Below are 57,671 nucleotides of genomic sequence, written 5' to 3' on the forward strand. Positions count from 1 at the left end.
CACCGTGCCTTGCCCGGCGATGGTGTCGGGGTCGTCGTAGGGGTGGACGTAGACGTAGCCTTTTTCATCGACCAATTTCAGCGAATAGGCCAGCGCTTCGGGGAACGAATCCCCGTGCAAAACCACTTTGCCACCTCGGGAGCGCACACCTTCGACCTTGATCTCCGGTGTGGTCTTGGGCATGACGATGGTCGCTTTGACGCCCAGGGTTTTCGCCGCCAGCGCCAGCCCTTGTGCATGATTGCCCGCCGACGCGGTGACCACGCCATGTGCCAGTTCTTCGGGGGTCAACTGCGCCAGCTTGTTGTAGGCGCCGCGAATTTTGAAAGAAAACACCGGTTGCAAGTCTTCGCGCTTGAGCAAGACCTGGTTGCCAAGCCGTTCGGACAACTGCCGAGCGCCCTGTAGCGGGGTTTCCACGGCGACGTCATAGACGCGAGAGGTGAGGATTTTCTTGACGTACTGTTCGAGCATCGGGGAAGCATCACTGGCGAAAGGGGCAAGGCCGAGAAGTCTACCCCGCACTCCAACCTACGACCACACGAAGACTCAGGTTTTAACCTCGGCATGTCGCTATAATGCACACCCTCAACGCATTGCTAGCCTCTGGCGGCGCAGCCTTCGTAACTTCGGCAGCTCCTACAGAGAGCATCTATAAAACCTCAGGCCCTCGTGGAGCCCACCCGCATGACCCAGGATCAACTCAAACAGGCCGTGGCCCAAGCCGCTGTCGACTTCATCCTTCCCAAACTCGACGACAAAAGCATCGTCGGCGTCGGCACCGGCTCCACCGCCAACTGTTTCATCGACGCGCTGGCGCAGCACAAAGGTGCGTTCGATGGTGCAGTCGCCAGCTCCGAAGCCACTGCCGCGCGCCTCAAAGGCCACGGGATTCCTGTGTATGAGCTCAACACAGTCAGTGATCTGGAGTTTTATGTCGACGGTGCCGACGAAAGCGACGAGCACCTGAACTTGATCAAAGGCGGTGGCGCGGCGCTGACGCGCGAGAAGATTGTCGCCGCCGTGGCCAAGACCTTCATCTGCATCGCCGATGGCAGCAAGCTGGTGCCAGTGCTGGGCGCGTTCCCGTTGCCAGTCGAAGTGATCCCGATGGCCCGCAGCCACGTCGCCCGCCAACTGGTGAGACTGGGCGGTGATCCGGTGTACCGCGAGGGCGTGTTGACCGACAACGGCAATATCATTCTCGACGTGCATAACATGAACATCACCAACCCGGCAGAGCTGGAAGCACAGATCAACAACATCGTTGGCGTGGTCACTAACGGGCTGTTCGCGGCCCGGCCGGCGGATTTGTTACTGCTGGGTACGCAGGACGGCGTCAAAACCCTGAAGCGCTGATCGTGTCGGGCTGACAGGAGTTTCGCCTGCTCAGCCCATTCGCGAGCATACTCGCGAATGGGCCATTACAAACGATGCAACTACTGCTTCTTGAACACATAAAACAGATTCGGCTCGCTCACCAGGTACAACGTGCCGTCATCTCCCATTGCGATGCCCTCCGCCTGCGGCACGCTCTTGTGCAAGCCCATGCTGCCTTTGCTCAGCGATACGTTGGCCACTGGTCGGCCCGCCGTATCAAGCTCCAGAATCTGCCGCGACTCATCGGACAACGCCAGTAAATGTCCACTGCGTTCGTCGAACTGCAGGCTGGACAGGTCGCGCACGAACAGGCCTGCGTTGCGCGCTTTATCGGTTGTCACCTCCAGAGCGTTTGCCGTGCGGGCGTTGGCCTGTGCAAAACCACGAACCTCGATGATCTGAACCGGCTTGCGCTCTTTGGCGACAAACAGTCGTTGCGCTTGCGTGTCATAAGCCAACCCTTCGAAGCCGTTATTGCCACCGACATCGATGTCCAGGGTCAGCTTCTCGCTATCATTTGCATCCAGAAACAGCGTTTGGTCATTCACATGGACCTTAAACAAACTCTGGCTGTGCTCGTCGCTGATCACGTAACTGCCGGGGCCGATGTATTCCACGGCTTCCGCATCACCAAAGCCGGTCAGCGGGATACGCCGGATAACCTGGCCTTCCAGGTTCAACTCGGCGAGTTCGCTGTTCTTGTTGGTGACGGTGAACAGTGTTTTACGATCCGGGTCGTAGCTTAGGGCCGAAACGTTATCGTCAAGGCCGTCGATGACCTTACCCTCGATGACCACCTGATAGTCACTCAGACCAAGGCTTTGGGCGTCAGCCGATTGCCAGAAGACATGCCAGTTGAACCGCAAGCGCTCGACGACACGGTATTGCCGTCCAACGAACAACGATGCCAGCACCAGCAGGCAGATGAGGCAGGCAACCAGGATTTTGACAGCGCAGAGACGACGCATTTAAAAGGCTCGGATTCAGAGGAGGCACGTTAATACCACGGGAATCTGAAGCGAGCCTTAAATCAGATCATTAAGCTCAATCACTTCTTCTTGAACGAATAAAACAGGTTCGGCTCACTGACCATGTACAACGTGCCGTTCTCGTCCATCGTCACGCCTTCTGCCCGAGGGATGGTTTGGCTCAGGCCGTTAAAGCCGTGTAGCAGGGTCATGAAGCTCACCTGCTCGCCGTGTTCATCCAGTTCCAGCAGCATGTGCGACTCTGCCGACAAAACCAGCAGATGGCCGGTGCGCTGATCGGCGTACAGCGCCGATAGGTTACGCAGGATGATGTTGTCATTGACCAGCTTGTGCTTATCGCCCTTGAGTGGGCTGCTGCCGTCGCTGGCCCAGGTGAACAACGCCGGTGGCCGTTCTTCGCCGAGCCAGATTTTCTGGTTTTTTGGGTCCCAGGCCACGCCTTCGAACGCCTTGTTCTGATCCTTCGAAGGGCCGAGGTCGTATTTCGGGAAATCAGCGATATTCAGCGTTTTGGTGTCCGGCGTCACCGTGACCACGGTCATCAGGTGCTGACGCTCATCGACAATCGCGATCAAACCGTTTTCCAGCACGGCCACGCCTTCGGGATTGCTCCAGCCCACCAGTGGGATCTTACGGATCACATCGCCATTGAGCTTGAGCTCGGACAGAAACGCATTCTTGCCCATCACCGAAAACAGGGTCTTGGTCACGGGGTTATAAGACAGGTCCGACGCCTCGTCCTTTTCCATGCCTGCCAGCGGTTTGGCATCGATATCGACCGTGTAGTCCGGCAGCCAAATGCTCGCGGCGTGTTGCGCCGGCGTGACGCTTTGCTCACGCAACCACAGGCGGGCGCGATCATCCCAATGGAAGGCATACGCAAGGCCATAGGCAATGACAAGGAGCAAAATCAGCCACCCATACCAGCGCACGCGCGGTAATCGGCCTTTGGGTTTAGCCAGTGGAACAGAATGATTGGCCATTGAAGCGCTCCGAAAAAAGGTCTCATAGGCGAAGCCATGACTCGGCGCGGATTATCCAGATCAGTTGTGAAAAAAACGGTAATTGCCGTTGTTGTTTTGCCGAACACAAAAAAGCCGCCTGCGCATTTATCGCCGGCGGCTCTCTATGCGCAGCGGTTCGTTCAGCGAACGTCGCTTTCGAAGCGGCTTTGCCCAGGCAACTCCAGCACGATCTTGTCGCCGACATTGAAAGGACCAACGCCGGCAGGCGTACCGGTCATGATCAAGTCCCCGGCTTGCAGTGAAAAATGCGAGGCGATGTGCTGAATCATCGGCACGATGGGGTTGAGCATCAGGCTGCTATTGCCGTCCTGGCGCACTTCGCCGTTAACCGTCAGGCGGATCGGGATATCGGTTAGATCAGGGAAGGCATCTGGCGACACGAAGGGTGCGATAACTGCCGCACCATCAAAAGATTTGGCCAGTTCCCACGGCAGGCCCTTTTCCTTGAGCTTCGATTGAAGGTCGCGCAATGTCAGATCCAAACCCGGCGCGATGCCCGAAATTGCATCCAAAACCTCTTCGCGACCAGGGTTTTTGCTCAGTGGCTTGCCGATCAGTACCACGATTTCGGCTTCGTAATGCACCGAACCACGGTCAGCCGGAATGGTAAATCCGCCTTCAATCGGCACCACGCAACTGCCCGGTTTGATGAACAGCAGCGGCTCGGTCGGTACCGGATTGTCCAGTTCCTTGGCGTGCTCGGCGTAATTGCGGCCGATGCAGACCACTTTACCCAACGGGAAGTGAATTCCCGTTCCATCGACATACTTGTGCTGGTAGCTCATGGGCGCTCCTGGGCTGCGGGGTGTCTTGGTTCTGGTTGTTTTGTGTTCAAGATCGAGCGTGAATCAAACGGCGAAGATCTTGCCTGGGTTCATGATGCCGTTGGGGTCAAACACGGCCTTGACGGCTTTCATGTATTCGATCTCCACCGGAGAACGACTGTACGTCAGGTAATCACGCTTGGTCATGCCCACACCATGCTCAGCGGAAATTGAGCCGTTGTACTTCTGCACGATCTCGAATACCCATTTGTTGACCGTCGCACACTTGGCAAAGAACTCGTCTTTGCTGAGGTTTTCGGGTTTGAGGATATTCAAGTGTAGGTTGCCGTCGCCAATGTGGCCGAACCAGACGATCTCGAAATCCGGGTAGTGCTGGCCAACGATTGCGTCGACTTCAGCCAGAAACGCCGGGACTTTGGAGACGGTCACCGAGATGTCGTTTTTATACGGTGTGAAGTGCGAGATGGTTTCCGAGATGAACTCGCGCAGCTTCCACAGGTTGTGCAACTGCTGATCGCTCTGACTCATTACGCCATCCAGTACCCAGCCTTGCTCGACGCAGTGCTCGAAAGTCGCCAGCGCATCGTTGGCGACTTCTTCGGTGGTGGCTTCAAATTCCAGCAGCGCGTAGAACGGGCAGTCGGTCTCGAACGGCGAGGGTACATCACCTCGGGCCATGACTTTGGCCAGCGCTTTGTCGGAAAAGAATTCGAACGCGGTCAGGTCCAGTTTGTTTTGGAAGGCATGCAGCACCGGCATGATCGCGTTGAAATCACTGGTGCCCAGGACCATCGCGGTGAGGTTTTTCGGCGCGCGGTCAAGGCGCATGGTGGCCTCGACGACAAAGCCCAGCGTGCCTTCGGCGCCGATGAACAGTTGGCGCATGTCGTAACCGGTGGCGTTTTTGATGAGGTCTTTGTTCAGTTCGAGAAGGTCGCCCTTGCCGGTGACGACTTTAATCCCCGCTACCCAGTTGCGGGTCATGCCGTAGCGAATGACCTTGATTCCGCCGGCATTGGTGCCGATATTGCCGCCAATCTGGCTGGAACCCGACGAAGCGAAGTCCACCGGATAATACAGGCCGTTTTCTTCGGCTAGATTTTGTAGTTGCTTGGTGACGACGCCTGGCTGACACACTGCCGTACGATCAGTCAGATTGAGTTCCAGCACCTGATTCATGTAGTCGAACGAGACGACGACTTCGCCATTGGCAGCCACCGCCGCAGCAGAAAGACCTGTCCGACCGCCGGACGGCACCAGCGCGACCTTGCGTTCATTGGCCCAGCGCACGATGGCCTGAACCTGCGCGATAGTTTTCGGAAACACGATGGCTGTTGGTGCAGGCGCGAAGTGCTTGGTGTGATCTTTACCGAAGAACTCGAGGGAATCGGCATCGGCAAGCACTTTGCCAGGCTCAACCAGGGTCTTCAGCTCATCAATCAGGGCGGGATGGTTCATCAATAGAACTCTCGAACAATTCATGGTCACCCTGAGAACGGCTCACGTCCAGGAATGGGTGTTTCGCGGGGTGCATATGCTAGCATACGCCCCCTGCTAATCGAGCCTAAGCCCGATAGCGAGCGGTTCACTTTCCTGCCATTTTTCTCCGGGACACAGGTTTACGCAGATGAGCAAGACTTCCCTCGACAAGAGCAAGATCAAGTTCCTTCTTCTCGAAGGCGTGCATCAATCCGCAGTCGACGTCCTCAAGGCCGCCGGTTACACCAGCATTGACTACCACACCAAGTCTCTGCCGGAAGCTGAGCTCAAGGAAAAGATTGCCGACGCACACTTCATCGGTATTCGTTCCCGCACTCAGCTGACCGAAGAGCTGTTCGACAGTGCCAAGAAGCTGGTCGCTGTGGGCTGCTTCTGCATCGGCACCAACCAGGTCAACCTGAACGCTGCCCGTGAACGCGGTATCGCCGTATTCAACGCCCCTTACTCCAACACCCGCTCTGTTGCAGAGCTGGTGCTGGCCGAGGCGATCCTGTTGCTGCGCGGCATCCCGGAGAAAAACGCTTCCTGCCACCGTGGCGGCTGGATCAAGAGCGCGGCCAACTCGTTCGAAATCCGTGGCAAGAAACTGGGTATCGTTGGCTATGGCTCAATCGGTACTCAACTGTCCGTCCTGGCTGAAGGCCTGGGCATGCAGGTTCACTTCTACGATACGCTGACCAAACTGCCGCTGGGCAACGCCACTCAGGTGTCGAGCCTGAACGAGCTGCTGAGTATGTCGGACATCGTTACCCTGCACGTTCCGGAAACCGCTGAAACCCAGTGGATGATCGGCGAGAAAGAAATCCGCTCGATGAAGAAGGGCAGCATCCTGATCAACGCCGCGCGTGGCACGGTTGTCGAGCTGGACGCACTGGCCAATGCGATCAAGGACAAGCACCTGATTGGCGCCGCCATCGACGTGTTCCCGGTCGAGCCGCGTTCCAACGACGAAGAGTTCGAAAGCCCGTTGCGTGGCCTGGACAACGTGATCCTGACTCCGCACATCGGCGGTTCGACTGCAGAAGCCCAAGCCAATATTGGTCTGGAAGTCGCGGAAAAGCTGGTCAAGTACAGCGACAACGGTACTTCCGTATCGTCGGTCAACTTCCCGGAAGTGGCGCTGCCCGCTCACCCTGGCAAGCACCGTTTGCTGCACATCCACCAGAACATTCCGGGTGTGATGAGCGAGATCAACAAGGTCTTCGCGGAAAACGGCATCAACATCTCCGGTCAGTTCCTGCAGACCAACGAGAAAGTCGGTTACGTGGTCATCGACGTCGACGCCGAATACTCAGACCTGGCGCAAGAAAAGCTGCAACAGATCAAAGGCACGATTCGTAGCCGCGTTTTGTTCTAGTTCGCGCTGCTGTACCCATTAAAAAGGAGACCGCGAGGTCTCCTTTTTTGCGCCTGCGACTGGGCATACGAACGACGTTTTTGTAGGCGCGTGATTACTTCACTGTCACTGTAATTTTCTGCGATTCCACGACTGGATTCAGCGGTACGTGGTTCTTGTCGCCCACCAGTAATTGCAAGGTGTGCTGGCCCGGTGCAAGGGTCAGTTCGGTTTCGGTCTGGCCTTTGCCGAAGTGGCGGATATTGTCGGTGGCTGGCAGCGGCGCATCCATCGCTGGCTGCTCTTTTACGTCGATCAGCAGATGGTGGTGGCCGGTATCAGGCACGTCGACACCGGCAGGCGCAACGCCCATACCCTTGAGGCCGAACTGTACTTTGAAGGTGCCGTTAAGGGTCGCACCGTCCTTCGGGGAAATGATGTACACCTCGGCGCCAGCGGGCGAAGCGGTGCGCGGAACGTCGGCAGCCTGCGCCGTGAGCGTGGCACCGAGCAGGGCAGAACCGAGCACCAGACTGGCAAGGGCAGATTTTGCGAATAAGGTTTTCATGGCTTCTCCGGGTTATTGTTTCTCTGCGTGGGACCCCGAAGCACCAAAGCGGTTCAGGGTCGCCAGAGAGGAAAGATCAAACACGCGGTTTACCTTAGCGCGCTCTGGAGAACGGGTTTCTGAATATGGGGGTTTCTGTCAGAGGTTTCATGTTGCTTGGGGCAACCCTGATGCCCCGTAGCTGGCGCGGCACCAAGAATTTGCTCTCGAATGGACCGTTGCTGAAGATGTGGCTGGCTAGTTTGCCTTCCCGATCTTCGAATCATCCACCCGCCAGATCAGCTTGGTCGTGTCATAGCCCTGCTGTTGCGCCTTGGACAGCAACTCGTTCTTGGTTTGCTCCGACACATGCGCGGTTCTCGACAGCAGCCATAAGTATTTGCGGCTCGGATTACCGACCAGCGCGGTCTTGTAGTCATCGCCGAGGTACAGCACCCAGTAATCGCCCTTCGCGACCCCTGGCAGCAGTCGGGAAAACCAGTTATCGAACACCACCCACAGCTTGTCGGTTTTGCCCGGTATCTGCGGCGATGCCGTACCAGTTGCTTCCTCCCACTTGCCTTCTATCGTGCGGCAGCGGTTGGTGACGGCGATGGTGCCGTCATCTTTAAGCGCGTAGTGGGCCTGGGATTGCGCACATTTACGCTGGAAAAACATCGGCATGCGCGCCAGTTCGTACCAGGTGCCCTGATAGCGTTTCAGGTCGACGTGATCCACCGTTTTCGGGTCCATGGAGTCTTCCCTGGACGAGGCGCAGCCCGCCATGAGTAACGTAACCATTGCCAACGCCGCTATTTGCAACGAGTGACGGATCTTCATTTCAGGCCCTGGCCGGAAAACAGCACCACCTTGTCGCCGGCGTACTGAACGCTGATGAAGCTCTTCTGATCGCCCCAGGTGCAGCTAGACATGCCCAATGCGCCGGAGCATTCAGTTGGGCTGCCCAACAGTTTTTCGACTTCGGCCTTGGGCATGCCCGCAGAAATTTTCGAATAGTTTTCCTGATTGACTTTACTGCAGGCCGCCAGCAATACGCAGAACGACAACACGACAAGAGAGCGCAATGACATGAATGAATCTCCTGAAACGGAAGGGGCGACATCGCAACGTTCGTCCGTGACGCAACACGCGGGTGGCGCTAAAAGGTTAGAAGATAAAGTCATAAAGAGCTTTTCAAAGTGTATGGCAGGCAACGTCTTCTCAGGCTAGGGCCACTATAAGAGCCGGGATCCACCCCCCTTCAAAACTTCCCTTCCTGCTCCGTAAAGTTCCTGGCCTTCGTCACGTCGGTCGGCGATTCGGCTGAGCCGAACCACCCATTAAGCAACGGTAACCAGGCAAGGGACGGTCATGATTGTTCAGTTCGTGTGGTATGAGGTCACGCGTTCGACTTCTTCTTTCGAGCCCAGGAACACCGCAACACGTTGGTGCAGGCCCTCTGGCTGGATATCGAGAATGCGCTGATGACCGTTGGTGGACGCCCCGCCAGCTTGCTCGACCAGGAACGACATTGGGTTGGCTTCGTACATCAGGCGCAATTTGCCTGGCTTGGAAGGTTCGCGGCTGTCGCGTGGGTACATGAACATGCCACCACGGGTCAGAATGCGATGCACGTCCGCAACCATCGCGGCGACCCAACGCATGTTGTAGTTCTTTTTCAGCGGGCCTTCTTCACCCGCCAGCAATTCGCCAACGTAACGTTGTACCGGCGCCTCCCAGTGGCGCTGGTTGGACATGTTGATCGCGAATTCCTGAGTGGACTCGGGAATCTTGATGTCTTCGTGGGTCAGCGCGAAACTGCCCATTTCACGGTCCAGGGTGAAGCCTTTCACGCCATCGCCCAACGTCAGCACCAGCATGGTCTGCGGGCCGTAGATGGCGTAACCGGCAGCTACTTGTTCGGTACCGGGTTGCAGGAAGGCCTTTTCGTTCAAGGCTTCGTTCTGGCTCAGGTATTCGTTCGGGCAACGCAGCACCGAGAAGATAGTCCCGACCGGCGCATTGATATCGATGTTGGACGAGCCGTCCAGTGGGTCGAATACCAACAGGTATGCGCCTTTCGGATATTTACCGGGGATCTGGTAGGCATTGTCCATTTCTTCGGACGCCATGCCGGCCAAGTGACCGCCCCACTCATTGGCTTCGAGCAGGATTTCGTTGGAAATTACGTCGAGTTTTTTCTGCACTTCACCTTGAATGTTCTCGGTGTCCATGCTGCCAAGGACACCGCCCAGGGCGCCCTTGGAGACGGCGTGGCTGATTTCCTTGCATGCGCGCGCGACCACTTCGATAAGGAAGCGCAGATCAGCAGGCGTGTTGTGGCTGCGGGTCTGCTCAATCAGATAGCGACTCAGGGTAACGCGGGACATGGAGAGCTCCAAAGATGGGGATTAAAAACGCGCACAGTTTAACGCGAGTGATGACGTAATGCTGCCTGTCAGACCGGGTGACAAGCCATTGAGTTCACGCGCCCCCTGAGCGTAGACGCAAAACGCGGATATATCTGACGGTTTGCAGGTGTGGTGTCGCTTTGGCTCAGCGACTTTTTTTCGACGCGTTCAGCGTGCTCAGCGCCATCCAGCCCAGAAATATCACCCCGATCACCAGCACCGCCCACAGTCCCATGCGTTTCCAGTCCGGGCCATCGGCGACAGGCACCGGCACGGCGGTTGCAGCGACGGGCGCTGAGGCCAGTGTTGCGCTGCCCAGTGCCGCGAGTTTTTCCGGCGTTACGCCGGGTATCAGCGTCGATAGCGGCAGGTTCGCGCCGCTTATGGTTTTATTGCCAATGGCCAGGCTATAAGGCGGGGCACCCCGGCCAAGGAACACGAGCTGAGTTGCGCGCACGGCAAAGCTGAGTGTCGGTGCTTGGGCCCCAAGGCCGCCGCCCCGTTCATCCACTTCCAGTTTTAATTGCTGCACGACGTCGCCGGGTAACTCCATTTCGTCCCGAGTCACGTCCTGACCGTTTTGCGTCAGCCGATACAGCAAGCTGTCGTCGATCAACCGCCAGGGTGCGTTGCTGTCGTGACGCCCATACAGCGTTGCCGGTGCAAGGCTGTTGGGTTGGGTGATGTTGATCTTCATGCGCTCGATTGGCATTGCTACCGGCAACTTCCAAACGTACACCCCCGGTTTTTCGGTGCTTCCTGTGATCGCTGGCGACCAACTGAGCGGCAAAATACCTGGGCGGGTGCTGAGCAATTGCGCGGAAGTCAGCGTGGGTGCCGATTGCGGATTGTTCCACAGCAAGCGCAAATAGCGGGCGGTGCCCCCCGGCAATGACACTTCGCGTTGCTCTACCAGCTCATCGGCAAAAGACAAGCGCGCAACCTGACCTTCGCCCCAGCGCTGCCAGTGTTGCAGGTCATCGCTGGCTTCGATGGTGAAGCGCTGGAAGCCTTCGCGTTCGGTGCTCCAGTCGATGATCAGTTGGTCCAGTGGTGCGTTGATCGCGCTGGTGTCCAGCAGCCAGCCGCGCAATATTTCCTCGCCTGCTTCGATCTCGCCCTGCGGTTGCACCTCGACCAGCGTGCCGCTTGGGGTGCGTTCGACGCGAATGGCGGGCTCGACATCCTGGGCGTCGTCACTGTTGTACAGCGGGAACCACTTTACCGAGACAGGATGTTCATCTTCGGCTCGTTGCGGTTGGCTCAGGGTTAACGAATAGGGTTGAGCCTGCCCGTCGGCATTGAAAATGCGGACGTCATTGAGGTTGCCCTGGCGCGCATTCAATTGCACGCTCAGTGGCAATTGCAGCCGATACCATGGGCCTTCGCCGCTGATAGTCAGAGGCATCTGGCTGGCGAAGTCGTCCGGCAGGTCTTCCGCGTAGCCAAGCAGCACGGTGCAGAGAAGGGAGCCGAACACAGCGGCCTTGATAATGAACTGACTGCTCAACAACGCATTCCTCATGAGCGGGCCGAATCCGTGGCGGGCTCTTCTGATGACGAAGGGCGTATAAGGGATTTTGGCGGTAGTGGTGCGAAATATCCCACTACGAGCAGCAGAATGCCAACGCCGATAAAGGAAACAATGCGCTCAAGCCCGCGTCGGTCGCTAAGCTCCACGAAGAACAGCTTGGCGACCACGACAGCAATCAGCGCTGCACCGACCAGCCAGATTTCCCTGCGAACCCGCAGATGACCGCCGATCATCAGGGCCAGCGCCAGGCGATCAACTGTGCTGCTCTGCGCGCGCGCTCGGTGGAGATACCCAGTTACTGCAGATTGCTGCGAATGCAAAGGCAAATCCCAGATCAGCTCTGGGCCGTCCGTGCTGACGGCCTGAGCATTGAGTGACGCTGGGAGCGGGTCTGCGACAGGCGCTGTGTCAGCAGCTTCAACGGGACTTGCCGGTGGGTTGTAGGAGTGAACGTGTTCGCGAGGCGGCGTTTCAGGCGCACCGCGTTGCTCGCTTCGCCAACACGTTGGCTCCTACAGATCGTATGTACGACGCGGCTTTTAAGCAAAGCGCTACCTCAATCCAGCGCGTTCCATATTTCCGTCGCGTACTCGCGAATGGTTCGGTCCGAAGAAAACCAGCCCATGCGCGACGTGTTAAGGATTGCCGAGCGCCACCATTCGTTGGTGTTGTGCCAGTGTGCTTCGACCTTGGCCTGTGCATGCCAATACGACTCAAAATCGGCGCACGCAAAGAAGCGATCGTAGGCAACCAGTTGATCGATCAATCCGGCATAACGGTTTGGATCATCCGGCGAGAACACCCCTCCGCGAATGGCTTGCAATACATCGTTCAAACGCCCGGACGCCGCGATGTCGCCATGTGCATTGAACTCGCCCGCATGTTTGCGCGCTTCGACTTCCTGCGAGCTCATCCCGAAAATGAACATGTGCTCCAGCCCGACTTGCTCGCTCATCTCCACGTTGGCACCGTCCAGCGTACCGATGGTCAGGGCGCCATTGAGGCCGAATTTCATGTTGCTGGTGCCTGATGCTTCCAGGCCCGCCGTGGAAATCTGCTCCGACAAATCGGCGGCGGGAATGATGCTTTCCGCCAGGCTGACGTTGTAGTTAGGTATGAACACCACTTTCAGTTGACCGCGCAGGGTTGGGTCGTTGTTCACTGTCCGGGCAATGTCATTGGCCAGTTTGATGATCAATTTGGCCGTGTGATAACTGGCTGCTGCTTTACCTGCGAAGATCTTCACCCGTGGCGCCCAACGGGTACTCGGGTCGGCACGCATTGCCTGATACAGCGCAACGGTATGGAACAGATTCAACAACTGGCGTTTGTACTCATGAATCCGTTTGACCTGAACGTCGAACATCGCTTCAGGATTAATCGTGATGCCCAGTCGGTCCTGGATAATGGCTGCCAGTGCCTTCTTGCTGTGCAGGCGTTGCGCGGCAAACTGCTTCTGGAAATCTCGATTGTCGGCAAACGGTTCCAGAGCGATGAGCCTGGTTTCTGGATCGTCGAGTACTCCTTCGCCCAGTTTCTCGACCAGCATCGAGGTGAGCGTCGGGTTGGACTGATACAGCCAGCGGCGGAACGTGATGCCGTTGGTTTTGTTGTTGATACGGTCCGGGTACAGGCTGTGCAGGTGCGAGAACACCGTTTTGCGCATCAATTGCGTGTGCAGTGCCGACACTCCATTGACGCTGTGAGAGCCGAGGAACGCCAGGTTGCCCATGCGGACCCGACGACCGTTGTCTTCTTCGATCAGCGACACGGCTCGCAGGATACCGAACAGGTCAGGATCGTCTTTGCATTTGACGCGAACTTCATCGATGTGACGCGCATTGATCATATAAATGATCTGCATATGTCGCGGCAGCATGCGCTCCATCAGGCCCACAGCCCAGGTTTCCAGGGCTTCTGGCAGCAAGGTGTGGTTGGTGTAGGCGAGCGTGCCGACCGTGATACGCCAGGCTTCGTCCCATTCCACGTTGTACAGGTCGATCAGAATGCGCATCAGCTCAGCCACGGCGATCGATGGGTGCGTGTCGTTCATCTGGATCGCAGCGTGTTCCGGCAGGCTGTTGATCGTATAGCCCATGTTCTTGTGGCGGCGCAGCAAGTCCTGCAGCGACGCCGAGACGAAGAAATACTCCTGACGCAGGCGTAGTTCCTGCCCCGCTTCGGTGCTGTCGTTTGGATACAACACGCGGGAAATGCTCTCGGCGCGAACGACTTCAGCCACTGCGCCGACATGGTCACCGGCATTGAAGCGTTCCAGGTGCAGGTCCTCGACGGCACGGGCGCGCCACAGACGCAGCGTATTCACCGCGTTACCGCGCCATCCCACCACGGGGGTGTCGTAGGCAATCGCCCGCACGGTTTCACCGGCGTTCCACACATGTTTGGTTTCACCCGCAGCGTCGAGCACCGGTGAGCCCGTGCTGTCGAGGACCGGCTCTACGCTGCCACTGAAGCCAATGTGGTAGATCACTTCCGGACGTTCGAACTCCCATGGGTTGCCGAAGTCCAGCCAGTTCTCGGTCTGCTCTTGCTGCCAGCCATCAACGATGGCCTGACGGAACAACCCGTGCTCATAACGAATGCCATATCCATGCCCCGCGACGCCCAGGGTCGACATGCTTTCCATGAAGCAGGCCGCCAGACGACCAAGACCGCCATTGCCCAGTGCGGCGTCCGGCTCAAGCAAGCGGATGCGTTCGAGGTCGACATTAAGACCTTTCAATGCCAGGCGGGCGGTTTCCAGCAGGCCGAGATTGCTGAGACTGTCCATCATCAGCCGGCCGATCAAAAATTCGAGAGACAGGTAATAAACCCGTTTTTTTTCCTGCTTATAGATGTAGCGGGTGTGCTTCATCCATTGCTCGGCCATTTTGTCGCGGGTGGCCAGAGCAATCGCTTCAAACCAGTCATGGTCAAACGCGTGGTCAGGGTCCTTACCCACCGCATAGGTGAGTTTGGTCAGTACCGCTTCACGAAAGGCTGCCACTTCAGCGTCACGAACATTGGGTTCCGGAGACATCGGGTACGACCTCAAGTTGGTTGGACGAGTGAAAGGGGTTTTTTGACTGTAGGACGTGTCGTCGGTTATTTCCCGCAAATAGAGTGAAATAGCCGATGACACGACCCATGCTTCGACTCAAGGAAAATGGCCTGGTTCGCATTCGATCTTAATCCGCAAACGCCTGCATTGATCGTTCCATTCTGATTGAGTGGTGTGGCATGTAAAAAACAGCAGGGCATGATCATTTCGCCGATTCGGGTTTATGATGCCCAACGGCAGAATAGATAGCAGCCCCTGAATTGGACTTGTGGAGCACCTATGCAGACTTTGTACCCGCAGATCAAACCTTATGCCCGGCACGATCTGGCAGTGCAAGAGCCTCATGTGCTGTATGTCGACGAAAGCGGCTCGCCCAAAGGTTTGCCAGTAGTGTTTATCCATGGTGGCCCAGGTGCAGGATGCGATGCACAGAGCCGTCGTTATTTCGATCCCAACCTATACCGCATCATTACTTTCGATCAACGCGGCTGTGGTCGTTCCACGCCACACGCCAGCCTGGACAACAATACCACCTGGCATCTGGTTGAGGATCTTGAGCGTATTCGCAAGCACCTGGGTATCGACAAATGGGTGCTGTTCGGCGGCTCATGGGGTTCGACGCTGGCACTGGCTTACGCTCAGACTCACCCTGACCGGGTGCATGCACTGATCTTGCGTGGCATTTTTCTCTGCCGTCCCCAGGAAATCGAATGGTTCTATCAGGCGGGCGCGAGCCGTCTGTTTCCGGATTACTGGCAGGATTATCTGGCGCCGATCCCGCTCGATGAACGCCACGACCTGCTGTCGGCGTTCCATAAACGCCTGATCGGTAACGACCAGATCGCCCAGATGCACGCGGCCAAGGCCTGGTCCACCTGGGAAGGTCGAACGGCGACATTGCGGCCCAATCCGCTGGTCGTCGATCGGTTCTCCGAGCCGCAACGCGCGTTATCCATCGCCCGGATTGAATGTCATTACTTCACCAACAATGCATTCCTGGAAGAAAACCAGTTGATCCGCGACATGCCCAAGATCGCGCATTTGCCAGGGATCATCGTGCATGGCCGCTACGATGTGATTTGCCCACTGGATAACGCTTGGGAATTGCATCAGGCGTGGCCCAACAGTGAGTTGCAAGTCATCCGCGATGCCGGTCATGCGGCATCCGAGCCCGGCATTACCGACGCCCTGGTGCGAGCAGCCTCACAAGTGGCTCAGCGTTTGCTGGATCTACCCCCAGAAGAGGCTTGATCGAGTTGCTGAAGACTTGGCCGCGAAGCCCTTGGATCAGACGATCAAAGGTCGCCTGAAAAACCGATTCGCGGGCAAGCCTTGCTCCAGCACGTATTGAAAGTGGAGTTGTGAGCATGAAAGGTTTGCTTCAGCGTGTCTCGCATGCACGAGTGGTGGTCGGGGCAGAAACATTGGGATCTATTGGAACCGGTTTGCTGGTCCTTGTCGGCATCGAGCCTCATGACACCCACGCCTCGGCCGATAAACTGCTGCACAAGCTGCTCAACTATCGGGTGTTCAGCGACGCCGAGGGCAAGATGAACCTGTCCCTGATCGATGTGGCGGGTGGCTTGTTGCTGGTGTCGCAGTTCACCCTCGCGGCGGACACACAAAGCGGCTTGCGTCCGAGTTTTTCCAAGGCGGCGCCGCCAGCGCTGGGTGCCCAACTGTTTGAGTATCTGGTTCAGAAGGCTAAAAACTCGCACGAAAAGGTTGGCGTGGGCCAATTTGGTGCAGATATGCAGGTTCACTTGATCAATGATGGCCCTGTGACATTTTTACTTGAGACGTAAAGGCCCGGTTTTGTTCGTATAGCCCGACTTTATTAGGCAAAAAGCCATAAATACTTCTGTTCCCCTGATGCGTTGTCACGCGACCTACTAGATAATCGCGCGCTACAAAGACAGGTATTCGCCTGTTCAATTGATAAACGCAGACTGGTTCGATATCGATTTGGGGAATCATTGCCCCCTTTCGGAGTCGGAACAATGCTCGCCAACCCGGCATTTGATAGCTGGCCGTTGGTTTCTTCATCTGTTTTCGGCGAGGGTTGCTCGTGATTGTTAGTCCATGTAATGCACCAAAGACCCCCGGCAAGCGCCTGCGTAGCGCGTTGTTGGCCGGGTCTGCTCTGTTTTGTCTATTGGGTGCCAACCAACTCTGGGCGTTCGATATCGACGACGTGGCGACAAAGGCCAAAGAACTGGCCGCGCAGAAATTTGTAGCGCCCAAGAGCAACCTTCCGGCGGAATTCCGTGACATGAAGTTCGCGGACTACCAGAAGATTCGCTTCTTGCAGGACAAAGCAGAATGGGCGAATGAAAAAACGCCATTCAAGATTTCGTTCTATCACCAGGGCATGCACTTCGACACGCCGGTGAAAATCAACGAAGTCACAGCCACGACGGTCAGCGAGATCAAGTACGACCCGAGCCGTTTCGATTTTGCTGATGTGAAGGTCGATCCCAAGTCCACCGAGAACCTCGGTTACGCGGGCTTTCGCGTCATGTACCCGATCAACAAAGACGACAAGCAAGACGAAATCATGACCATGCTGGGCGCGAGCTACTTCCGCGTTGTGGGCAAAGGTCAGGTTTACGGTTTGTCCGCTCGCGGCATGGCGATCGACACTGCCGCGCCATCGGGTGAAGAGTTCCCGCGTTTCACCGAGTTCTGGATTGAGCGGCCTAACCCGGACGACAACCATCTGGTGATCTTCGCGCTGCTCGATTCCCCGCGTGCCACGGGTGCATACAAACTGACCCTGCGCCCAGGCAGCAATACCCTGGTCGACGTGCAATCGCGTATGTTCCTGCGTGAAAAGGTCGGCAAGCTGGGTGTCGCTCCGTTGACCAGCATGTATCTGTTCGGCGCCAATCAGCCGTCCAAAGTGCTCAACTACCGTCGCGAGCTTCACGACTCCAACGGTCTGTCGATTCAGGCAGCCAATGGCGAGTGGATCTGGCGTCCTTTGAACAATCCCAAACACCTGGCCATCAGCAGCTTCTCGGTCGAGAACCCGCGCGGCTTCGGTCTGCTGCAACGTGGTCGTAACTTCAGTCACTACGAAGATCTGGATGACCGCTACGACAAACGTCCAAGCGCCTGGATTGAGCCAAAAGGCGATTGGGGCAAGGGCACCGTCGATCTGGTAGAAATCCCGACTGCCGATGAAACCAACGACAACATTGTTGCGTTCTGGAAGCCGGAAACCCAACCAGAGCCGGGTCAGTCGGTCGATTTCAACTACCGTCTGCACTGGACCATGGATGAAGACTCGATTCACTCGCCAGATCTTGGCTGGGTCAAACAAACCCTGCGCTCGACAGGTGACGTGAAGCAATCGAACCTGGTACGACAGCCTGACGGCAGCGTGGCTTACCTGGTGGACTTCGTTGGCCCGGTACTGGCCAAGCTGGGTGAAGATCCGGCGATTCGTAGCCAGGTCATCACTGACGACAACACTGAGTTGGTCGAAAACAACCTGCGTTACAACCCAGTGACTAAAGGCTGGCGGCTGACGCTGCGGCTGAAAGTCAAAGACACCAACAAGTCAGTAGAAATGCGTGCTTATCTGCTGCGTGAAACCCCTGCCGAGCCGGGCAAGGAACCTGCGGTCATCACGGCTGACAAAGCTGATAAGAACGCCGACAAAAAAGCCGAGAAGAAGGCCGAAGCCAAACTTGCTTCAGTCGCCGCCGCGCCTAAAGACGACAAGGCGCAAATCGTCAATGTCGACGCCGCACGCGCTGATGGCGTGAAAGCCGACGCGGCCAAAAATGCTGAAACAGCCAAGGTTGCTGAAGCCAAAGCCGATGCCGAGGCCTCCAAGCCAGAAGCGGCGCTGGGCGACGCGGCAAAAGCCAATAAAGGCAGCAAAGACATCCCGCAGCCAGCCCCGGCGACTGCATCCACCCAGCAGGAAACGGCCAAGATTCAACAAGTCTTGACCGAGACCTGGAGCTACCAGTTGCCAGCCGATGAGTAATTCACAAGCCGTGCCCGAGTCTCTTAGCGAGTACCTGGCACATTTGCCGATGAGCGATCAGCAGCGTGCCGAGCTGGCAAGCTGCACCTCGTTCGCTGAGCTGCATGAACGCCTTTCGGCGCAAACCGTCACCGATCCAGCCGACGCCGCCCAGGCTTCGGTGGGTCGTCGCCTGACCTTGACCACCGCTGACGAACTGCACGAAGCAGAGATGCTGGGTGTCGATGCCAATGGTCGTGTCTGCCTGAAGGCCACGCCGCCGATTCGCCGCACCAGGGTGGTTCCCGAGCCTTGGCGCACCAATATTCTGGTTCGCGGCTGGCGCAAACTGACCGGCAAGGGTAATCCGCCCACGTCGGACAAGAGCCATCTACCACGTGATCTGCCCAAGTCGCGCTGGCGCACGGTGGGGTCGATTCGTCGTTATATCCTGCTAGTGCTCATGCTCGGCCAGACCATCGTGGCTGGCTTTTACATGAAAGGCATCCTGCCGTATCAAGGCTGGTCGCTGGTGTCTCTGGACGAAATCAGCCATCAGACATTGCTGCAAACAGCCGCACAGGTGCTGCCATACGCCTTGCAGACCAGCATTCTGTTGTTGTTCGGCATTCTGTTCTGTTGGGTGTCGGCTGGTTTCTGGACTGCCTTGATGGGCTTTCTTGAACTGCTGACCGGGCACGACAAATACCGCATCTCCGGCGCTAGCGCGGGTAACGAGCCGATCGAAGCGGGCGCACGTACTGCGCTGGTCATGCCGATCTGTAACGAAGACGTGCCGCGAGTATTCGCGGGTCTGCGTGCAACCTTTGAATCGGTTGCCGCAACGGGAAATCTGGATCGCTTTGACTTCTTCGTCCTTAGCGACACCAACGAAACCGACATCGCCGTGGCCGAGCAGCAAGCCTGGTTGGACGTGTGCCGGGAGACCGGTGGTTTCGGTAAGATTTTCTACCGTCGCCGTCGCCGTCGCGTTAAACGTAAAAGCGGCAACCTTGATGACTTCTGCCGCCGTTGGGGCGGAGACTACCGTTACATGGTCGTCCTCGACGCCGACTCGGTGATGAGCGGCGAGTGCCTGACCGGACTGGTGCGCTTGATGGAAGCCACTCCGGACGCCGGTATCATCCAGACCGCGCCACGCGCTTCGGGCATGGATACGCTGTATGCGCGCATGCAGCAGTTCGCCACCCGCGTGTATGGGCCTTTGTTTACGGCCGGTCTGCACTTCTGGCAGTTGGGTGAATCCCACTACTGGGGGCACAACGCGATCATCCGGATGAAGCCATTTATCGAGCATTGCGCCCTGGCGCCATTGCCCGGTAAAGGTGCGTTCGCGGGGGCGATTTTGTCTCACGACTTCGTTGAAGCCGCGCTGATGCGCCGTGCTGGCTGGGGCGTGTGGATTGCCTACGATTTGCCGGGTAGTTACGAAGAGCTGCCGCCCAACCTGCTGGACGAACTCAAGCGTGACCGCCGCTGGTGCCACGGTAACTTGATGAACTTCCGGCTGTTCCTGGTTAAAGGCATGCATCCGGTTCACCGCGCGGTGTTCCTGACGGGGGTGATGTCGTACCTGTCGGCGCCGTTGTGGTTCTTCTTCCTGGTGCTGTCGACGGCCTTGCTAGCGGTGAACACGCTGATGGAACCGACGTATTTCCTTGAGCCGCGTCAGCTGTATCCATTGTGGCCGCAATGGCATCCGGAAAAGGCTGTCGCGCTGTTTTCGACCACTATCGTGCTGCTGTTCTTGCCTAAGTTGCTGAGCATCATTCTGATCTGGGCCAAGGGCGCAGTCGGTTTTGGCGGACGGATCAAAGTCACCCTGTCGATGCTCATGGAAATGCTGTTCTCCATGCTGCTGGCGCCGGTACGCATGTTGTTCCATACCCGCTTCGTGCTGGCAGCTTTCCTTGGCTGGGCCGCGACCTGGAACTCGCCGCAACGTGACGATGACTCGACTCCCTGGAGCGAGGCGGTCAAGCGGCATGGTCCACAAACGGCGCTGGGCTTTTTTTGGGCGCTGTTGGTGGCGTGGTTGAACCCAAGTTTCCTCTGGTGGTTGGCGCCTATCGTGGGTTCGCTGATGCTGTCGATCCCTGTTTCGGTGATCTCCAGCCGAGTCAAACTGGGCCTTAAAGCCCGTGATGAGAGCTATTTCCTGATTCCCGAGGAACACACGCCGCCACAAGAGCTGATTTCGACCGATCAATACACTCACGAAAATCGCTGGCATGCGCTCAAGGACGGTTTTGTTCGTGCAGTGGTCGATCCGCAGCAGAACGCATTGGCGTGTGCATTGGCTACCTCGCGCCATCGTTATGCCGAGCCCATCGAGGGGCTGCGTAACGAGCGCGTTCTTCATGCGCTCAAAGGAGGGCCGGAGTTGCTCAACAACAGCGAGCGATTGGCGCTGTTGAGTGATCCGGTCGCGCTGGCTCGCCTGCACGAACTGGTCTGGAGCGAAGGCCATTCGTCGTGGCTCAGCGCCTGGCGTGAATCGATCGAAGCTGATCCGCATGCACCGCTGTTACCGTTGCAGCCGGCCAGTCATGTGAATGAGCAGACGCTTGTAAACGCCTGATCGTTGATTGATCCAAAAAACGCCCTTGAAGCCCGGCTCCAAGGGCGTTTTTTATTGCCTGCGCACACCGTCGCAGCCTTTGTAGGAGCCAACGTGTTGGCGAGGCGTCCAACGCGGTGCGCCTGAAACACCGCCTCGCGAACAAGTTCACTCCTACAGCGGGTGTCTGGAAGGCATCCGCCACTGGCGCGCCCCGCCGAATAAGCCGCGGCGGGCAATTGTGGTCGAGGCTGCAGAACGCGTTTCATCTGTAGGAGCCAACTTGTTGGCGAGGCGTCCAACGCGGTGCGTCTGGGACACCGCCTCGCGAACAAGTTCACTCCTGCAGCGGGTGGGTTGAAGGCATCCGCCACTGGCGCGCCACGCCGGATGAGCAGCGGCGGGTAATTGTGGTCTGTAGGAGCCAACTTGTTGGCGAGGCGTCCAACGCGGTGCGCCTGAAACACCGCCTCGCGAACAAGTTCACTCCTACAGCGGGTGTGTGGAAGGCATCCGCCACTGGCGCGCCCCGACGGATAAGCAGCGGCGGGTAATAGTGGTCGAGGTTGCAGAACGCGCTTCATCTGTAGGAGCCAACTTGTTGGCGAGGCATCCAACGCGGTGCGCCTGAAACACCGCCTCGCGAACAAGTTCACTCCAGCGGGTGTGTGGAAGGCATCCGCCACTGGCGCGGCGCGCCGGATGAGCAGCGGCGGGCAATTGTGGTCGAGGCTGCAGAGCGCGCTTCATCTGTAGGAGCCAACTTGTTGGCGAGGCATCCAGCGCGGTGCGCCTGAAACACCGCCTCGCGAACAAGTTCGCTCCTTGGCCGAGGTCATTTCAAGAGTCATTGACTCTCCAGCCACCCTCGCACTCGCCTCGTCAGTTGCTCTTGCTCGGTGGCTGAATTGCCCGGAACGGTATTAAGGGTAATTTGGGTAAATTTAGCGCCTTTGACCCGCTTGCTCGCGTCAAGACGTTCCTGGGCCTGTTTGCGTGAAACAGGTCGATCCTTATCGACGAAGTCTGCGGTGGCGACCTTCAGGGTCGGCAGGATTTGCAGCAGCGATGGCGTGTCCTTGCCGGTTTCTTGTGCAGTGATCATCACCAGTTTCTGAACCGCAGGCGAAGATTTTTCGCTCATGAATCGCGCAGCCCAATAGGCGCCGCTGCCATGGCCGACCAGCACAATGCTGCGCGCCTTGTTCTGTTGGGCGAATGCCACTGCGCTTTCAATGCGGGTGAAGATGCGCTCGGCATAGGATTTGGCCTGTTCAGCATCGGCAGTGGCACGCGCGGCTGTGGCTGCCGCTTCGGCTTCAGCCGTGGCGGTGGGATCTGTCGTTTTGTTTGCGGCGTCCTTGGGCGTTGCCTTGTCAGTCGCCGCATCGCCGGCGGCAGGTATGGGCTCGGGGGCGCGTGCGATAACGCCGTCATCGGGGGCGTCCGGCATCGTTAGGCTCAGGCTCGCCCAGCCCACATCGGGCAATTTGCGGCGCAGCGGGCCGACAGCGTTTGGCCAGTCGGCGGTTTCCCCAGCGCCGGGGATCACAATCACTGCACCTTTGGGGTCATCGCTATTGGCTGGCTTCCATAGTGCCAAAAAGCTTTCGTCGCCGGCCTGCAACTGTTGCTGCTCGGCTTGCGGCAATTGTCGCTCTAGGGCCAGCGCATCTTCCTGGCTGCGCGAGGGCAATACCTGAGGCTCCACCGGCACGTCGGCAGGCGGGGCGTCTTTACTTGGCACCGGGTCTGCTGCCAGAAGCGGCGGAACAAAGGGTAGGATAAGTGTCAGGCAAATCGCAGGAAGCATTGCGCGAATGGTGTAGGACATCGGATATTCCAAAAGCCAGAAACAATCCCGGCAGCCTAATGGGTTGATGAATGTTTGTCAGGTCTGCGCTCGGTCAAGCGAGCCGCCGCAGATCCCTGTTAAAAACGCGCACGTCGAATGATCGGTAAAAGGATTCAGGTAATGGAAATAACACGTTGATCATCCGCTTGCTGCGCCTTTGGGTTATCGGCTGTGCGGGATGGCTCTTGATGGTCCTGTTTTTCATGGGTGCTCCGTTGTCGGTCATGGCAGACAACGCCGCGCCGAGCCTGGATGCGTTGACCGTCGCTCAACGCGACTGGCTGAGCCAGCGCGGGCAGTTACGCGTCGGCATCGTGTTGCAGGCGCCTTACGCGCAATTCGACCGACGTGCGCAGCAATTGTCCGGGGCCAATGTCGATGTGGTGAACTTGCTGGCGAAGACCTTGCAGACCGAGCTGCTGTGGCGCAACTACCCCGATCAACCGGCGCTTGAGGAAGCGCTGGTCAAAGGCGAGATCGATTTTGCGCCGGGGCTGACCCAAACCCCTGCGGGCTTGCGCCTGTGGCTGTTTTCCGATCCCTACATGCGCGTTCCAGCACTGGTCGTTGGCGAGCGCGACGGCTCTGGCGCGGTGGACCTTGAGAAGCTTGATTCGCGTGTGCGCGTCGCGGTGCGCATGCCGAGCCTGACCGCGGATTATTTGCGGGCCAATTACACTCACCTCAACTTGCAGGGCGTGCCACTTGAGCGGCAGGCGTTGCAGCTATTGCTCAGTCAACAGGCCCGTTATGCGGTGATCGACGAAGCTCAGCTCAGTCGGCTGTCGCGTGAAGGTGAGTTCGCCGGATTGGCTGTGGTAGGTGATGTGGGTTTTCCGCAGTTGTTACGCATCGCATCCCGACGTGATTTACCGCAGCTGGCCGAAATCATCACGCGTGCGTTGGGTGCGATTGCGCCCAAAGACCTGGAGCAGGTTCACGCGCAGTGGCTGCAACCCAAATACCCACAGCTCAGTGAATCCTCCGGTCTCTGGAAAAACCTGACACTGCTGCTCTTGCTGGTTTCGGTGGCTTGCATTGCCATCGTCGTTGGCCAGCGGCGCCAGCAACACACGCTGGAAACGGAATTGCTGGCCGCGCGCGACGACATCGCCCGGCGCCAGGCCGGGGAAGAAGCGTTACGGTTGGCGCAGTTTTCAATCGATCAAAGTACCGTCGGCATTCTCTGGGTCAATTGGGACAGCCATGTGCGTTACGCCAATCACGCCGTGGAAAGCATGCTCGGCTATGCACCCGGCGGTGTCGTGGACAGGCCCCTGATCGACTTCGAACCCAGCCTGAACATGGACCGCTGGCTCAACCTGTGGAAGCGAGCCCGGTCCAGTGAAGAGGCGCCGCAAACCTTCGAGAGCAACTGTATTCGTGCCGACGGCAGCACCTTGCCGGTAGATGTGTCCTTGAGTTTCCTGCGCTTTCGCGACGCCGAATATCTGGTGGTGTTTATCACCGATGTGACTGAGCGGCGCCGTTCGTTGGAGGCGCTGCAAGAGAGTGAGTCGCGCCTGCACAGCCTGGCCGAGCAACTGCGCGAGCTGTCTGCCCACCTTGAAACCGTGCGCGAAGAAGAAAAGGCACGAATTGCCAGGGAGGTTCATGACGAGCTCGGTCAGATGCTGACAGTGCTCAAGCTGGAAACGTCTATGTGCGAACTGGCCTACGCCGATCTCGATCCTGGACTGCGGGACCGGCTGAACAGTATGAAGCGACTGATCGCCCAGTTGTTCCAGTTGGTGCGCGATGTGGCGACCGCCTTGCGCCCGCCCATTCTGGATGCCGGGATTGCCTCGGCGATTGAATGGCAGGCGCGTCGTTTCGAGGCACGCACGCAAATTCCGTGTTTGGTCGAGGTGCCGGACAACCTGCCAACGTTGCCGGACGCAACGGCTGTCGGCCTGTTCCGCATCCTTCAGGAGGCGCTGACCAACGTCATGCGTCATGCCCAGGCGCACACCGTCGAACTGAATCTGACGCTGGAGGCGGGTGTGTTGTGCATGACCATCGCCGACGACGGCCGTGGGTTCGAGCAGGACCTCGACCGGCCGGTGTCCTTCGGCCTGGTCGGCATGCGTGAGCGAGTACTGATCATGGGCGGACGATTGCAACTGGACAGTACGCTGGATGAAGGCACAACCTTGCGCATCTATATTCCGATTCCGCTGGAACAGGTCGAGCAGGAGCAAGTGAAGTGATTCGTGTATTGGTCGCTGAAGACCACACCATCGTCCGAGAAGGCATCAAGCAGTTGATCGGCCTGGCCAAGGATCTGCTGGTGGTGGGCGAAGCCAGCAATGGTGAACAACTGCTGGAGACGTTGCGTCACGTCGAGTGCGAGGTGGTACTGCTGGACATCTCGATGCCCGGCGTAAACGGTCTGGAGGCAATCCCGCGGATTCGTGCACTGAACAATCCTCCCGCTATTTTGGTGCTGTCGATGCACGACGAAGCGCAGATGGCGGCGCGGGCGTTGAAAGTCGGCGCGGCAGGCTATGCCACCAAGGACAGTGATCCGGCGTTGCTGCTGACGGCGATCCGACGAGTGGCGGCTGGCGGGCGATACATCGATCCGGACCTGGCGGATCGCATGGTGTTCGAGGTCGGCCTCACCGACAATCGGCCGCTGCATTCGCTGTTGTCGGAGCGAGAGTTTTCAGTGTTCGAGCGTCTAGCGCAGGGCGCTAACGTCAATGACATCGCCCAGCAAGTGGCGTTGAGCAGCAAAACCATCAGTACTCACAAGGCGCGGTTGATGCAGAAGCTCAACATCACCTCCCTGGCGGAACTGGTGAAGTATGCGATGGAGCATAAGTTGCTGTGAGGTCTGAAAACGACAACAGATCTGTAGGAACTGCCTAAGGCTGCGATTCGCCGCCCCGCCTGATTGAAGGCTTTGCCGGCCTTCTCGCAACCTTCTGCTGTTCCTGCAGAAAATCGCCGTCTTCCGACATATCTATTCCCGCCATCCTTGTAGGGCAATCCCTACACAGAACCTTCCATGTGCCTTAGGCGAATCTCTCCTGCGCCCCGATTTGCTTGGTTTGCAAGCTAATCTAGGCTTGTTCCCACGGTTGATTAAGCAAAGGTGTGGGAAATGAGCAATGTCGATTCAAGCGCTGGGGCGAATGATGTTCTGGTCAGCTTTCGTGGTGTGCAGAAGAGCTACGACGGCGAATCACTGATCGTCAAAGACCTCAACCTGGACATTCGCAAAGGCGAATTTCTCACGCTTCTCGGGCCGTCCGGCTCCGGTAAAACCACCAGCCTGATGATGCTTGCAGGCTTCGAAACGCCAACTGCGGGTGACATTCTGCTGGCTGGGCGCTCGATCAATAACGTGCCGCCGCATAAACGCGACATCGGCATGGTGTTTCAGAACTACGCGTTGTTTCCACACATGACCGTCGCCGAGAACCTGGCGTTTCCGCTGTCGGTGCGTGGTATGAGCAAGACCGACGTCAGCGAGAAGGTCAAGCGTGCGCTGGACATGGTTCAGCTCGGCACCTTCGCTCATCGGTATCCCGCGCAATTGTCTGGTGGTCAGCAACAACGTGTGGCCCTGGCGCGTGCGCTGGTGTTTGAGCCGCAGTTGGTGCTGATGGACGAACCGTTGGGTGCCCTCGACAAGCAACTGCGTGAACACATGCAGATGGAGATCAAGCACCTGCACCAGCGCCTCGGCGTGACGGTGGTTTATGTGACGCACGATCAGGGCGAGGCGCTGACCATGTCTGACCGCGTGGCGGTGTTCCATCAGGGCGAAATCCAGCAGATCGCACCACCGCGCACGCTCTACGAAGAGCCAAAAAATACCTTCGTCGCTAACTTCATCGGCGAAAACAATCGCATTAACGGCACGCTGCTCAGCCAGAACGGCGACCGCTGCGTGGTCAGTCTGGCCCGTGGCGAGAAGGTCGAGGCGCTGGCGGTCAACGTCGGACAGACCGGTGACGCCGTGACCCTGTCGATTCGCCCCGAGCGCGTCAATCTCAATGGCCGTAGCGAAAGTTGCGAGAACCGATTCTCTGGGCGCGTCGTTGAGTTCATCTACTTGGGCGACCACGTACGTGTGCGCCTGGAAGTGGCAGGCAAGACCGATTTTTTCGTCAAGCAGCCGATCGCCGAGCTGGACCCGGCGCTGAGCGTTGGCGATGTGGTGCCCATCGGATGGCAGGTCGAACACGCTCGCGCGCTCGATCCTTTGCAGGACGCACACTGATTCACCCGCAGCAGCACGTAAAAAAAGAAGAAGCATCCAGAGGCGAAATCATCGCCCCTAAACGCTTAACCAACACCGCTCGTGGAGAGAACAACACATGTTGAAGACATTGAAACTCACCGCCATCACGCTGGGCATGATGTGTGCAGCGCAGGCGATGGCGGCTGACCTGACCGTCATTTCCTTCGGTGGCGCGAACAAGATCGCCCAGGACAAAGCGTTCTACGCACCATGGGAAAAAGGCGGCGGCGGTAAGATCATCGCGGGCGAATACAACGGTGAAATGGCCAAGGTCAAGGCCATGGTCGATACCAAAAGCGTGACCTGGGACCTGGTGGAAGTCGAATCGCCGGAGCTGTCGCGCGGTTGCGACGAAGACATGTTCGAAGAGCTCGATCCGGCCATTCTGGGCAAAAGCGAGAACTACGTGCCAGGTGCCATCCAGACCTGCGGCGTGGGCTTTTTCGTGTGGTCTACCGTGTTGGCTTACAACGCTGACAAGCTGAAATCGGCACCCACCGGCTGGGCGGATTTCTGGAACACCGAGAAATTCCCGGGCAAACGCGGCCTGCGCAAGGGCGCCAAGTACACGCTTGAATTCGCCCTGATGGCTGATGGCGTTGCGCCGAAAGACGTCTACAAAGTGCTGGCCACCAAAGAAGGCCAAGACCGCGCATTCAAGATGCTCGACAAGCTCAAGCCAAGCATTCAGTGGTGGGAAGCGGGCGCACAGCCGCCGCAATACCTGCAATCGGGTGATGTGGTCATGAGTTCGGCCTACAACGGCCGTATCGCTGCCGTGCAGAAAGAAAGCAACCTGAAAGTGGTGTGGACCGGCGGCGTCTATGACTTCGACGCATGGGCCATTCCAAAGGGCGCGAAAAACGCTGCTGAAGCGAAGAAATTCATCGCCTTCTCGCTGGCCCCTGAGCAACAAAAGACCTTCTCCGAGAACATCGCGTACGGCCCGGCCAACAAGGAAGCCGTCAAGCTGTTGAGCGCCGACACCCTGCAGAACATGCCGACCACCGAAGCCAACATCAAGGATCAGGTGCAGATCGACGTGAAATTCTGGGCTGACTTCGGTGAGTCGCTGGAACAGCGCTTCAACTCTTGGGCGGCCAAGTAAGCGCGTTGGTTTGAGTTAGATCCGGGTGCGTCTTCTGTTGTGCCGATGGCTGGCAGTGCAGAGGGCGCCCCCTTTGTTCAAAGATTTCGGAGTTCGCTATGGCCATCGCCGTGCCCCTGACTGAAGGCGCCAGCCCTACCTTGAAGCAACGCCTGGCCCATGCTGAGCGCGTCAACCGCTGGAAGGCTCAGGCGTTGATCGCGCCGTTGGCGATTTTCCTGCTGCTGGTGTTTTTGGTGCCCATTGCCGCGCTGCTCTATAAGAGCGTCAACAACCCGGAAGTGGTGGGTGGTATGCCGCTGACGGTGGTTGAAGTGGCGAAGTGGGATGGCAAGGGACTTCCATCGGAGTCGGTGTACAAGGCGTTAAGCCTGGACCTTGCCGAAACCCGCAAGAATCAGACCTTGGGCGACCTGTCCAAACGCCTGAACATGGAGCTGGCTGGCTACCGCAGTCTGTTGGCCAAGACCGCTCGTGCATTGCCGTTCAAGGACGAGCCTGCTTCTTATAAAGACGCGCTGGAAGCCCTTGATGAACGTTGGGGTGATCCCGCGTACTGGCAGGCGATCCGTCGCAACACGTCGAGCTACACCCCCTATTACCTGCTGGCCGCCGTCGATCATCGTATTGATGATCTTGGCGACGTAGCACCTGCAACGCCTGATCAGGCGATCTACGTCGACATCTTTGCCCGCACTTTCTGGATGGGCCTGGTGATCACGATGATCTGCCTGTTGCTGGCGTATCCGTTGGCTTACCTGCTGGCGAACATGCCAGCGCGTCAAAGCAACCTGCTGATGATTCTGGTGCTGTTGCCGTTCTGGACTTCGATTCTGGTGCGCGTTGCGGCCTGGATCGTGTTGCTGCAATCGAGCGGCTTGATCAATAGCGCGCTGATGGCCATGGGTATTATCGATAAACCGCTGGAGCTGGTGTTCAACCGGGTCGGCGTATACATCTCGATGGTCCACATCATGTTGCCGTTCATGATTTTGCCGATCTACAGCGTCATGAAGGGCATCTCGCCGACCTACATGCGTGCTGCGATTTCGTTGGGTTGCCATCCGTTCGCCAGCTTCTGGCGTGTGTACTTCCCGCAGACTTACGCCGGGATCGGCGCGGGTTGTCTGTTGGTGTTCATCCTGTCGATTGGCTACTACATCACGCCTGCGTTGCTCGGTAGCCCGAACGATCAAATGGTCAGCTACTTCGTGGCCTTCTACACCAACACCAGCATCAACTGGGGTATGGCGACCGCACTGGGCGGCTTGCTGTTGCTGGCGACCGTTGTGCTGTATCTGATTTATAGCTGGTTGGTCGGCGCCAGCCGCCTGCGTTTGAGCTGAGGAGCGTCATCATGTTGAGTCCTTACATCTCGCCCGTCGAGCGGGTCTGGTATTACGCGCTGCGCATTGGCTGTGGGCTGGTGTTGTTGTTCCTGGTGCTGCCGGTGCTGGTGATCATCCCACTGTCGTTTAACTCGGGCAGCTTTCTGGTCTATCCGCTGCAAGGGTTCTCGCTGCACTGGTACCAGGATTTCTTCGGTTCGGCAGAGTGGATGCGCGCCTTGAAGAACAGCTTGATCGTCGCGCCAGCTGCGACAGTGCTGGCGATGGGTTTCGGCACGCTGGCGGCGATTGGTCTGACTCGCAGCAATTTTCCGGGCAAGTCGCTGGTGATGGCGCTGGTGATTTCGCCGATGGTGGTGCCGGTGGTGATTGTCGGCGTATCCAGTTACCTGTTCTTTGCGCCGCTGGGATTGGGCAACAGCTACATTTCGCTGATTCTGGTGCATGCGGTGTTGGGCGTGCCATTCGTGATCATCACTGTGTCGGCGACGTTGCAGGGTTTCAATTACAACCTGGTACGTGCGGCGGCCAGTCTGGGGGCATCGCCGGTGACGGCGTTTCGTCGAGTGACGCTGCCGTTGATTGCGCCGGGGGTGATTTCCGGGGCGTTGTTCGCGTTCGCTACCTCGTTCGATGAGGTGGTGGTGACGCTGTTCCTCGCCGGTCCCGAGCAAGCGACCTTGCCACGGCAGATGTTCAGCGGCATCCGCGAAAACCTTAGCCCGACGATTGCCGCTGCGGCGACATTGTTGATCCTGTTCTCGGTAGTGCTGTTGTTGACACTGGAATGGCTGCGTGGACGCAGCGAGAAATTGCGCACAGCGGTGGAGTAATAAACACCGGTCGTCTGCACGAGCGCGGCTTGCCCCGCGTGCGGCTACCTGTCACACCGCGTGCGCAGGTTTACGACGGGTTCCCCGCCGGTCGCGGGATGAGCGCACTGTAGGAGTGAACTTGTTCGCGAGGCGGCGTCCCAGGCATACCGCGTTGGTCGCCTCGCCAACAAGTTGGCTCCTACAGTTTGAACTGCGCCCTCAGCCACCTGCTCATCCGACGGCGGGGGATCGCTTACCGGTTATGCAGCATTTGTGCGGTCACCGTTTAAACTCCACTCCTTTGCAGCCCCACGCACGGAGCCCCCGGTGAACGTCCATGACGCCAGTTTCGAAGATCTGCTCAACGCCCTGCACGACGGGGTGTACATCACCGATGGCAATGGCAAGACGCTAAAGGTCAACCATGCATATGAGCGGTTGACGGGGCTGAGTGGTGCGCAACTGATTGGCAGACCCATGCAGGAGTTGGTCAAAGAAGGCGTCATTTCGCAGTCGGCTTCGCTGCGTGTGCTACAGGAAGGCCAACCTGTCTCGGTAATGCAGAGCCTGAGCCATGGTAAAAAACTGCTGGTCAGTGCAACCCCGATTCTCGATGACCAGCAGCGAATTTGTTACATCGTCAGCACCGTACGCGACATGACTCAATTGCTGCGCATGAAACACGAGCGCGACGAGCTTGCGCAGCTCAAGCAACTGCGTAACAGCACCGCCAAGCTTCACGCCGGTCAGCGCGACAATCTGCTGCATTCGCCATTGATGGCTGATCAGGAAGTCTCTGGACGCGTCTTCGCCCTGGCACGACAAGTGGCCGTCAGCTCGGTAAAGGTCTTGCTGCAAGGCGAAACCGGCGTCGGTAAAACCCTGGTCGCGCAGTTCATCCATAACGCCAGCCCACGTGCCAAAGAGCCGTTTTTGGCGCTCAATTGCGGCGCCCTGCCTGAAAACCTGATTGAAGCGGAACTGTTCGGTTATGCCCCCGGTGCGTTCACTGGGGCGGGGCCGAAAGGCAAGCGTGGGCTGCTGGAGCTGGCGCACCAAGGCACGTTGTTTCTGGATGAAATCGGCGATCTGCCGCTGGCGGTGCAGGTCAAGCTGCTCAAGGTCATTGAGGAAAACCGCTTTATCCCGGTGGGCGGTCTGGAGCTTAAGGAAGTAGACGTGCGCATCATCAGCGCCACCCATCACGATCTCAAACAGCTGGTGGCAGAAGGGCGCTTCCGTGCTGACCTGTTCTACCGGCTCAACGTCGTGCCGATCAACATCCCGGCCTTGCGTGAGCGCAGCGAAGAAATCCCGCCGCTGCTGCATTACTACCTCGACAGCTTCAACGCCCGTTACGAGCGTCAGGTGCAATGGAGCATCGAAGCGCTCGACCTGATGTGCGAATACACCTGGCCCGGCAACATTCGCGAGCTGATCAACATTGTCGAGCGGCTGGTGGTGACCAATCAGACCGGCACCATCGAGGCGCTCGACATGCCAGAAGAAATCCTCAACCTCAACCCGTCAAACACCGATGACAGCCGCTTGCCGTTGCGCAAGGTGCTGGAGAATGCCGAGCGGGCGGCCATTCGTGCGGCGTTGCAGGTCCACAAAACCACCCGTCAGGCGGCCAAAGCCCTGGGCGTCAGCCAGGCGACGGTGGTGCAGAAGATGAAGCGCTGGGAACGATCTGATTAGGATTCCAATCGCAGCCCTGTCAATCGATCAGAAAACTGATCAAAAATCGCCTGTCATATATGAGCATTTCGCGCAAAGCCCCGCCAGACGGGGCTTTGCGCGTCTTGGCACAGGTTTGGCTATATCAATTGGCACGTCTTCCTTAAAAACAACGCATACAGGACGAGCCCGATGAGTGTTTCTGCCTTCAAAATCGCTAATAAATTGATTACCGGCCCTGCTGCCATTGAGCAACTGGCTGTTGAACTGACTCGCCTGAACATCAATAACCCGCTGATCGTGACCGACGCCATTCTGGTCAAGTCCGGGACTGTCGACCTTGCGCTTGCGCAACTGGGTGGCCGTCGTTATGGCATCTTCGATCAGGTCAAGCCGGAGCCGGAAATCTCCATCGTTGAAGACTGCACCCGCGCTTATCGCGAGGGTGGGCACGACGGTCTGATTGGCTTGGGTGGCGGCAGCGCCATCGACATCGCCAAAGGGGTGGCGGCATTCGCCAACCATGAAGGGCCGCTGGCTGAGCTGTTCGGCGTTGATCTGGTGAAGCGTAAAGGCCCCGCGCTGATTGCGATTCCGACCACCGCCGGTACGGGTTCGGAAGTGACCAATGTGGCGATTTTCTCCGATAAAGAAGCGCAACTGAAGAAAGGCATCGTCAGCGATTACTTGCTGCCAGACGTTGCGCTGGTCAGCCCGATCATGACCCTGACCTGCCCGCGTAGCGTGACCGCCGCCAGCGGTGTTGACGCACTGGTGCATGCCATCGAGTCGTACCTGTCAGTCAACGCCTCGCCGATCACCGATGCCATCGCATTGGGTGCCATCAAACTGATCGCCAAGGCGCTGCCCAAGGCCTACGCCAACCCGTCGAACCTGCAAGCGCGCGAAGACATGGCCACCGCCAGCCTCATGGCCGGCATGGCGTTTGGCAACGCCGGTGTGGGCGCCGTGCATGCGCTGGCGTATCCGCTGGGCGGGCGTTTCAACATCGCTCACGGCGTCAGCAATGCCTTGTTGCTGCCGTACGTGATGGCCTGGAACAAGATGGCCTGCGTCGAGCGCTTCCGGGATATTGCCGAAGCCATGGGGGTGCGCGTTGCGCACTTGAGTGACAAGGACGCCGCCGACCAGGCCGTCCAGGCGATGACCGACCTGTGCGTCGCCGTTGACATCCCGTCCGGCATACGCAGCTTCAACGTGCCGGAAGATGCGATCCCGGAAATGGCGATAGAAGCCAGCAAGATTGAGCGTCTGATGCGCAACAACCCGCGCAAGCTGACCGCTGCCGACATCGAGAAGATCTACCGCAGCGCTTACTGATTGTTTGATTAACACAATGCCGCTCGGCGAATGAAAGCCGAGCGTTTGCCATTACAAGACCAATAAAACAGGTGCGTTCAATGTCCAATCTCCCTCAAGCGGGGCGTGAAAGCCTCTACATTCCCCTTGGCCCGTTCAAGGTGCGTTTGCCATTCATTCATTACAAATTCGAGTTGCCGGACTACCTGCAAGGCCTGTTGATGTGCGCCGTGGACCTGGCCGCCATCCCGCTGATGACCGAGCTGCTCGGCATGCCGTTCGAAGTAGCGCTGGCGGTGGTGATGCTCAACGGTTTGCTCTATCTCACCCACCACTTGCTGGGCGACCCGACCGTGCCGGGTTGGATCACGCCAGCCGTTCCGCTGCTGATGGCCTATTGCGCGCAATTCCCCATTGGCCCGGAGCGTGTCCACGCCTTGATTGCCTTCCAACTGATGCTCGGCATATTTTCCATCGCGCTCGGTGCCACGGGGATGGCAAAGAAGGTGGTGGAATATGTGCCATCGGCGATCAAGTCGGGGATCATCGTCGGTGCCGGATTGAGCGCGGTAATCGCCGTGTTTCAGGTCGGCGGCAAATTCAACGTGCTGCCATGGACCATCTCTATCGCTGTGGGCATCGCGTTCTACCTGATCTTCTCCCAGCACTTCAATGAGCTGAAACAGCGCAACCGTTTCTGGTGGAATTTCGCCAAGCTCGGGATCTTGCCGATCATTTTGCTGGCGGTGGTGATTGCGCCGCTGTTCGGCGAAGCGCCATGGCCAACTATCCAGTGGGGCATCAGCAAGCCGGACTTCGCCGGGCTATGGAGCAATTACACGGTCTTCGGCCTAGGCATGCCGCCGCTGTCGATGTTCATCTCGGCGCTGCCGACCATGCTGGCGGTGTACATCATCGTCTTTGGCGACGTGTTGAGTGCGAAATCACTGCTGGATGAAGCGGAAAAAGTCCGGACCGATGAGATCGTCGATTACAACCCGGACCGCGCGCACCTGATCTTCGGTGCGCGTAACGCCTTCATGAGTATCTTCGGCCCGGACGTCGCCATGTGCGGGCCGAAATGGGCAGCAATGCTGGTTGTCGTCATCGAACGTTTCAAAGGCGGCCCGAAGGCGATGAAGTCGATCATCGGTGGCGTTGGCTCGTTTCGCTGGGGCACCAATACTGGCTTGCTGCTGTTGCCGGTGGTCACGCTGGTGCAACCGATCCTGGGCGTGGCGTTGTCGCTGACCTTGTTGATTCAGGGCTACGTGAGTGTGCGCCTGGGAATCCTCGAAGCCCGCAGTCAGCGAGACCTCGGTATTGCGGGCGTGATTGGTGCGGTGCTGGCGATCAAGGGCGCAAGCTGGGCCTTCGCGATTGGCGTGGTGCTGTGCTTGCTGATCTACGGCAAGAACTTCTTCAAGGGCGAGAACGACGGCACCTTCAGCAAGGATTTGAAAGCGGCGGATGCCAAGCCTGTGGTCAAGGCAAAGCGTATAGAGGAGGCGTTGGTTGATTGATCTGTAGGAGCCAACGTGTTGGCGAGACGTCTGACAGGGTGTGTCCGGTTTTACGTCTCGCGAATAAATTCGCTCCTACAGAGCGGCGTCGCACTGCATTCATCCGCCACCCAACCCGTATTCGAATCGCTTGGAGTACAATGCGCGCCATCGTGATTTAGCTCAAAAAAAGGTGCGTCATGCAGCCCTTCGTTATTGCTCCGTCGATTCTTTCCGCCGACTTTGCCCGCCTGGGGCAGGAAGTGGACAACGTTCTTGCCGCCGGTGCGGACTTTGTCCATTTCGATGTGATGGACAACCACTACGTGCCGAACCTGACCATTGGTCCGATGGTGTGTGCGGCATTGCGCAAGTACGGCATCACTGCTCCAATCGACGTGCATTTGATGGTCAGCCCGGTGGATAGGATCATTGGCGACTTCATCGAAGCGGGTGCTACTTACATCACCTTCCACCCGGAAGCGAGCCAACACATCGACCGTTCCCTGCAACTGATTCGTGAAGGCGGCTGCAAATCCGGCCTGGTATTCAACCCGGCCACACCCCTGAACCTGCTCGAATACGTCATGGACAAGGTCGACATGATCCTGCTCATGAGCGTTAACCCAGGTTTTGGCGGTCAGAAATTCATCCCCGGCACCCTCAACAAGCTGCGTGAAGCTCGCGCGCTGATCGATGCCTCCGGTCGCGACATCCGCCTTGAAATCGATGGTGGGGTCAACGTCAACAATATCCGCGACATCGCTGCCGCTGGCGCCGATACGTTTGTGGCAGGCTCAGCTATCTTCAATGCGCCCGACTACCGAGAGGTCATTGAAAAAATGCACGCAGAACTGGCGTTATCCCGCCCATGAGCGGTTTCGAGCAACTGTTCCCGGGTCAACTGCCCAAACTGATCATGTTCGATCTGGATGGCACATTGGTCGACTCGGTGCCTGATCTTGCGGCAGCTGTGGATAAAACCCTGCTTGAACTCGGTCGCCCGGCAGCCGGTATCGATGCTGTGCGCGACTGGGTTGGCAACGGCGTGCGGGTTTTGGTGCGTCGGGCGTTGGCCAATAATATTGATCACAGCGGTGTCGACGAGGCGTCCACTGAAGCTGCGCTGGCGATTTTCATGGAAGCCTATAGCGAGTGCCATTCACTGACCGTGGTCTATCCCGGCGTGCGTGAAACCCTGAAGTGGCTGCAGAAGAAGGGCGTCGAAATGGCCCTGATCACCAACAAGCCGGAGTGCTTTGTCGCGCCGCTGCTCGATGAGATGAAGCTGGGCCGGTTCTTTCGCTGGATTGTCGGTGGCGATACCTTGCCTCAGCAAAAGCCCGATCCGGCTGCGTTGTTTTTCGTGATGAAAATGGCCAACGCGTCGGGTTCGCAATCACTGTTCGTGGGCGACTCGCGCAACGACGTGCTGGCGGCCAAAGCTGCCGGTGTAGCGTGTGTCGCATTGAGCTATGGCTACAATCACGGACGACCGATTGCCGAGGAGTCCCCGGCACTGGTCATCGACGATTTGCGCAAACTGATTCCCGGCAGCTCTGCCGGTTGCTTAGAGCAGGGCGCTGAGATAACGTTGCCCCACGTTCAATCTCCCTCCTTTAGAGAATCCGTCGTGGTAGTCACTCGCAAACTCTGGATGAAAGTCATCAAGGCCCTGGCCCGCTGGCGTTGGCGCACCTGACTTGAATCTGGCCGGATGTCCGGCACGTTTGCACACCTGACCGTTTTACCCTCACACCACGAGGCTGCTCATGATCCGCGAAGAATTCCTGCGTTTAGCTGCTGAAGGCTACAACCGCATTCCGCTTGCCTACGAAACACTGGCCGACTTCGACACGCCGCTGTCGATCTACTTGAAGCTCGCCGACGAGCCGAATTCCTATCTTCTGGAGTCGGTACAGGGCGGTGAGAAATGGGGCCGTTATTCGATCATCGGCTTGCCATGCCGGACGGTGATGCGTGCCCATGAGCACAAAATCAGCGTGACCCATGATGGCGTTGAGATCGAAAGCTTTGAGTCCGAAGACCCGCTGGCGTTCGTCGAAGCGTTCAAAGCGCGCTACAACGTCCCGACGGTTCCTGGCCTGCCGCGTTTCAATGGTGGCTTGGTCGGCTACTTCGGTTACGACTGTGTGCGTTACGTGGAAAAACGCCTTGGTGCTTGCCCGAACCCCGATCCGTTGGGTGTGCCGGACATTCTGCTGATGGTCTCCGACGCCGTGGTCGTATTCGATAATCTGGCGGGCAAGATGCACGCCATCGTGTTGGTCGATCCGGCCCAGGAGGGCGCGTACGAAAGCGGCCTCGCGCGTCTGGAAGAACTGATGGAAAAACTGCGTCAGCCGATCACTCCGCGTCGCGGTCTGGACTTGACTCGTCCGCAAGCGGCTGACCCGGTGTTCCGTTCGAGTTTCACCCAGGATGACTACGAAAAAGCCGTCGATACCATCAAGGAGTACATCCTGGCGGGCGACTGCATGCAGGTGGTGCCGTCGCAGCGCATGTCCATCGACTTCAAGGCCGCGCCGATCGATCTGTACCGCGCACTGCGTTGCTTCAACCCTACGCCATACATGTACTTCTTCAATTTCGGCGATTTCCATGTCGTTGGCAGTTCGCCGGAAGTGCTGGTGCGGGTTGAAGACAACCTGATTACCGTTCGCCCGATTGCCGGTACTCGTCCGCGGGGCGCGACTGAAGAGGCCGACCACGCGCTGGAAGTGGATTTACTGTCGGACGACAAAGAGATTGCCGAGCACTTGATGCTGATCGACCTGGGGCGCAATGACACGGGTCGGGTGTCGGAGATCGGCTCGGTGAAACTCACCGAGAAGATGGTTATCGAGCGTTATTCCAACGTGATGCACATTGTGTCCAACGTCACAGGCCAACTGAAAAGTGGGCTGACGGCGATGGACGCGCTGCGAGCGATTCTGCCAGCCGGTACTTTATCGGGTGCGCCGAAGATCCGTGCAATGGAAATCATCGATGAGCTGGAGCCGGTCAAGCGCGGTGTCTACGGCGGCGCGGTGGGCTATCTGGCGTGGAACGGCAACATGGACACCGCGATTGCAATTCGTACCGCCGTGATCAAGAACGGCGAACTGCACGTTCAGGCCGGTGGCGGCATCGTCGCTGACTCGGTGCCCGCGCTGGAATGGGAAGAAACCCTGAACAAACGCCGGGCGATGTTTCGTGCGGTGGCATTGGCGCAGCAGACGCCGGAAGGGTGAGACAAGCTGCTCCCACAGATTGCATCGGTCTGTTGGAGGTTTGCCCGCGAATGGATACACACGCAGTGTGTCAGGCTCCCCGCGTCGTGAGCTTCGCGGGTACAAGCCTCGCCCACAAAGAATGGCGTGCTGCCGACGCGGTCTCTGTGGGGGTAATAGGAAGGAAAATGAGTCGGGATCAGAAATCCAGACTCACCGCCAGATTCAACCCTTGCTGTGTCACGTCGTCATTCTTGCGCCAGCTATAACCAGCACGCAGAGTCAAATCCTGCATCAGTCGCTGACTGACTCCAAAACTTGCACGATTCAAACTGCGTTGCGGCTCATACCCCTGCAGGGTGAAGTCGACCCCCTGCACGCTGTTCAGCGCAATTGTCACGTCCTGTTGATCGTTCTCAAATTCACGCTCATGAGCGAATTCACCAAACACCTGCGTCTGTGGTGTGACATCGAACTTGCCCTGCAAGCCTGCGCCCAAACGTTTCGAGCGGCGGGTCTGATCGTCGAATGACAAGGCTGTAGAACGTGTACCTTTTTCTGAGTAACCGTCCACATCGATGTGCGCGTAATCAGCACTGACGAACGGCGACAGATGCCAGCGACTGCCCGACTCGGCAATATCAAAACCCACTCGCCCGCTCACGGCCCACAGATTGCCATCGGTATCGCCTTTCTCGGTGCCTTCGCTGACGCCCAGTGCGAACTTGCGTTTCAGGCTGTCGTAATTCTGCTTGCCGCCCGAAGCTGCCAGATCTGCCCACCAATGATTGGCCTGAAATTGCACGAAGGCAGTGGCGATGTAGCTGTTTAGTTTGTAGTCAGAATCCTTGGAGCCGGCTTCCAACGTCTGCCGATACGCGCCCGCCACTAAGCCCGCTCGCCAGTCGTCAGCGAAACGATAACTGCCGCCGACAGTCAGGTTGTAGCCATGCCCGTCAGCATCAGCGGCATTGCTTTGCGAATCGAAATCCATCTTCTGACCGCCGCCCGCGATGATGGCGCGCCACTGTCCTACGTTCTGCCAATTGCCCCAATCTGCCAGCCATTGACTGCGCAATTCATCTTGTTGCGCACGCAATGTGCCATTGGCCATTTCCGGTAACAACGTGATTTCCCAAGGTGCCGAGAGAATCGAGTAGCCATAGTCCGCGATTAACTGTTGCCCGGCGACCGTCGGGTGTACGCCATCGTTGAATAGCAGTTTTGTCGGGTCGGGAGTGGCGCTGTTGATGCCGTATGTGGTGTTTTCCACACAGCTGTTGCCACTGAAACAAGTGCTCACCAGACTTTGGTTCGCCGCCAGCCCATAGCGCGCAGGATCAGCCAGGATTTCACTCAGCAGGCCGGGAACATTGAGCGGGATGACCTCGGCGTCGATCTGGCCCAGACGCGCAATCAGTTGCTGGTTGAACACACCGCTGAGCAAGGTCGCGGGTTGTTGCAGCGCCGTACCGAACACTGCTGGCGTCTGGCCGATGTCCGGCAACAGCCAGACCATGATGTAGCGCGCGCCAGCCTGTTGCAGTGCTTGGGCGCTGGCGGCAAGAGTGTTCGCCGCAGCGACTGCCTGGCGTAAGCTCAGGACCTGGCCCTGGAGGAAGTCATTGCCACCGCCTGTCAGGTAGTACAGCGCGTTTGGGTCGGCGCGAAAGTTGTTCGCGACCAGATAGCCCGGTCGTTCGCGAAATACTGTTTCGACGCCAGTGGTGGCGTCGGTGTTGGCCACCTGTGACTGCGAGGTAATGGCTTCAAGGATCTGATCGGTTCTGTCGCCACCCACTGCCCAGTTATTACCATCGGCCAGGCCGAGCGCCTGACGGACCGGGGACGTGGAGGAGGCCAAATCCCCTGGCGCTACACCCAGCATGCCGCCCAGCAGCGTCGACGAGTTCAGGTCGTAGATTTCGCCACTGCCGTTTTGATAAGTAGGACCGGTCCGATTAGTGAAGCGAAGCGTAGCGCCTTGCGGACCTCCCGCATCGGGGAATTGTCCGGCGTCAGCGAGGCTGTCGCCAAACACCACCATCGTTGAGTAAGGGGAGGAGGCTGCCGCTGCTGAGGAGCAAGCGAGGGTGAGCAAACAGGCCGCGAACGGCAATGACAGAATGGGCTTGAGCATCGAGAAATCCTTTCTTGTTATGTTAAATCCGTACGACAAGGTAGCAGTTAGCTGCAAGGCTGACACCTTATGCGCCCGTTCGGACATGCGGCAGACGGCCTGGCACGAGTAATTTTTGCCTGGTAACCAAAGGCACTTTGGAAGGCGCAGCTTGAGAGCAGGTTTAGTCAATCGGCGCCTGGGTTGGCGCGTGAGTGTGATGACTGCGATACATGGCCAGCGTCAGTGCCTGTCCATCGTGAGATAAAAAGGTAGCCGCTCCATCGGCCGAGCCTTCTGCAGATTCAACAACGCGGGCAAACATCAGCTTTTCGTACGCTGCGACGCCGTCTGCCCAGTGTGCGGATTCGATCAGCAGTCGTGCGAGTTCAGCCGCATCGAACATAGCGTTATTCACCCCTTCGCCACCAAAAGGGGACATCACATGTGCTGCGTCTCCGACCAGAGTCAGGCCTTTGCGGTTTGCCCAGCAGTGGCCCACAGGCAGGGCATAAATCGGGCGAACGGCAAAATGATCATTGCAGGCGTGGATCAGTTGCAAAATTTCGTCGGCGAAGCCTGCGAACTCATGCGCCAAACCCTCACGTACGGCCTGCGGCGAGCTGAAATCGAAGCGTTGTTCCGCCCAGCCAAGGGGGACGCGAAAGATCGCATAACCGCGAAAATGTGAGTGGCCGTTGCGTTGAACGATCATTGCCTTGCCGTCACCCTCCACGCTTATTTTGCCACGGCCCACCAGTTGGGCCAGCGCGGGATGGCACTGGTCTACATGGTCGATACCGAACTCCACGAAGCACAAGCCGCTGTATTGCGGTTTGTAGGGCGAGAGCAGCGGCCTGATGCGCGACCACGTGCCATCAGCACCCACGACTAAATCGAAAGGCCCCTCCTGGCCGTGATCGAACACCAGGTTCCAACGGCCGTCACCGTTTTCTCGTGCCTCCAGCAGTGCGCAGTTCCACCGAACGCAGGGCTGCGGTAATGCATCGAGCAACATCGCACGCAAGGCTGTTCGATCGACCTCAGGCCGGTTGCCGTCAGCTATTGGCTGGTCATCAAAAAGTACCTTTGCCGACTTATCGAGTAGCCGTGTGCCTTGGTCTTCATAGCGGGCAATGAGCCGGAATTTGTCCATCAATGCAGCGCGTTCAAGTGCTAACAGCCCTGAGCCTTCGTGCAGGTCCAGGGTGCCGCCTTGCGGTCGCTCGAGCGGATGGTTTTCACGCTCATAAACGCAGCTGGCAATGCCATGAAGATGGAGAATCCGAGCCAGTGTAAGGCCGGCGGGGCCAGCACCGACAACGGCGATTTTAAAGTTCGCGCTCATAGGTGAATCTCATTAATATAGGTGCCTATGGAAACTACATAGGCGCCTATATTGATGTCAAGTACACCCCGAAACGAAAACGTCGCTCACCCCATGAGGTTGATTGGTCAAGTGTCCAGGACATTCGCGCGGTTAGTCGACGCCCCCATGCGCGAGTTTGGTTTTGCGATAGGCCAATTGCCTGTTTTGGTGACACTGAAGAATGTCGGCGCTTTGTCCCAGGTTGAACTGGCGCGCATTGCGCAGGTTGAGCAGCCCAGCATGGCCCAGCTTCTTAAGCGAATGGAGCGTGACGGCTTGGTCCAGCGAGTGCCTGATCCGACCGACAGGCGCAGCCAGCTGATATCGCTGACAGAAGCGTCTTCTCTCCAGTTGCCCAACGCCAAGAAGGCGATGGATGCGGTATGCGACCAAGCGCTGGCAGGCTTAACCCATGAGGATCAGCAGCACTTACTCGATTTACTGTTAAAAATTGATGCCAACCTCGCCCAAGCGCTGGATCAGCTACTCGCAAACAAGAAAGTCTGATTGAGTGTGTGTAGTGGCATTTGCAGTTCTATACGGACGCTACGGGAAGGATTCGTTCCGGGCACTCCCGCAGAGCGCTGATCCGCTATGTAGTGGCGATTCTGATCACATCCATAGAGATTTTTCTATCGTACAATGATATTGCACCGTGTGACCCGGTAAGCTAATGTCCCAAAACGTATAGATGAGACCCTTCCGTGACGACTGTCAGCAAACTCTTGATGCGCGTTATCAAGGCCCATGCCCGTTGGCGTTGGCGCGCCTGACTCTTTCTCTGCCGGTTTCCGGCCCTGTAACACCCTGTCTTCACACCGTGATTCATACCGCTGGTCGAGCGTTTTGCAGCGACCAAAATAGCGGCTACCAACGCAGGTATGGATTTCGAAGGCTTGAACAAAGGTCAGTAATTTCAAGAGGTTATTCACAAAATGCTGCTGATGATCGATAACTACGACTCTTTCACCTATAACGTCGTGCAGTACTTGGGCGAGTTGGGCGCCGACGTCAAAGTGATCCGCAACGACGAAATGACCATCGCCGAAATCGAGGCGTTGAAACCTGAGCGCATCGTCGTTTCCCCCGGCCCTTGCACGCCGAACGAAGCCGGTGTCTCGTTGGAAGTGATCAAACATTTTGCTGGCAAACTGCCGGTGCTGGGCGTTTGCCTGGGGCATCAATCCATCGGTCAGGCGTTCGGCGGCGACGTGGTTCGTGCCCGTCAAGTGATGCACGGCAAGACCAGCGACCTGATTCACGAAGATCAAGGTGTTTTCGAGGGCTTGAAGCACCCGCTGACCGTTACTCGTTATCACTCGTTGGTGGTCAAGCGTGAAACTTTGCCAGACTGCCTGGAAGTCACCGCCTGGACTCAGCTGGAAGATGGCTCGGTCGACGAAATCATGGGCTTGCGCCACAAGACGCTGAACGTCGAGGGCGTGCAGTTTCACCCCGAGTCGATTCTCTCCGAGCAGGGCCATGAGCTGTTCGCCAACTTCCTCAAGCAAACCGGTGGCACCCGTCAGGGTTAAGGACACGCAAAGATGGCTATCGATATCAAAACCGCGCTGGGCCGGGTTGTAAATCAACTGGACTTGAGCACAGAAGAAATGAGCGACATCATGCGCGAAATCATGACGGGCCAATGCACTCAGGCACAGATCGGCGCGTTCTTGATGGGCATGCGCATGAAGAGCGAAAGCATCGACGAAATCGTCTGCGCCGTTTCAGTCATGCGTGAGTTGGCTGACAAGGTCGAATTGAAAACCCTCGACGGTGTAGTCGACATCGTTGGTACGGGTGGCGACGGTGCAAATATCTTCAACGTCTCCACGGCTTCAGCGTTTGTCATCGCCGCAGCCGGTTGCACGGTGGCCAAGCACGGCAACCGCGCGGTATCGGGCAAAAGCGGTAGCGCCGATTTGCTGGAAGCGGCGGGCGTTTACCTGAGCCTGACCCCGGTGCAAGTGGCGCGCTGCATTGATAGCGTAGGTATCGGTTTCATGTTTGCCCAGACTCATCACGGCGCCATGAAACACGCCGCTGGTCCGCGTAAAGAGTTAGGCCTGCGTACGCTGTTCAACATGCTCGGCCCATTGACCAACCCAGCAGGCGTCAAGCACCAGGTGGTTGGTGTGTTCAGCCAGGCATTGTGCCGCCCGCTGGCCGAAGTCTTGTCGCGCATGGGCAGCAAACACGTATTGGTTGTGCATTCTCAGGACGGTCTGGACGAGTTCAGCCTTGCCGCGCCGACCTTCGTTGCGGAGCTGAAAAACGGTGAAGTGACCGAATATTGGGTACAACCAGAGGACCTGGGCATAAGAAGCCAGAGCCTGTTCGGGCTGGTGGTCGATAGCCCGGAGCAGTCTCTGGCATTGATTCGCGATGCGCTGGGCCGTCGCAAAACCGAAAACGGCCAGAAAGCTGCTGAAATGATCGTGCTCAACGCAGGCGCCGCGCTTTATGCTGCCGATCATGCTTCATCACTTAAACAAGGCGTAGCCCTGGCTCACGATGCGCTGCACACGGGCATGGCACGGGAAAAGCTGGAAGAGTTGGGTGCCTTTACCGCGGTATTCAAACAGGAGAATGAAGGATGAGTATCCCGACGGTTCTGGAAAATATTCTGGCCCGCAAGGTCGAAGAAGTCGCCGAGCGCCGTGCGCGCGTTAGCCTCTCTGACCTGCAAAGCCTGATCGCCATGACCGATGCGCCGCGTGGTTTTGCGAAGGCGTTGATTGAACAGGCCAAGCGCAAGCAGCCAGCGGTCATTGCGGAGATCAAAAAAGCTTCGCCGAGCAAGGGCGTGATTCGGGAAAATTTTCAGCCTGCTGAAATCGCTAAAAGCTATCAGGCGGGTGGTGCGACCTGTCTGTCTGTGCTGACTGACATCGATTTCTTCCAGGGCGCCGATGCGTACTTGAAGGAGGCACGTTCGGCCTGTTCACTGCCAGTGATCCGCAAGGATTTCATGATCGACCCTTATCAGATCCTGGAGTCCCGCGCTCTGGGAGCTGATTGCATCCTGTTGATCGTCTCGGCGCTCGACGATGTGAAAATGGCCGAGCTGGCCTCGGTTGCGAAAGATGTCAAATTGGATGTCTTGGTTGAAGTACATGACGGCGATGAACTCGAGCGTGCGTTGAAGACGTTGGACACGCCGCTGATCGGGATCAACAACCGCAACCTGCATACGTTCGAAGTCAGTCTTGAAAACACACTGGATTTGCTGCCGCGTATCCCTCGTGATCGCCTTGTGGTCACCGAAAGCGGCATTCTCAACCGCGCCGATGTCGAGCTGATGGAAATCAGTGATGTCTATGCGTTCCTGGTCGGCGAAGCCTTCATGCGCGCCGAGAACCCAGGCGTGGAGTTACAACGGCTATTTTTTCCTGAAAAGGGCGTGCCCATTAAGTCCAAAACACGGGATTGATGGCTCAGGCGTGAAGCCTCTGTAGGCGCGAACTTGTTCGCGAGGGGGTTGATCAGGCATACCGAGTCAGTCTTTTCGCCAGCAAGTTGGCTCCTACAGACTGCGCGTCGTTATCAAGGAATCTGCATGCAAGTTGTCGATATCTGTACCGAAGCCGGGCTCAAGGCCGAGCAAGACTTGCTCGCCTCAGTTTGCGCGGGTGATGCCGATTACGGCCTGCTGTTCTGGCGGCCGAATGACCATGCCTTGGTGATGCCGCGCCGCCTCAGTCGTCTTGAAGGCTTTATCGAAGCCAGTGAGTCTCTTTCTGAAAGCGGCTGGCCAGTACTGCTTCGTGAAAGTGGAGGCGAACCGGTTCCGCAATCTCCAGCCACGGTGAACATCGCTCTGGTGTACGTTCAACCGCCGTCCGATCTGGATAAGGACCGAATCGAAAAAGCCTACATGCGGTTATGCCAGCCGATTATTGAGGTGCTGACAGAACTCGGTGGCACTGCCTCGCTCGGCGAAGTTGAAGGCGCGTTTTGTGACGGGCGCTTCAACGTCAATCTCGACGGTCGTAAAATGGTCGGCACCGCTCAACGCTGGCGCCAGAGCCAGGGCGGAAAACGCCCCGTGGTGTTGGCGCACGGCGCCATGCTGCTGGATAACGAGCGGGTTGAGATGGTCAACGCCGTCAACCGTTTCAACGAACTGTGCGAACTGGACCAGCGTTGCCGGGCCGACAGCCACATCGCGTTGCATGAGGCGTTTGAGGCCCCGGACTTTCTGGTTCGTTTGGGCGAAATCTATGATCGACTGCTGGTCGAGCTGTAGACGAGCTTTCGCTATCGGCACCTCAATCAGCGGGTGCCAAAGATCACCATGGTCTTGCCTCTGACGTGAACCAGCTTTTGTTCTTCCAGCGATTTCAATACGCGGCCGACCATTTCCCGGGAGCAGCCCACGATCCGGCCGATTTCCTGACGGGTGATTTTAATCTGCATGCCATCCGGATGAGTCATCGCGTCGGGTTGTTTGCACAGATCAAGCAGGCTGCGAGCGACCCGTCCAGTTACATCGAGAAACGCCAGGTCGCCGACCTTGCGTGTGGTATTGCGCAGCCGTTCGGCCATTTGCTCGCCAACGGCAAGCATCAATTCGGGATTCTGCAGGCTCAACTCATGGAATTTGGCGTAGCTGATTTCAGCAACTTCGCACTCGGTCTTGGCACGGACCCAGGCGCTTCGTTGCGGGGCGGTGCTGGGTTGCTGGAACAGTCCTAATTCGCCGAAGAAGTCGCCGGTGTTGAGGTATGCCACGATCATTTCCCGGCCGTCGTTGTCCTCGATCAGAATCGTCACTGAGCCCTTGATGATCAGATACAGCGATTCGGATTGTTCACCCGCAGCGATAATGTTGCTCTTGGCTGCGCAGCGGCGCTTTTGCGCGTAGGGAAGAAGCTTGTCGATTATCTTCGGTTTGGTTGTAAAGCTTATGGCAACCATGGCTGAATCCCGTAAAAAACTGCGCCCTGAGGCATTGTTAGAGGTATCGGCAGGAGCGACAACTTACCGCAGTTCTAGTGGACTATTTCGCCACCTTTTAGGACTTTTCCTACTTTTTTGTCGTTTATCGCCATCTGAGTGGCATCTGAGGCCTGTGCTAAGCTGGCCACCTTTTTTCAGGCAGTGGAGTGGTGGCGATGAAGGCACGCATCCAATGGGCGGGCGAGGCGATGTTTCTCGGCGAATCGGGCAGTGGTCACGTCGTGGTGATGGATGGTCCGCCAGAGAGCGGTGGCCGTAATCTGGGCGTGCGCCCGATGGAAATGGTGCTGATCGGTCTGGGCGGTTGCAGCAACTTCGACGTGGTCAGTATTTTGAAGAAGGCCCGCCAGCCGATTGAGAGCTGCGAGGCGTTTCTGGAGGCTGAGCGCGCAACTGAGGACCCTAAGGTCTTCACCAAAATTCACCTGCATTTCGTGGTCAAGGGCCGTGGCTTGAAAGAGCCCCAGGTCAAGCGTGCGATCGAGCTGTCGGCCGAGAAATATTGCTCGGCATCAATCATGCTGGGCAACGCCGGCGTCGAAATCACCCACGACTATGAAATCATCGAGTTGGGTTGAATCAACACCCAATTATCATAAAAGCGGCGCAAACTGTGGCAGAGGGCTTCGGACGTCTGCATAATGCGCCCCTTTTTCAGGGCGCGACCTGGAGTCGCCTCCGACCAGACAACCAAAATCGCCAACGCGAAGAGGTGTTAACCGTCCTACGCAATTGAGCCGGTCTCAGTTGACGGGCATGCTTGATTACTGTGGCTTGGGCCGCACATGAATAGAGAGTTTTTAACGGTGAAAAGCAAACTCAAGCTCCACGGGTTCAATAACCTGACAAAGACCTTGAGCTTCAATATCTATGACATCTGCTATGCGGAAACCCCGCAGGACCAGCAGGCCTATGTCGAGTACATCAACAGTGTGTACGACGCAGAACGCCTGACGCGGATTCTGACCGATGTTGTCGATATCATTGGCGCAAACATCCTGAACATCGCCCGCCAGGATTACGATCCCCAAGGCGCCAGTGTGACCATCCTCATCTCCGAGCAGCCGGTGACACCTACCGACAGCCAGATTGAAGAGTCGCCGGGCCCGTTGCCGGAAACCATTCTGGCGCACTTGGACAAGAGCCACATCACGGTTCACACCTACCCGGAAATTCACCCGGTCGACGGGATCGCGACCTTTCGCGTGGACATCGACGTGTCGACCTGCGGTGTGATTTCGCCGCTCAAAGCGTTGAACTACCTGATTCACAAGTTCGAGTCGGACATCGTGACAGTCGATTATCGCGTGCGCGGTTTCACCCGTGACGTCGAAGGCAAAAAACACTTCATCGATCACGAAATCAACTCGATCCAGAACTATCTATCCGACGACACTCGCGACAGCTATCAAATGACTGACGTGAACGTGTACCAGGAAAACCTGTTCCACACCAAGATGCTGTTGAAGAGTTTCGACCTGGATAACTACCTGTTCGGCGATGCCACCAACAACCTCTCTGCCGAACAGCGCGGGCAGGTTACCCATCGTGTGAAGCACGAAATGCTGGAAATCTTCTACGGTCGGAATATGCCAGCCTGATTAGTTTTCAGAAAAGAAAGGCGCCTTTCGAGGCGCCTTTTTTTGACTCTTGTTTCTGTACGTGCAGGAGAGCTATCGAGGTTTTCATGACATGCCGCAATCGCAGGCTTCGGCAGCTCCTTGGGGATCGCATTATCCTGTAGAGCAAGTTTGCTCGCGAAAGCATCAATAAAGATAGGCGTCTATATATTCAGATTCGATACGTACTCTTGGTCATTACTTTGGCCAGCACACTCATCCCGAATTTGATCGGCGCCGGAAAGCGAAAACCGCCAGCGTTCAGCGCGCTTTCAGCGTGTTGTTCTTCGTCATCGCGCATCTGCTGAAGTATCGCCCTGGATTTCTGGTCCTCGACGGGCAATTGCTCAAGGTGTTCGTTGAGATGCTTGCAGACCTGGTTTTCTGTGGCGGCCACGAAGCCCAAGCTAACTTTGTCGCTGATTAGTCCAGCGACCGCACCGATGCCAAACGACATGCCATAGAACAGCGGATTCAGCACGCTGGTGTGGCTACCGAGTTGATAAATGCGTTGTTCGCACCAGACAAGATGGTCGATTTCTTCTTCGGCGGCGTGTTCCATCGCCTTGCGCACGTGTGGCAACTTTGCGGTCAGGGCCTGACCTTGATAAAGCGCCTGAGCACAGACTTCGCCGGTGTGATTGATACGCATAAGGCCGGCGACATGTTTGGTGTCGACATCGCTCATCTTGATATCAGGCTGGACGATGGCAGGTGATGGACGATGAGCATGCGCGCTGGAAGGCAGCAGCGTTTTCATCGCAGCGTCGGCCTGCAGAAGGAAACGGTCGATAGGGGAGTAGTGACGTTCGGTAGCCATGGGCACCTCCGGATAAATCCACGGCGGCCAGTCTACCGCAATCGTGAAGGCAAGGCTTGAGCTGCGTCAGCCCGCGAGCCCCGTGATAGACGCTCGGCGGGTGTAAGTGCTTGAAATTACACTCAGCCCGGCGGCCAAGTCATCTGACGTTTGCCCAGTACATGCATGTGAATGTGATAGACGGTCTGTCCGCCTTTCTCGTTGGTGTTCATGACCACGCGAAAGCCGTCTTCGCAACCCAGCTCTTTGGCCAGCCGCTGCGCGGTAAAAAGGATGTGGCCCAGGAGGCCTTTGTCGTCTTCGGTGACATCACTGAGGGTGCGGATCACTTTTTTTGGGATGACCAGAAAATGCACCGGCGCTTGGGGGGCGATGTCGTGAAAGGCCAGGACTTGGTCATCTTCGTAGATGATCTTCGCCGCAATCTCCCGATTAATAATCTTGGTGAACAGAGTCTCCATAGCCTTTTGCTCCGTTTTCAATGGTTGATGGGCCAAAGTGTACTGAGCAGGTCGAACTCCGCCCAGCCGTTTTTCGTTGTTTGCAGGCGCTCTTTTTTCGAGCGATTCAGGGTGTGATTCTTGATTTGAGAATCGAGCCCCAGAGTTTACGGCTCATCCAGCGCGTACCGAACTTTGGTGCGCTGGTGATCAGCTTGTTGCGCCAACCCGGAATGATCACCGCGCGATTTTTATCCAGTGCGCGCACGGTATAGAGCGCAACCTCTTCAGCCGTCATCATTTTGTCGTGGGTGAATTTGTCGGCTTCAAGTTGGGCTGTGCGAAAAAAGCCTGTACGTGTCGGGCCGGGGCAGAGTACCGAGATTTTCACGCCGGTCTTTTTCAGCTCCTCGCGCAGCCCTTCAGAGAAGTGCAACACGTAAGCCTTGCTGGCAGCGTAAGTACTCATCCATGGGCCGGGCTGAAATCCCATGATCGACGAGACGTTGAGGATTTGTCCGCCGCCCTGGACGGCCATTAGGTTGCCGACGGTGTGGCACAGGCGGGTGAGTGCCAGTACGTTGATGTCGAGTAAGTCCTGTTCCTGCGCCCATTCCTGAGCGAGAAAGGGGCCGCTATTGCCGATGCCAGCGCAATTGACCAGCAGGTCGATTTGCCGTTCGCCGTCTTCCAGCTCCAGCAGAAAACCGGAAAGCCGCAGAGGTTCGCCCAGGTCGCAGGCGCGAAACAGTACTTCGACGCCAAAGCGCTGGGTGAGCTCTAGGGCAATGCTTTCCAGGATGTCCCGTCGACGGGCTACCAGAATCAGGCTGCGACCACGGCGTGCCAGCGCTTCGGCCATGGCTAGGCCTATGCCACTGGAAGCGCCTGTGATCAGGGCGTAACGGGTCATGCAATTCTCCAGGATGGGGGGTGCGCGTATTGAAGCAGCATCCTTGCTGCCAGGGTGTTATTGATCTTCGTCGTCGGCCGAGTCAGCAGGGTCGGAAGGATTTGCAGGCTGTACGGTGTCACTGTCAGAGTCGTCATCGTAGGGCAGGGTCTGTTCATATTCGCTTGTGGTTATCTCGACTTCATCTTTGAACGTCTGAAGTCCGCCCATCTGCACACTGACGAAGATGATTACCATCGCAGGCAACCATAACGCGGCAAGAATCTTCACGGCTTTAGTATTCGGCGGCTGTGGCGCGCCGTATTGGTTGGGGCCGGTATTGCCCGGGACAGCGATCATGAGAAACGGAAAAAAACTGCCTACGAATGGCACAAGGTTGAGCAGCAGCAACCAGGCTGACCATCCGGCATCATGCAGGCGCTGGGCGCCGATCTGGATGCTGACCACGAGGAAGACAACGAAGATCACCGCTCCAAACAAACCGCCCGCGATCAGCGACATGCTCATGATGGACATGCACAGCGCGAACATGATTAGCGCTACGAACATCAGCACCATGCTCCAGGCCAGGTAACGCAGACGTCCGATTCGGCCCTGAACAGTGAAGACCTTTAACTCGCCGATTTCTGCCCGATCGTAGGTAACGGCTGCGCGGGGTGGTGCGTAAGGGGACGTAGCGACAGATTCGTACGCTGGGCGCTGGACGCTCGGCTCTTCGATTTCTTCAAGGGTGAGGGCGATTGGCGTTTCTCGCTCTATGCGCGCCTCTACGCCGGCATCGTTCAGCGCCTTCAGGTAGCGTTGAGCGTCGTCGTGCGTCAGACCGCGCTTCACGGTTATAGGCTTGCCGCTGAACAATCGTTCGATGGCTGACACATCGCTTTTGAACAACTGCGCAAGGTTTAACTTTGCGGTTTCGAGTTCGACCCCGTTTCGCCGCTGCCCTTCGAAAACGATACTGAAGTGTTCCGCCATGCTCGGCTTCCTTGTCTGAAGTTAGCTACGCCGTTTATGCGGCGGCCATCAGAATGGTTTGACCACGACCAGAATGACGATAGCCAGCAATATCAAAACCGGTATTTCGTTGAACCAGCGATAAAAAACATGGCTGCGGCCATTTTCTCCGCGAGCGAAGCGTTTAACTTGCGCGCCGCACACATGGTGATAGCCAATCAACAGAACCACCAATGTCAGTTTCACATGTAGCCACCCTTGGCTGAGGAAGCCCGGGGTGAGGCTGACCAGCCAAATACCGAACACCAGAGTGGCAATCATCGAAGGGCCCATGATGCCGCGATAAAGCTTGCGCTCCATAACGCAAAAGCGCTCACGGCTAACGGCGTCTTCGCTCATCGAGTGGTAAACGAACAGGCGGGGAAGGTAAAAAAGGGCTGCAAACCAGCAGACCACTGAGACGATATGAAGCGCTTTGATCCACAAATAGAGCATTTTTTGGTTATTCCAGGTTCACGGTGATTCAAATAGTAGTGGGTTGAGCGTCCGTACGTCACGTTCGCGGTTGTCGCGCAGGCGCCAGCGCCATATTATCGACGGCTTTCCAGTGGGTTCGTTGAGGGGCAGGTTATGGTCAAGGTCGGTATCGTCGGCGGCACGGGTTACACCGGCGTCGAGTTGCTGCGTCTTCTCGCACAGCATCCAGAGGCAGAAGTGGTCGCTATCACTTCGCGTTCTGAGGCGGGTTTGCCTGTGGCTGACATGTACCCGAATCTGCGAGGCCACTACGACGGACTGGCATTCAGCGTGCCGGACGTCAAAGTGCTCGGCGCTTGCGATGTGGTGTTCTTTGCTACCCCGCATGGCGTGGCACATGCATTGGCCGGTGAATTGCTGGACGCAGGCACTAAGGTAATCGACCTGTCAGCTGACTTCCGCTTGCAGGATCCGATCGAATGGGCCAAGTGGTACAACCAGCCGCACGGTGCGCCCGATCTGCTGAAAGAAGCGGTGTACGGTCTGCCTGAAGTCAACCGCGAGAAGATCCGCAGCGCGCGTCTAATCGCTGTGCCGGGTTGCTATCCAACCGCAACTCAGCTCGGTTTTCTGCCGTTGCTCGAAGCCGGCCTAGCCGATCCGACGCGTTTGATTGCAGACTGCAAATCTGGTGTGAGTGGTGCGGGGCGTGGTTTGAATATAGGGTCGCTCTACTCTGAGGCCAGCGAAAGCTTCAAGGCCTACGGTGTGAAAGGCCATCGTCACTTGCCGGAAATCAGCCAGGGCCTGCGCCGTGCTGCGGGTAGCGATGTCGGTCTGACGTTTGTGCCGCATTTGGTGCCGATGATTCGTGGCATCCACGCGACGTTGTATTCGACTGTTGTCGACAGATCTGTTGATCTGCAGGCGCTGTTTGAAAAACGTTATGCCAACGAACCGTTTGTCGACGTAATGCCAGCCGGCAGCCACCCCGAAACCCGCAGTGTACGTGGCGCGAATGTTTGCCGCATCGCCGTGCATCGTCCACAGGATGGCGATCTGGTGGTGGTGTTGTCGGTGATCGACAACCTTGTGAAAGGCGCGTCGGGTCAGGCAGTTCAGAACATGAACATCATGTTCGAGTTGAACGAGCGTCTGGGGTTGTCTCACGCAGGGATGTTGCCCTAAGAGCAGCTTCGAAGCGACAAGCCATAAGCTAAGGCGTGTGGGAAGCATTTCACTTGCTGCTTGTCGCTTACGGCTTTTGGCTGCTGTCAGAATAGTTGACTGATTTTCTAGGAGAAGCGGATAATGCGCGTCATTACGCATTATGACGGCTTAACGCCGGGAGAAATTTAGCATGAGCGTCGAATCCTTCACTCCTACCGCTCTGGAATTCACCCATGGTGCCGCGCACAAGGTGAAAACCTTGGTCGAAGAAGAGGGTAATGACCGCCTGAAGTTGCGGGTATTCGTGACAGGCGGTGGTTGCTCTGGTTTCCAGTACGGCTTTACTTTCGATGAAGAGGTTGCTGACGATGACACCATTGTCGAGCGCGAAGGTGTCAGTCTGGTTGTCGATCCTATGAGCTTCCAGTATCTGGCAGGCGCAGAAGTGGATTATCAGGAAGGGCTGGAAGGCTCGCGCTTCGTGATCAAGAACCCTAACGCTGCCACTACATGCGGCTGTGGTTCGTCGTTCTCGATCTGATTGCCATACGCTGTAAATGAAAACGCCGCGCATTGTTAATGCGCGGCGTTTTCGTTTCCGGTTTTGTTACGCCGGGTAGATTGCGCCCAATACTCGCAAACCTCTGGCGCCTGTCACGCTAGGGCGGTTTGCAGGTACGCCTTCCAGTGCGCAATGTGCCAGCCAGGCAAAGGCCATCGCCTCAACCCAATCCGGATCGACGCCGAAAGCAGCGGTGCTGGTTACTCTGGTTTGAGGCAGCAACTCTGCCAATCGTTTCATTAGTGCTTTGTTGTGAGCTCCGCCCCCACACACCAGTAACTCTTTAGTCTGGGCCTGGGCCGATTGCAGTGATTCAGTAATGCTCAGCGCGGTCACTTCAAGCAGTGTGGCTTGAACGTCTTCTGGTTTCAGCGTCGGGAGTTGAAACAGGTGATGCCGAACCCAGTTCAGGTTGAACACTTCGCGGCCCGTGCTTTTCGGCCCTCGGGTCTGGAAAAACTGATCACTTAGCAGTGATTGCAGCAAGGTAGGGTCAACCTTGCCGCTGGCCGCCCAAGCGCCATCCTTGTCATAGCTATGGCCGCGCTGGGCTTGAATCCACGCGTCGAGCAAAACGTTGCCCGGACCCGAATCGAAGCCTGAAACTGGCTTGTCCACCTCGATCAGGCTCAGATTGCTGAAGCCGCCGATATTGAGGACCGCGCGATAATCCTTGTTGTCATCGAACAGTGCTTCGTGAAACGCAGGAACCAACGGAGCGCCTTGGCCTCCTGCTGCGATGTCACGTTTGCGGAAGTCACTGACCACGGTAATTCCGGTCAATTCTGCCAGCAGTGCCGGGTTGCCGATCTGTACCGTGAAACCGCGTGCAGGCTCATGACGAATTGTTTGACCGTGGCTACCAATGGCGCGAATCTCGCCAGCGGATACATTTTGCTGATCCAGCAAAGCCAACACGCCTTGGGCCGCCAGATGCACCCACTTCTGCTCTGCAATGCCAGCACGGGCAAGCTCATCCGGCCCGCTTGCGCATAGGCCAAGCAGTTCTGCGCGCAGATCGTCAGGCATAGGGATGTAGTAGGTGCTGAGTAATCGTGGTCGGTCGTCCTGCTCTACCAGAGCAAAGTCGAGCCCATCAAGACTGCTTCCAGACATCACGCCTATATATAGAGTCATAGGTCAGCGCTTGCTCGAGGCCAGCATGGTGGCCTTTTCCTGGTCCATGCGAGCCATGAGAGGTTGGCTTTCTTGCATGAACCGCTGTTTTTCGGACTTGGCAATCGGATCTGCCATTGGCAGCTTCTGACCCAGAGGGTCAACATGCACGCCATTTACCTGAAACTCGTAATGTAGATGAGGACCTGTCGACAGACCGGTTGTTCCAATATAGCCGATGACTTGACCTTGTCTGACGTTTGTCCCGGTTTGTACGCCTTTGGCGAAACCCTGCATATGTCCGTAGAGCGTACGGTAGGTATCGCCATGCTGGATGATCACGGTATTGCCATAGCCGCCACGACGGCCAGCCAATATCACTTTTCCATCGCCGGTGGCTTTGATCGGCGTGCCGCGTGGTGCTGCGTAGTCCACGCCTTTGTGAGCACGGATCTTGTTCAGAATCGGATGTTTACGACCCATTGAGAACAGCGAGCTGATGCGTGCGAAATCTACCGGCGTGCGGATGAACGCCTTGCGCATGCTGTTGCCATCGGCGGTGTAGTAATTGGTGTTGCCTTGTTTGTTGGTATAACGAACAGCGGTATAGGTTTTGCCGCGGTTGGTAAAGCGTGCGGACAGGATGTTGCCGGTACTGACGGTCTTGCCGTTGACGACCTTCTGCTCGTAGACCACGTCGAATTCGTCACCCTTGCGGATGTCCTGCGCAAAGTCCACGTCGTAACCAAAGATGTTGGCCATGTCCATGGTCATGCTGTGGGACAGGCCTGCACGTTGGGCAGAAAGAGATAGCGAACTGTTGATCACGCCATGTACATAGGCCGTGCGAACGTTAGGTTTGCTGATGTCGCGCGTGAAGGTGTAGCCCTTGTCGGTTCGCGAAAGGCTGATGCTTTCCAATTCGCTGAGCTTGCTGTGCAGTTGCTTGAGATTACCTTCAGGCGAAAGCTCGAACTGCAGGATCTGGCCGTTTTTCAACTGGCTGAATTGTTTGGCCTGCTTATCGCTGGTCATGACTTCGTGAACGGCGGTGGCGGGCAAGCCTACTTTGGCGAAAAGTGTGGAAAGGGTGTCGCCCTTGGCAACGACCACTTCTCTATGGGTCGCGCTTTTTTGCGTTGCTGGTGGGGCTTCTTTTGACGTTTCAGGCTCTGCCTTGGCGGTTGCTTCGGGCTCGTTTGTGTCGTTTTCGATTTGTACGAATGGAGAAGTAGCAGGCGTTTCTGTGGCTTGGGGCTGTTCTTGAGCGTCTTGTTCTTGCTTGAGTTGATCGACCGGCGTTTCGAGATCCAGGGCGATATTGGTTCTCTTCGCCTCTACATCGCTTGAGGGGAAGACCAGAAGAGCCAGGCTCAGCAATGCCGCGATGCCGCTGGCAGCTAGCAGGTGGGTCTTCGGATAAAGCGGAGGCGCTTTAGGCGGAGTGTCGTTCATAAGTGATTTTTGACTTTAAATAGATGAAAAGATGAAGTGGAAAAGATGAATGACATGATGAAGATGAAATAACTGTATAAAATATAACCAAAACCTGCCTGAGGCAACCCTGCGAATGGATCAGTTTCCAATTCGTCGTCGTTCTGTGGGCAGATCTTTGTAATTGGGCGCTGATCTTGTATGGTTGCTCCCCTTTGAAATAAGGCATTGCGGGGCTTTTATGAAGTCGGTTGAAGAGCAGCTAGCGCTGATCAAACGTGGCGCGGACGAACTCCTGGTCGAGGCCGAGCTGGTCGCCAAGCTCAAGCGCGGTCAGCCATTGCGTATCAAGGCAGGATTTGACCCTACGGCGCCCGATCTTCACTTGGGCCATACCGTGCTTATTAATAAGCTGCGTCAGTTCCAGGAGTTGGGCCACCAGGTCATCTTCCTGATTGGTGACTTCACTGGGATGATCGGCGATCCAAGTGGCAAGAGCGCGACCCGACCTGCGCTGACTCGCGAGCAGGTACTTGAGTATGCCGAGACCTATAAGGCTCAGGTGTTCAAGATCCTTGATCCGGCCAAGACCGAAGTGGCTTTCAATTCCACCTGGATGGATCGGTTAAGTCCAGCAGATTTCATTCGTCTGTCCTCCCAATACACCGTTGCTCGCATGCTTGAGCGCGATGACTTTGACAAACGCTATAAGTCGAACCAGTCGATTGCTATTCATGAGTTCCTTTATCCGCTGGTTCAGGGCTACGACTCGGTTGCGTTGCGTGCGGATGTCGAATTGGGCGGCACCGACCAAAAGTTCAATTTGCTGATGGGGCGCGAGCTGCAGCGCGCATATGGGCAAGAGGCTCAGTGCGTTCTGACCATGCCTTTGTTGGAGGGGCTTGATGGCATCAAGAAGATGTCCAAGTCGCTGGGTAACTATGTCGGTATTCAGGAAGCGCCGGGTGTTATGTACAGCAAGCTGGTTTCGATTCCTGATGCGCTGATGTGGCGTTACTTCGAGTTGCTGAGTTTCCGCTCCATGGAGGAGATCGCGGACTTTAAGGCTGCTTGCGAGGCGGGTGCAAATCCGCGGGACATCAAGATTAAGCTCGCGGAAGAGATTGTCGCGCGTTTCCATGGTGATGAGGCGGCTGCGTCCGCGCATCGTTCAGCAGGCAATCGTATGAAAGAAGGCGAGCTGCCGGAGGATTTGCCTGAGATCGCTTTGGAGGCCCTTGAAGATATGCCAATAGCGGCCGTCCTTAATAAGGCGGGCTTGGTTAAGAACTCCGCAGTTGCCCGTGATCTGCTGGCATCCGGTGGGGTGCGTATAGATGGTGAGGTGGTTGATCGTGGTTTTGTGTTCAAGCTGGGCGCAACGCATGTCTGTCAGGCCGGTAAGAAGGCTTTTGGGCGCGTTACGCTTAATTTGGAAGAAACTTCAAATTAAGGGTTGACGGGGTGT

Annotated in this window: 49 protein-coding genes and 2 pseudogenes; 28 read left to right on the plus strand and 23 right to left on the minus strand. The window is 57.2% G+C overall.

Features of this window, described 5'->3' with window-relative positions; genetic code table 11:
• Nucleotides 1–474, minus strand: a 474-nt coding sequence (locus VGC62_RS21755) for a pyridoxal-phosphate dependent enzyme (RefSeq protein WP_331189144.1), incomplete at its 3' end; no start/stop codon positions are given.
• A gap of 213 nt (nucleotides 475–687) precedes the next feature.
• Here VGC62_RS21755 and rpiA point away from each other — a divergent pair.
• On the plus strand, nucleotides 688–1,359 hold the full coding sequence (gene rpiA, locus VGC62_RS21760) for a ribose-5-phosphate isomerase RpiA (RefSeq protein WP_331189145.1): 672 nt from the start codon (nucleotides 688–690) through the stop codon (nucleotides 1,357–1,359).
• 80 nt (nucleotides 1,360–1,439) lie between these two features.
• On the opposite strand, the gene VGC62_RS21765 is transcribed toward rpiA, so the two are convergent.
• The 4 genes from VGC62_RS21765 to VGC62_RS21780 form a co-directional block, all read right to left on the minus strand.
• On the minus strand, nucleotides 1,440–2,348 hold the full coding sequence (locus VGC62_RS21765; protein WP_331189146.1) for an SdiA-regulated domain-containing protein: 909 nt from the start codon (nucleotides 2,346–2,348) through the stop codon (nucleotides 1,440–1,442).
• Nucleotides 2,349–2,428: 80 nt separating this feature from the next.
• A complete protein-coding gene (locus VGC62_RS21770) occupies nucleotides 2,429–3,352 on the minus strand; it encodes an SdiA-regulated domain-containing protein (protein ID WP_331189147.1) in 924 nt (307 codons plus the stop codon).
• Nucleotides 3,353–3,513: 161 nt separating this feature from the next.
• The gene (locus VGC62_RS21775) at nucleotides 3,514–4,179 is read right to left on the minus strand and encodes a fumarylacetoacetate hydrolase family protein (RefSeq protein WP_331189148.1); all 666 of its coding nucleotides are present in this window, start codon (nucleotides 4,177–4,179) and stop codon (nucleotides 3,514–3,516) included.
• Nucleotides 4,180–4,242: 63 nt separating this feature from the next.
• Nucleotides 4,243–5,637, minus strand: a complete 1,395-nt coding sequence (locus tag VGC62_RS21780) for an FAD-binding oxidoreductase (protein ID WP_331189149.1) — start codon at nucleotides 5,635–5,637, stop codon at nucleotides 4,243–4,245.
• Between the two features lie 169 nt (nucleotides 5,638–5,806).
• On the opposite strand from VGC62_RS21780, the gene serA reads away from it, so the two are divergent.
• Nucleotides 5,807–7,036: a phosphoglycerate dehydrogenase gene (gene serA / locus VGC62_RS21785; RefSeq protein WP_331189150.1), complete on the plus strand. Its 1,230-nt coding sequence runs from the start codon at nucleotides 5,807–5,809 to the stop codon at nucleotides 7,034–7,036.
• A 94-nt stretch (nucleotides 7,037–7,130) separates the two neighbouring features.
• On the opposite strand, the gene VGC62_RS21790 is transcribed toward serA, so the two are convergent.
• The 7 genes and pseudogenes from VGC62_RS21790 to VGC62_RS21820 form a co-directional block, all read right to left on the minus strand.
• Nucleotides 7,131–7,583 (minus strand): DUF4399 domain-containing protein, encoded by a 453-nt coding sequence (locus VGC62_RS21790; protein WP_331189151.1) that lies wholly within the window; start codon nucleotides 7,581–7,583, stop codon nucleotides 7,131–7,133.
• Nucleotides 7,584–7,820: 237 nt separating this feature from the next.
• On the minus strand, nucleotides 7,821–8,402 hold the full coding sequence (locus VGC62_RS21795) for a lipocalin family protein (protein WP_414705832.1): 582 nt from the start codon (nucleotides 8,400–8,402) through the stop codon (nucleotides 7,821–7,823).
• Nucleotides 8,399–8,653: a hypothetical protein gene (locus VGC62_RS21800; protein WP_331189152.1), complete on the minus strand. Its 255-nt coding sequence runs from the start codon at nucleotides 8,651–8,653 to the stop codon at nucleotides 8,399–8,401. Before VGC62_RS21800 ends, VGC62_RS21795 begins: the two co-directional genes overlap by 4 nt.
• Nucleotides 8,654–8,941: 288 nt before the next feature.
• Complete coding sequence (locus tag VGC62_RS21805) at nucleotides 8,942–9,952, minus strand: class 1 fructose-bisphosphatase (RefSeq protein WP_331189153.1); 1,011 nt, start codon at nucleotides 9,950–9,952, stop codon at nucleotides 8,942–8,944.
• Between the two features lie 256 nt (nucleotides 9,953–10,208).
• Nucleotides 10,209–11,498: pseudogene (locus tag VGC62_RS21810) on the minus strand (DUF3999 domain-containing protein); the annotation flags it as partial.
• Nucleotides 11,495–11,755, minus strand: a pseudogene (locus VGC62_RS21815) (DUF2339 domain-containing protein); the annotation flags it as partial. The pseudogenes VGC62_RS21815 and VGC62_RS21810, both read right to left, overlap by 4 nt.
• Before the next feature lie 308 nt (nucleotides 11,756–12,063).
• A complete protein-coding gene (locus VGC62_RS21820; protein WP_331189155.1) occupies nucleotides 12,064–14,547 on the minus strand; it encodes a glycogen/starch/alpha-glucan phosphorylase in 2,484 nt (827 codons plus the stop codon).
• Nucleotides 14,548–14,847: 300 nt separating this feature from the next.
• On the opposite strand from VGC62_RS21820, the gene pip reads away from it, so the two are divergent.
• The 4 genes from pip (at nucleotide 14,848) to mdoH (ending at nucleotide 21,149) form a co-directional block, all read left to right on the plus strand.
• A complete protein-coding gene (gene pip, locus VGC62_RS21825; protein ID WP_331189156.1) occupies nucleotides 14,848–15,819 on the plus strand; it encodes a prolyl aminopeptidase in 972 nt (323 codons plus the stop codon).
• 116 nt (nucleotides 15,820–15,935) lie between these two features.
• On the plus strand, nucleotides 15,936–16,373 hold the full coding sequence (gene dtd / locus VGC62_RS21830; RefSeq protein ID WP_331189157.1) for a D-aminoacyl-tRNA deacylase: 438 nt from the start codon (nucleotides 15,936–15,938) through the stop codon (nucleotides 16,371–16,373).
• Nucleotides 16,374–16,630: 257 nt separating this feature from the next.
• Nucleotides 16,631–18,568: a glucan biosynthesis protein G gene (locus tag VGC62_RS21835; protein WP_331189158.1), complete on the plus strand. Its 1,938-nt coding sequence runs from the start codon at nucleotides 16,631–16,633 to the stop codon at nucleotides 18,566–18,568.
• On the plus strand, nucleotides 18,561–21,149 hold the full coding sequence (mdoH, locus tag VGC62_RS21840; protein WP_331189159.1) for a glucans biosynthesis glucosyltransferase MdoH: 2,589 nt from the start codon (nucleotides 18,561–18,563) through the stop codon (nucleotides 21,147–21,149). The genes VGC62_RS21835 and mdoH overlap by 8 nt, the downstream gene beginning before the upstream one ends.
• Nucleotides 21,150–21,975: 826 nt before the next feature.
• Here mdoH and VGC62_RS21845 read toward each other — a convergent pair.
• Nucleotides 21,976–22,962, minus strand: coding sequence for an alpha/beta hydrolase family protein (locus VGC62_RS21845; protein ID WP_331189160.1), 987 nt, complete (start codon nucleotides 22,960–22,962; stop codon nucleotides 21,976–21,978).
• 224 nt (nucleotides 22,963–23,186) lie between these two features.
• On the opposite strand from VGC62_RS21845, the gene VGC62_RS21850 reads away from it, so the two are divergent.
• From VGC62_RS21850 to trpE, 12 genes are all read left to right on the plus strand, one after another.
• Entirely contained in the window at nucleotides 23,187–25,193 is a 2,007-nt protein-coding gene (locus VGC62_RS21850) for a PAS domain-containing sensor histidine kinase (RefSeq protein ID WP_414705833.1), read from the plus strand.
• Nucleotides 25,190–25,819, plus strand: coding sequence for a response regulator transcription factor (locus VGC62_RS21855; protein WP_331189162.1), 630 nt, complete (start codon nucleotides 25,190–25,192; stop codon nucleotides 25,817–25,819). The genes VGC62_RS21850 and VGC62_RS21855 overlap by 4 nt, the downstream gene beginning before the upstream one ends.
• 273 nt (nucleotides 25,820–26,092) lie before the next feature.
• The gene (locus VGC62_RS21860) at nucleotides 26,093–27,217 is read left to right on the plus strand and encodes an ABC transporter ATP-binding protein (RefSeq protein WP_331189163.1); all 1,125 of its coding nucleotides are present in this window, start codon (nucleotides 26,093–26,095) and stop codon (nucleotides 27,215–27,217) included.
• A 97-nt stretch (nucleotides 27,218–27,314) separates the two neighbouring features.
• Complete coding sequence (locus tag VGC62_RS21865; protein WP_331189164.1) at nucleotides 27,315–28,346, plus strand: polyamine ABC transporter substrate-binding protein; 1,032 nt, start codon at nucleotides 27,315–27,317, stop codon at nucleotides 28,344–28,346.
• Between the two features lie 98 nt (nucleotides 28,347–28,444).
• Nucleotides 28,445–29,692, plus strand: coding sequence for an ABC transporter permease (locus tag VGC62_RS21870; RefSeq protein WP_331189165.1), 1,248 nt, complete (start codon nucleotides 28,445–28,447; stop codon nucleotides 29,690–29,692).
• Nucleotides 29,693–29,703: 11 nt separating this feature from the next.
• Nucleotides 29,704–30,528 carry an ABC transporter permease gene (locus VGC62_RS21875; RefSeq protein ID WP_331189166.1) on the plus strand — a complete coding sequence of 275 codons (825 nt, stop codon included), beginning with the start codon at nucleotides 29,704–29,706 and terminating at the stop codon, nucleotides 30,526–30,528.
• A gap of 309 nt (nucleotides 30,529–30,837) precedes the next feature.
• Nucleotides 30,838–32,211 carry a sigma-54 interaction domain-containing protein gene (locus tag VGC62_RS21880; protein WP_331189167.1) on the plus strand — a complete coding sequence of 458 codons (1,374 nt, stop codon included), beginning with the start codon at nucleotides 30,838–30,840 and terminating at the stop codon, nucleotides 32,209–32,211.
• A gap of 171 nt (nucleotides 32,212–32,382) precedes the next feature.
• Nucleotides 32,383–33,531 carry an iron-containing alcohol dehydrogenase gene (locus tag VGC62_RS21885; protein WP_331189168.1) on the plus strand — a complete coding sequence of 383 codons (1,149 nt, stop codon included), beginning with the start codon at nucleotides 32,383–32,385 and terminating at the stop codon, nucleotides 33,529–33,531.
• Nucleotides 33,532–33,611: 80 nt separating this feature from the next.
• Entirely contained in the window at nucleotides 33,612–35,033 is a 1,422-nt protein-coding gene (locus VGC62_RS21890) for a hypothetical protein (RefSeq protein ID WP_331189169.1), read from the plus strand.
• A 179-nt stretch (nucleotides 35,034–35,212) separates the two neighbouring features.
• A complete protein-coding gene (rpe, locus tag VGC62_RS21895; protein ID WP_331189170.1) occupies nucleotides 35,213–35,887 on the plus strand; it encodes a ribulose-phosphate 3-epimerase in 675 nt (224 codons plus the stop codon).
• Nucleotides 35,884–36,714 carry a phosphoglycolate phosphatase gene (locus tag VGC62_RS21900; RefSeq protein ID WP_331189171.1) on the plus strand — a complete coding sequence of 277 codons (831 nt, stop codon included), beginning with the start codon at nucleotides 35,884–35,886 and terminating at the stop codon, nucleotides 36,712–36,714. Before rpe ends, VGC62_RS21900 begins: the two co-directional genes overlap by 4 nt.
• Nucleotides 36,715–36,784: 70 nt before the next feature.
• Nucleotides 36,785–38,266 (plus strand): anthranilate synthase component I, encoded by a 1,482-nt coding sequence (gene trpE / locus VGC62_RS21905; protein WP_331189172.1) that lies wholly within the window; start codon nucleotides 36,785–36,787, stop codon nucleotides 38,264–38,266.
• Nucleotides 38,267–38,444: 178 nt separating this feature from the next.
• Here trpE and estP read toward each other — a convergent pair whose 3' ends face one another.
• Together estP and VGC62_RS21915 are read right to left on the minus strand one after the other, a co-directional pair.
• Nucleotides 38,445–40,385, minus strand: coding sequence for an esterase EstP (gene estP / locus VGC62_RS21910; protein WP_331189173.1), 1,941 nt, complete (start codon nucleotides 40,383–40,385; stop codon nucleotides 38,445–38,447).
• Nucleotides 40,386–40,548: 163 nt separating this feature from the next.
• Nucleotides 40,549–41,712 carry an NAD(P)/FAD-dependent oxidoreductase gene (locus tag VGC62_RS21915; protein WP_331189174.1) on the minus strand — a complete coding sequence of 388 codons (1,164 nt, stop codon included), beginning with the start codon at nucleotides 41,710–41,712 and terminating at the stop codon, nucleotides 40,549–40,551.
• 111 nt (nucleotides 41,713–41,823) lie between these two features.
• Here VGC62_RS21915 and VGC62_RS21920 point away from each other — a divergent pair, with 111 nt between their 5' ends.
• The 5 genes from VGC62_RS21920 to VGC62_RS21940 all read left to right on the plus strand — a co-directional run bounded on the left by VGC62_RS21920 (nucleotide 41,824) and on the right by VGC62_RS21940 (nucleotide 45,985).
• Nucleotides 41,824–42,240 (plus strand): MarR family transcriptional regulator, encoded by a 417-nt coding sequence (locus tag VGC62_RS21920; protein WP_331189175.1) that lies wholly within the window; start codon nucleotides 41,824–41,826, stop codon nucleotides 42,238–42,240.
• A 428-nt stretch (nucleotides 42,241–42,668) separates the two neighbouring features.
• Nucleotides 42,669–43,268 (plus strand): aminodeoxychorismate/anthranilate synthase component II, encoded by a 600-nt coding sequence (locus VGC62_RS21925; protein WP_331189176.1) that lies wholly within the window; start codon nucleotides 42,669–42,671, stop codon nucleotides 43,266–43,268.
• A gap of 18 nt (nucleotides 43,269–43,286) precedes the next feature.
• Nucleotides 43,287–44,336 carry an anthranilate phosphoribosyltransferase gene (gene trpD, locus VGC62_RS21930; protein ID WP_331189191.1) on the plus strand — a complete coding sequence of 350 codons (1,050 nt, stop codon included), beginning with the start codon at nucleotides 43,287–43,289 and terminating at the stop codon, nucleotides 44,334–44,336.
• Nucleotides 44,333–45,169, plus strand: a complete 837-nt coding sequence (gene trpC, locus VGC62_RS21935; RefSeq protein WP_331189177.1) for an indole-3-glycerol phosphate synthase TrpC — start codon at nucleotides 44,333–44,335, stop codon at nucleotides 45,167–45,169. Before trpD ends, trpC begins: the two co-directional genes overlap by 4 nt.
• Before the next feature lie 126 nt (nucleotides 45,170–45,295).
• On the plus strand, nucleotides 45,296–45,985 hold the full coding sequence (locus tag VGC62_RS21940) for a lipoate--protein ligase family protein (RefSeq protein WP_331189178.1): 690 nt from the start codon (nucleotides 45,296–45,298) through the stop codon (nucleotides 45,983–45,985).
• Nucleotides 45,986–46,011: 26 nt separating this feature from the next.
• Here the strand turns inward: VGC62_RS21940 and crp are convergent, their stop codons facing one another.
• Nucleotides 46,012–46,656, minus strand: coding sequence for a cAMP-activated global transcriptional regulator CRP (crp, locus tag VGC62_RS21945; RefSeq protein WP_331189179.1), 645 nt, complete (start codon nucleotides 46,654–46,656; stop codon nucleotides 46,012–46,014).
• A 197-nt stretch (nucleotides 46,657–46,853) separates the two neighbouring features.
• On the opposite strand from crp, the gene VGC62_RS21950 reads away from it, so the two are divergent.
• Together VGC62_RS21950 and speD are read left to right on the plus strand one after the other, a co-directional pair.
• Entirely contained in the window at nucleotides 46,854–47,276 is a 423-nt protein-coding gene (locus VGC62_RS21950; protein ID WP_331189180.1) for an OsmC family protein, read from the plus strand.
• Between the two features lie 228 nt (nucleotides 47,277–47,504).
• Nucleotides 47,505–48,299 carry an adenosylmethionine decarboxylase gene (gene speD / locus VGC62_RS21955; RefSeq protein ID WP_331189192.1) on the plus strand — a complete coding sequence of 265 codons (795 nt, stop codon included), beginning with the start codon at nucleotides 47,505–47,507 and terminating at the stop codon, nucleotides 48,297–48,299.
• A 190-nt stretch (nucleotides 48,300–48,489) separates the two neighbouring features.
• Here speD and coq7 read toward each other — a convergent pair whose 3' ends face one another.
• The 5 genes from coq7 to hemJ form a co-directional block, all read right to left on the minus strand.
• A complete protein-coding gene (coq7, locus tag VGC62_RS21960; RefSeq protein WP_331189181.1) occupies nucleotides 48,490–49,137 on the minus strand; it encodes a 2-polyprenyl-3-methyl-6-methoxy-1,4-benzoquinone monooxygenase in 648 nt (215 codons plus the stop codon).
• A 122-nt stretch (nucleotides 49,138–49,259) separates the two neighbouring features.
• The gene (locus VGC62_RS21965; RefSeq protein WP_331189182.1) at nucleotides 49,260–49,598 is read right to left on the minus strand and encodes a histidine triad nucleotide-binding protein; all 339 of its coding nucleotides are present in this window, start codon (nucleotides 49,596–49,598) and stop codon (nucleotides 49,260–49,262) included.
• 106 nt (nucleotides 49,599–49,704) lie between these two features.
• Nucleotides 49,705–50,490 (minus strand): SDR family oxidoreductase, encoded by a 786-nt coding sequence (locus VGC62_RS21970; RefSeq protein ID WP_331189183.1) that lies wholly within the window; start codon nucleotides 50,488–50,490, stop codon nucleotides 49,705–49,707.
• A 57-nt stretch (nucleotides 50,491–50,547) separates the two neighbouring features.
• Nucleotides 50,548–51,465, minus strand: a complete 918-nt coding sequence (locus VGC62_RS21975) for a DUF805 domain-containing protein (protein WP_331189184.1) — start codon at nucleotides 51,463–51,465, stop codon at nucleotides 50,548–50,550.
• A 48-nt stretch (nucleotides 51,466–51,513) separates the two neighbouring features.
• Entirely contained in the window at nucleotides 51,514–51,939 is a 426-nt protein-coding gene (gene hemJ / locus VGC62_RS21980) for a protoporphyrinogen oxidase HemJ (protein ID WP_331189185.1), read from the minus strand.
• A 135-nt stretch (nucleotides 51,940–52,074) separates the two neighbouring features.
• On the opposite strand from hemJ, the gene argC reads away from it, so the two are divergent.
• Nucleotides 52,075–53,109 carry an N-acetyl-gamma-glutamyl-phosphate reductase gene (gene argC / locus VGC62_RS21985; protein ID WP_331189186.1) on the plus strand — a complete coding sequence of 345 codons (1,035 nt, stop codon included), beginning with the start codon at nucleotides 52,075–52,077 and terminating at the stop codon, nucleotides 53,107–53,109.
• Between the two features lie 172 nt (nucleotides 53,110–53,281).
• Nucleotides 53,282–53,632: an iron-sulfur cluster insertion protein ErpA gene (gene erpA / locus VGC62_RS21990; protein WP_331189187.1), complete on the plus strand. Its 351-nt coding sequence runs from the start codon at nucleotides 53,282–53,284 to the stop codon at nucleotides 53,630–53,632.
• A gap of 66 nt (nucleotides 53,633–53,698) precedes the next feature.
• On the opposite strand, the gene VGC62_RS21995 is transcribed toward erpA, so the two are convergent.
• Entirely contained in the window at nucleotides 53,699–54,790 is a 1,092-nt protein-coding gene (locus VGC62_RS21995; RefSeq protein ID WP_331189188.1) for an anhydro-N-acetylmuramic acid kinase, read from the minus strand.
• Between the two features lie 3 nt (nucleotides 54,791–54,793).
• Nucleotides 54,794–56,224: a peptidoglycan DD-metalloendopeptidase family protein gene (locus VGC62_RS22000; protein WP_331189189.1), complete on the minus strand. Its 1,431-nt coding sequence runs from the start codon at nucleotides 56,222–56,224 to the stop codon at nucleotides 54,794–54,796.
• A gap of 220 nt (nucleotides 56,225–56,444) precedes the next feature.
• Between VGC62_RS22000 and tyrS the strand changes: the two genes are divergently transcribed.
• Nucleotides 56,445–57,656, plus strand: coding sequence for a tyrosine--tRNA ligase (tyrS, locus tag VGC62_RS22005; RefSeq protein ID WP_331189193.1), 1,212 nt, complete (start codon nucleotides 56,445–56,447; stop codon nucleotides 57,654–57,656).
• Nucleotides 57,657–57,671 lie beyond the last annotated feature (15 nt).

Source organism: Pseudomonas sp., assembly GCF_036404235.1.
Taxonomy (GTDB): Bacteria; Pseudomonadota; Gammaproteobacteria; order Pseudomonadales; family Pseudomonadaceae; genus Aquipseudomonas.

What these genes read in the sequence shown, in the direction of transcription:
- hemJ (WP_331189185.1), bottom strand. Translation starts at nt 51,939, where the DNA reads ATGCTCTATTTGTGGATCAAAGCGCTTCATATCGTCTCAGTGGTCTGC.
- VGC62_RS21970 (WP_331189183.1), bottom strand. Translation starts at nt 50,490, where the DNA reads ATGACCCGTTACGCCCTGATCACAGGCGCTTCCAGTGGCATAGGCCTA.
- VGC62_RS21870 (WP_331189165.1), top strand. Translation starts at nt 28,445, where the DNA reads ATGGCCATCGCCGTGCCCCTGACTGAAGGCGCCAGCCCTACCTTGAAG.
- VGC62_RS21860 (WP_331189163.1), top strand. Translation starts at nt 26,093, where the DNA reads ATGAGCAATGTCGATTCAAGCGCTGGGGCGAATGATGTTCTGGTCAGC.
- mdoH (WP_331189159.1), top strand. Translation starts at nt 18,561, where the DNA reads ATGAGTAATTCACAAGCCGTGCCCGAGTCTCTTAGCGAGTACCTGGCA.
- VGC62_RS21925 (WP_331189176.1), top strand. Translation starts at nt 42,669, where the DNA reads ATGCTGCTGATGATCGATAACTACGACTCTTTCACCTATAACGTCGTG.
- VGC62_RS21950 (WP_331189180.1), top strand. Translation starts at nt 46,854, where the DNA reads ATGAAGGCACGCATCCAATGGGCGGGCGAGGCGATGTTTCTCGGCGAA.
- VGC62_RS21875 (WP_331189166.1), top strand. Translation starts at nt 29,704, where the DNA reads ATGTTGAGTCCTTACATCTCGCCCGTCGAGCGGGTCTGGTATTACGCG.
- VGC62_RS21800 (WP_331189152.1), bottom strand. Translation starts at nt 8,653, where the DNA reads ATGTCATTGCGCTCTCTTGTCGTGTTGTCGTTCTGCGTATTGCTGGCG.
- VGC62_RS21885 (WP_331189168.1), top strand. Translation starts at nt 32,383, where the DNA reads ATGAGTGTTTCTGCCTTCAAAATCGCTAATAAATTGATTACCGGCCCT.
- coq7 (WP_331189181.1), bottom strand. Translation starts at nt 49,137, where the DNA reads ATGGCTACCGAACGTCACTACTCCCCTATCGACCGTTTCCTTCTGCAG.
- argC (WP_331189186.1), top strand. Translation starts at nt 52,075, where the DNA reads ATGGTCAAGGTCGGTATCGTCGGCGGCACGGGTTACACCGGCGTCGAG.
- VGC62_RS21765 (WP_331189146.1), bottom strand. Translation starts at nt 2,348, where the DNA reads ATGCGTCGTCTCTGCGCTGTCAAAATCCTGGTTGCCTGCCTCATCTGC.
- pip (WP_331189156.1), top strand. Translation starts at nt 14,848, where the DNA reads ATGCAGACTTTGTACCCGCAGATCAAACCTTATGCCCGGCACGATCTG.
- VGC62_RS21900 (WP_331189171.1), top strand. Translation starts at nt 35,884, where the DNA reads ATGAGCGGTTTCGAGCAACTGTTCCCGGGTCAACTGCCCAAACTGATC.
- VGC62_RS21770 (WP_331189147.1), bottom strand. Translation starts at nt 3,352, where the DNA reads ATGGCCAATCATTCTGTTCCACTGGCTAAACCCAAAGGCCGATTACCG.
- VGC62_RS21805 (WP_331189153.1), bottom strand. Translation starts at nt 9,952, where the DNA reads ATGTCCCGCGTTACCCTGAGTCGCTATCTGATTGAGCAGACCCGCAGC.
- VGC62_RS21915 (WP_331189174.1), bottom strand. Translation starts at nt 41,712, where the DNA reads ATGAGCGCGAACTTTAAAATCGCCGTTGTCGGTGCTGGCCCCGCCGGC.
- VGC62_RS21965 (WP_331189182.1), bottom strand. Translation starts at nt 49,598, where the DNA reads ATGGAGACTCTGTTCACCAAGATTATTAATCGGGAGATTGCGGCGAAG.
- VGC62_RS21790 (WP_331189151.1), bottom strand. Translation starts at nt 7,583, where the DNA reads ATGAAAACCTTATTCGCAAAATCTGCCCTTGCCAGTCTGGTGCTCGGT.
- crp (WP_331189179.1), bottom strand. Translation starts at nt 46,656, where the DNA reads ATGGTTGCCATAAGCTTTACAACCAAACCGAAGATAATCGACAAGCTT.
- VGC62_RS21890 (WP_331189169.1), top strand. Translation starts at nt 33,612, where the DNA reads ATGTCCAATCTCCCTCAAGCGGGGCGTGAAAGCCTCTACATTCCCCTT.
- VGC62_RS21795 (WP_414705832.1), bottom strand. Translation starts at nt 8,402, where the DNA reads ATGAAGATCCGTCACTCGTTGCAAATAGCGGCGTTGGCAATGGTTACG.
- VGC62_RS21780 (WP_331189149.1), bottom strand. Translation starts at nt 5,637, where the DNA reads ATGAACCATCCCGCCCTGATTGATGAGCTGAAGACCCTGGTTGAGCCT.
- VGC62_RS22000 (WP_331189189.1), bottom strand. Translation starts at nt 56,224, where the DNA reads ATGAACGACACTCCGCCTAAAGCGCCTCCGCTTTATCCGAAGACCCAC.
- VGC62_RS21845 (WP_331189160.1), bottom strand. Translation starts at nt 22,962, where the DNA reads ATGTCCTACACCATTCGCGCAATGCTTCCTGCGATTTGCCTGACACTT.
- trpC (WP_331189177.1), top strand. Translation starts at nt 44,333, where the DNA reads ATGAGTATCCCGACGGTTCTGGAAAATATTCTGGCCCGCAAGGTCGAA.
- VGC62_RS21850 (WP_414705833.1), top strand. Translation starts at nt 23,187, where the DNA reads ATGGGTGCTCCGTTGTCGGTCATGGCAGACAACGCCGCGCCGAGCCTG.
- dtd (WP_331189157.1), top strand. Translation starts at nt 15,936, where the DNA reads ATGAAAGGTTTGCTTCAGCGTGTCTCGCATGCACGAGTGGTGGTCGGG.
- VGC62_RS21775 (WP_331189148.1), bottom strand. Translation starts at nt 4,179, where the DNA reads ATGAGCTACCAGCACAAGTATGTCGATGGAACGGGAATTCACTTCCCG.
- tyrS (WP_331189193.1), top strand. Translation starts at nt 56,445, where the DNA reads ATGAAGTCGGTTGAAGAGCAGCTAGCGCTGATCAAACGTGGCGCGGAC.
- rpe (WP_331189170.1), top strand. Translation starts at nt 35,213, where the DNA reads ATGCAGCCCTTCGTTATTGCTCCGTCGATTCTTTCCGCCGACTTTGCC.
- VGC62_RS21940 (WP_331189178.1), top strand. Translation starts at nt 45,296, where the DNA reads ATGCAAGTTGTCGATATCTGTACCGAAGCCGGGCTCAAGGCCGAGCAA.
- VGC62_RS21975 (WP_331189184.1), bottom strand. Translation starts at nt 51,465, where the DNA reads ATGGCGGAACACTTCAGTATCGTTTTCGAAGGGCAGCGGCGAAACGGG.
- erpA (WP_331189187.1), top strand. Translation starts at nt 53,282, where the DNA reads ATGAGCGTCGAATCCTTCACTCCTACCGCTCTGGAATTCACCCATGGT.
- estP (WP_331189173.1), bottom strand. Translation starts at nt 40,385, where the DNA reads ATGCTCAAGCCCATTCTGTCATTGCCGTTCGCGGCCTGTTTGCTCACC.
- serA (WP_331189150.1), top strand. Translation starts at nt 5,807, where the DNA reads ATGAGCAAGACTTCCCTCGACAAGAGCAAGATCAAGTTCCTTCTTCTC.
- VGC62_RS21995 (WP_331189188.1), bottom strand. Translation starts at nt 54,790, where the DNA reads ATGACTCTATATATAGGCGTGATGTCTGGAAGCAGTCTTGATGGGCTC.
- trpE (WP_331189172.1), top strand. Translation starts at nt 36,785, where the DNA reads ATGATCCGCGAAGAATTCCTGCGTTTAGCTGCTGAAGGCTACAACCGC.
- VGC62_RS21865 (WP_331189164.1), top strand. Translation starts at nt 27,315, where the DNA reads ATGTTGAAGACATTGAAACTCACCGCCATCACGCTGGGCATGATGTGT.
- VGC62_RS21820 (WP_331189155.1), bottom strand. Translation starts at nt 14,547, where the DNA reads ATGTCTCCGGAACCCAATGTTCGTGACGCTGAAGTGGCAGCCTTTCGT.
- rpiA (WP_331189145.1), top strand. Translation starts at nt 688, where the DNA reads ATGACCCAGGATCAACTCAAACAGGCCGTGGCCCAAGCCGCTGTCGAC.